At 71.7% G+C, this 56,781-nt stretch carries 51 protein-coding genes, 5 tRNA genes and 3 pseudogenes (1 of these 59 only partly in view); 39 read left to right on the plus strand and 20 right to left on the minus strand.

Annotation, left to right across the window (positions count from 1 at the left end):
* From DCW30_RS30515 to DCW30_RS30530, 4 genes are all read right to left on the minus strand, one after another.
* A partial coding sequence (locus DCW30_RS30515) for a GTP-binding protein (protein WP_206740254.1) occupies positions 1–374 on the minus strand: 374 nt, incomplete at its 3' end.
* On the minus strand, positions 355–756 hold the full coding sequence (locus tag DCW30_RS30520; protein ID WP_062779230.1) for a DUF742 domain-containing protein: 402 nt from the start codon (positions 754–756) through the stop codon (positions 355–357). The genes DCW30_RS30520 and DCW30_RS30515, both read right to left, overlap by 20 nt.
* A 146-nt stretch (positions 757–902) precedes the next feature.
* Entirely contained in the window at positions 903–1,316 is a 414-nt protein-coding gene (locus DCW30_RS30525; RefSeq protein ID WP_030787430.1) for a roadblock/LC7 domain-containing protein, read from the minus strand.
* A gap of 9 nt (positions 1,317–1,325) precedes the next feature.
* Positions 1,326–5,210 (minus strand): sensor histidine kinase, encoded by a 3,885-nt coding sequence (locus tag DCW30_RS30530; protein WP_240437942.1) that lies wholly within the window; start codon positions 5,208–5,210, stop codon positions 1,326–1,328.
* A gap of 574 nt (positions 5,211–5,784) precedes the next feature.
* Here DCW30_RS30530 and DCW30_RS30535 point away from each other — a divergent pair.
* The 9 genes from DCW30_RS30535 to DCW30_RS30575 all read left to right on the plus strand — a co-directional run bounded on the left by DCW30_RS30535 (position 5,785) and on the right by DCW30_RS30575 (position 9,922).
* Positions 5,785–5,985, plus strand: a complete 201-nt coding sequence (locus DCW30_RS30535; protein ID WP_076684322.1) for a hypothetical protein — start codon at positions 5,785–5,787, stop codon at positions 5,983–5,985.
* A gap of 217 nt (positions 5,986–6,202) precedes the next feature.
* Positions 6,203–7,000 carry a fumarylacetoacetate hydrolase family protein gene (locus DCW30_RS30540; RefSeq protein ID WP_062779239.1) on the plus strand — a complete coding sequence of 266 codons (798 nt, stop codon included), beginning with the start codon at positions 6,203–6,205 and terminating at the stop codon, positions 6,998–7,000.
* A complete protein-coding gene (gltX, locus tag DCW30_RS30545) occupies positions 6,993–8,471 on the plus strand; it encodes a glutamate--tRNA ligase (RefSeq protein WP_076684321.1) in 1,479 nt (492 codons plus the stop codon). Before DCW30_RS30540 ends, gltX begins: the two co-directional genes overlap by 8 nt.
* 83 nt (positions 8,472–8,554) lie before the next feature.
* Positions 8,555–9,283: an HAD family hydrolase gene (locus DCW30_RS30550; protein WP_076684320.1), complete on the plus strand. Its 729-nt coding sequence runs from the start codon at positions 8,555–8,557 to the stop codon at positions 9,281–9,283.
* Positions 9,284–9,370: 87 nt separating this feature from the next.
* Positions 9,371–9,442 (plus strand) — tRNA-Gln (locus tag DCW30_RS30555).
* Positions 9,443–9,483: 41 nt separating this feature from the next.
* A tRNA-Glu gene (locus DCW30_RS30560) sits at positions 9,484–9,556 on the plus strand.
* A gap of 62 nt (positions 9,557–9,618) precedes the next feature.
* A tRNA-Glu gene (locus DCW30_RS30565) sits at positions 9,619–9,691 on the plus strand.
* A 31-nt stretch (positions 9,692–9,722) separates the two neighbouring features.
* Positions 9,723–9,794 (plus strand) — tRNA-Gln (locus tag DCW30_RS30570).
* A 55-nt stretch (positions 9,795–9,849) separates the two neighbouring features.
* Positions 9,850–9,922 (plus strand) — tRNA-Glu (locus DCW30_RS30575).
* A 42-nt stretch (positions 9,923–9,964) separates the two neighbouring features.
* On the opposite strand, the gene DCW30_RS30580 is transcribed toward DCW30_RS30575, so the two are convergent.
* Entirely contained in the window at positions 9,965–10,633 is a 669-nt protein-coding gene (locus DCW30_RS30580) for a MerR family transcriptional regulator (protein ID WP_198503707.1), read from the minus strand.
* 106 nt (positions 10,634–10,739) lie between these two features.
* Here DCW30_RS30580 and DCW30_RS30585 point away from each other — a divergent pair, with 106 nt between their 5' ends.
* Entirely contained in the window at positions 10,740–11,225 is a 486-nt protein-coding gene (locus DCW30_RS30585; RefSeq protein ID WP_205576589.1) for a DUF4188 domain-containing protein, read from the plus strand.
* A 136-nt stretch (positions 11,226–11,361) separates the two neighbouring features.
* On the opposite strand, the gene ndgR is transcribed toward DCW30_RS30585, so the two are convergent.
* On the minus strand, positions 11,362–12,078 hold the full coding sequence (gene ndgR / locus DCW30_RS30590; RefSeq protein WP_030361934.1) for an IclR family transcriptional regulator NdgR: 717 nt from the start codon (positions 12,076–12,078) through the stop codon (positions 11,362–11,364).
* A gap of 179 nt (positions 12,079–12,257) precedes the next feature.
* Between ndgR and leuC the strand changes: the two genes are divergently transcribed.
* The 4 genes from leuC (at position 12,258) to DCW30_RS30610 (ending at position 15,617) form a co-directional block, all read left to right on the plus strand.
* Entirely contained in the window at positions 12,258–13,682 is a 1,425-nt protein-coding gene (gene leuC / locus DCW30_RS30595; RefSeq protein ID WP_062779250.1) for a 3-isopropylmalate dehydratase large subunit, read from the plus strand.
* 5 nt (positions 13,683–13,687) lie between these two features.
* Positions 13,688–14,281, plus strand: a complete 594-nt coding sequence (gene leuD, locus DCW30_RS30600; protein ID WP_076684318.1) for a 3-isopropylmalate dehydratase small subunit — start codon at positions 13,688–13,690, stop codon at positions 14,279–14,281.
* A 238-nt stretch (positions 14,282–14,519) separates the two neighbouring features.
* Complete coding sequence (locus DCW30_RS30605; RefSeq protein ID WP_062779256.1) at positions 14,520–14,747, plus strand: SCO5555 family protein; 228 nt, start codon at positions 14,520–14,522, stop codon at positions 14,745–14,747.
* Between the two features lie 162 nt (positions 14,748–14,909).
* Positions 14,910–15,617, plus strand: a complete 708-nt coding sequence (locus DCW30_RS30610; RefSeq protein WP_119271232.1) for an HU family DNA-binding protein — start codon at positions 14,910–14,912, stop codon at positions 15,615–15,617.
* A gap of 87 nt (positions 15,618–15,704) precedes the next feature.
* Here DCW30_RS30610 and DCW30_RS30615 read toward each other — a convergent pair whose 3' ends face one another.
* Both DCW30_RS30615 and cofC read right to left on the minus strand, forming a co-directional pair.
* On the minus strand, positions 15,705–15,908 hold the full coding sequence (locus tag DCW30_RS30615; protein ID WP_119271230.1) for a hypothetical protein: 204 nt from the start codon (positions 15,906–15,908) through the stop codon (positions 15,705–15,707).
* A gap of 52 nt (positions 15,909–15,960) precedes the next feature.
* Positions 15,961–16,596, minus strand: a complete 636-nt coding sequence (gene cofC / locus DCW30_RS30620; protein ID WP_119271228.1) for a 2-phospho-L-lactate guanylyltransferase — start codon at positions 16,594–16,596, stop codon at positions 15,961–15,963.
* A 182-nt stretch (positions 16,597–16,778) separates the two neighbouring features.
* On the opposite strand from cofC, the gene DCW30_RS30625 reads away from it, so the two are divergent.
* From DCW30_RS30625 to DCW30_RS30635, 3 genes are read left to right on the plus strand one after another with little or no spacing between them, the layout of a single operon-like run.
* On the plus strand, positions 16,779–17,561 hold the full coding sequence (locus DCW30_RS30625; RefSeq protein WP_076684317.1) for a lysophospholipid acyltransferase family protein: 783 nt from the start codon (positions 16,779–16,781) through the stop codon (positions 17,559–17,561).
* Positions 17,558–18,595 (plus strand): NAD(P)H-dependent glycerol-3-phosphate dehydrogenase, encoded by a 1,038-nt coding sequence (locus DCW30_RS30630; protein ID WP_076684316.1) that lies wholly within the window; start codon positions 17,558–17,560, stop codon positions 18,593–18,595. Before DCW30_RS30625 ends, DCW30_RS30630 begins: the two co-directional genes overlap by 4 nt.
* Before the next feature lie 47 nt (positions 18,596–18,642).
* On the plus strand, positions 18,643–19,824 hold the full coding sequence (locus DCW30_RS30635; protein WP_076684315.1) for a D-alanine--D-alanine ligase family protein: 1,182 nt from the start codon (positions 18,643–18,645) through the stop codon (positions 19,822–19,824).
* A 3-nt stretch (positions 19,825–19,827) separates the two neighbouring features.
* On the opposite strand, the gene DCW30_RS30640 is transcribed toward DCW30_RS30635, so the two are convergent.
* The gene (locus tag DCW30_RS30640) at positions 19,828–20,325 is read right to left on the minus strand and encodes a DUF3515 domain-containing protein (RefSeq protein WP_062779275.1); all 498 of its coding nucleotides are present in this window, start codon (positions 20,323–20,325) and stop codon (positions 19,828–19,830) included.
* A gap of 20 nt (positions 20,326–20,345) precedes the next feature.
* Positions 20,346–20,579 carry an Lrp/AsnC family transcriptional regulator gene (locus tag DCW30_RS30645; protein ID WP_016642988.1) on the minus strand — a complete coding sequence of 78 codons (234 nt, stop codon included), beginning with the start codon at positions 20,577–20,579 and terminating at the stop codon, positions 20,346–20,348.
* Between the two features lie 207 nt (positions 20,580–20,786).
* Between DCW30_RS30645 and DCW30_RS30650 the strand changes: the two genes are divergently transcribed.
* Positions 20,787–21,755, plus strand: coding sequence for a thiamine-phosphate kinase (locus DCW30_RS30650; RefSeq protein WP_062779278.1), 969 nt, complete (start codon positions 20,787–20,789; stop codon positions 21,753–21,755).
* A complete protein-coding gene (gene thiD, locus DCW30_RS30655) occupies positions 21,752–22,570 on the plus strand; it encodes a bifunctional hydroxymethylpyrimidine kinase/phosphomethylpyrimidine kinase (RefSeq protein ID WP_062779281.1) in 819 nt (272 codons plus the stop codon). Before DCW30_RS30650 ends, thiD begins: the two co-directional genes overlap by 4 nt.
* On the opposite strand, the gene DCW30_RS37700 is transcribed toward thiD, so the two are convergent.
* From DCW30_RS37700 to rpmB, 4 genes and pseudogenes are all read right to left on the minus strand, one after another.
* Positions 22,543–22,896 (minus strand): hypothetical protein, encoded by a 354-nt coding sequence (locus tag DCW30_RS37700; RefSeq protein ID WP_373569098.1) that lies wholly within the window; start codon positions 22,894–22,896, stop codon positions 22,543–22,545. The genes thiD and DCW30_RS37700 overlap by 28 nt on opposite strands.
* Positions 22,897–22,902: 6 nt before the next feature.
* Positions 22,903–23,049 (minus strand): annotated as a pseudogene (locus tag DCW30_RS37705) (BTAD domain-containing putative transcriptional regulator); the annotation flags it as partial.
* A 188-nt stretch (positions 23,050–23,237) separates the two neighbouring features.
* Positions 23,238–23,408 (minus strand): annotated as a pseudogene (locus DCW30_RS37710) (regulator); the annotation flags it as partial.
* Positions 23,409–23,537: 129 nt separating this feature from the next.
* Positions 23,538–23,723, minus strand: a complete 186-nt coding sequence (gene rpmB, locus DCW30_RS30665) for a 50S ribosomal protein L28 (RefSeq protein WP_016642993.1) — start codon at positions 23,721–23,723, stop codon at positions 23,538–23,540.
* A 154-nt stretch (positions 23,724–23,877) separates the two neighbouring features.
* Here rpmB and DCW30_RS30670 point away from each other — a divergent pair, with 154 nt between their 5' ends.
* The 9 genes from DCW30_RS30670 (at position 23,878) to mutM (ending at position 33,294) form a co-directional block, all read left to right on the plus strand.
* Positions 23,878–25,650 (plus strand): DAK2 domain-containing protein, encoded by a 1,773-nt coding sequence (locus tag DCW30_RS30670; protein ID WP_079249987.1) that lies wholly within the window; start codon positions 23,878–23,880, stop codon positions 25,648–25,650.
* A 104-nt stretch (positions 25,651–25,754) separates the two neighbouring features.
* Complete coding sequence (gene recG, locus DCW30_RS30675) at positions 25,755–27,989, plus strand: ATP-dependent DNA helicase RecG (RefSeq protein ID WP_076684312.1); 2,235 nt, start codon at positions 25,755–25,757, stop codon at positions 27,987–27,989.
* A 153-nt stretch (positions 27,990–28,142) separates the two neighbouring features.
* Positions 28,143–28,736 (plus strand): 16S rRNA (guanine(966)-N(2))-methyltransferase RsmD, encoded by a 594-nt coding sequence (gene rsmD, locus DCW30_RS30680; RefSeq protein WP_076684311.1) that lies wholly within the window; start codon positions 28,143–28,145, stop codon positions 28,734–28,736.
* Between the two features lie 26 nt (positions 28,737–28,762).
* Positions 28,763–29,242: a pantetheine-phosphate adenylyltransferase gene (gene coaD, locus DCW30_RS30685; protein WP_198505155.1), complete on the plus strand. Its 480-nt coding sequence runs from the start codon at positions 28,763–28,765 to the stop codon at positions 29,240–29,242.
* A gap of 111 nt (positions 29,243–29,353) precedes the next feature.
* A complete protein-coding gene (locus tag DCW30_RS30690; protein WP_076684310.1) occupies positions 29,354–30,493 on the plus strand; it encodes a cell division initiation protein in 1,140 nt (379 codons plus the stop codon).
* Between the two features lie 131 nt (positions 30,494–30,624).
* The gene (locus DCW30_RS30695) at positions 30,625–31,311 is read left to right on the plus strand and encodes a YceD family protein (protein WP_062779304.1); all 687 of its coding nucleotides are present in this window, start codon (positions 30,625–30,627) and stop codon (positions 31,309–31,311) included.
* Positions 31,312–31,313: 2 nt separating this feature from the next.
* Positions 31,314–31,487, plus strand: a complete 174-nt coding sequence (gene rpmF, locus DCW30_RS30700) for a 50S ribosomal protein L32 (protein ID WP_003965982.1) — start codon at positions 31,314–31,316, stop codon at positions 31,485–31,487.
* Positions 31,488–31,494: 7 nt separating this feature from the next.
* Positions 31,495–32,319 carry a ribonuclease III gene (gene rnc, locus DCW30_RS30705; RefSeq protein ID WP_076684309.1) on the plus strand — a complete coding sequence of 275 codons (825 nt, stop codon included), beginning with the start codon at positions 31,495–31,497 and terminating at the stop codon, positions 32,317–32,319.
* Between the two features lie 114 nt (positions 32,320–32,433).
* Positions 32,434–33,294 (plus strand): bifunctional DNA-formamidopyrimidine glycosylase/DNA-(apurinic or apyrimidinic site) lyase, encoded by an 861-nt coding sequence (gene mutM, locus DCW30_RS30710; RefSeq protein WP_076684308.1) that lies wholly within the window; start codon positions 32,434–32,436, stop codon positions 33,292–33,294.
* Here the strand turns inward: mutM and DCW30_RS30715 are convergent.
* Together DCW30_RS30715 and DCW30_RS30720 are read right to left on the minus strand one after the other, a co-directional pair.
* Positions 33,267–33,650 carry a winged helix-turn-helix transcriptional regulator gene (locus tag DCW30_RS30715; protein WP_076684307.1) on the minus strand — a complete coding sequence of 128 codons (384 nt, stop codon included), beginning with the start codon at positions 33,648–33,650 and terminating at the stop codon, positions 33,267–33,269. The genes mutM and DCW30_RS30715 overlap by 28 nt on opposite strands.
* 100 nt (positions 33,651–33,750) lie before the next feature.
* Positions 33,751–34,637, minus strand: a pseudogene (locus tag DCW30_RS30720) (CAP domain-containing protein).
* A gap of 129 nt (positions 34,638–34,766) precedes the next feature.
* Here DCW30_RS30720 and DCW30_RS30725 point away from each other — a divergent pair.
* From DCW30_RS30725 to DCW30_RS30740, 4 genes are all read left to right on the plus strand, one after another.
* Positions 34,767–35,048 carry an acylphosphatase gene (locus DCW30_RS30725; RefSeq protein WP_062779321.1) on the plus strand — a complete coding sequence of 94 codons (282 nt, stop codon included), beginning with the start codon at positions 34,767–34,769 and terminating at the stop codon, positions 35,046–35,048.
* Between the two features lie 403 nt (positions 35,049–35,451).
* Entirely contained in the window at positions 35,452–35,655 is a 204-nt protein-coding gene (locus DCW30_RS30730) for a hypothetical protein (RefSeq protein ID WP_030787543.1), read from the plus strand.
* 232 nt (positions 35,656–35,887) lie between these two features.
* On the plus strand, positions 35,888–39,439 hold the full coding sequence (gene smc, locus DCW30_RS30735; protein WP_076684306.1) for a chromosome segregation protein SMC: 3,552 nt from the start codon (positions 35,888–35,890) through the stop codon (positions 39,437–39,439).
* 290 nt (positions 39,440–39,729) lie between these two features.
* The gene (locus DCW30_RS30740; RefSeq protein ID WP_062779328.1) at positions 39,730–41,154 is read left to right on the plus strand and encodes a sugar porter family MFS transporter; all 1,425 of its coding nucleotides are present in this window, start codon (positions 39,730–39,732) and stop codon (positions 41,152–41,154) included.
* Between the two features lie 52 nt (positions 41,155–41,206).
* Here the strand turns inward: DCW30_RS30740 and DCW30_RS30745 are convergent, their stop codons facing one another.
* Positions 41,207–42,190 (minus strand): LLM class flavin-dependent oxidoreductase, encoded by a 984-nt coding sequence (locus DCW30_RS30745; protein ID WP_076684305.1) that lies wholly within the window; start codon positions 42,188–42,190, stop codon positions 41,207–41,209.
* A 182-nt stretch (positions 42,191–42,372) separates the two neighbouring features.
* Positions 42,373–43,821, minus strand: coding sequence for a purine-cytosine permease family protein (locus DCW30_RS30750; RefSeq protein WP_076684304.1), 1,449 nt, complete (start codon positions 43,819–43,821; stop codon positions 42,373–42,375).
* A gap of 198 nt (positions 43,822–44,019) precedes the next feature.
* Between DCW30_RS30750 and ftsY the strand changes: the two genes are divergently transcribed.
* Positions 44,020–45,240: a signal recognition particle-docking protein FtsY gene (gene ftsY, locus DCW30_RS30755; RefSeq protein ID WP_076684303.1), complete on the plus strand. Its 1,221-nt coding sequence runs from the start codon at positions 44,020–44,022 to the stop codon at positions 45,238–45,240.
* Between the two features lie 113 nt (positions 45,241–45,353).
* Here the strand turns inward: ftsY and DCW30_RS30760 are convergent, their stop codons facing one another.
* Positions 45,354–46,016, minus strand: coding sequence for a bifunctional DNA primase/polymerase (locus tag DCW30_RS30760; protein ID WP_076684302.1), 663 nt, complete (start codon positions 46,014–46,016; stop codon positions 45,354–45,356).
* A 433-nt stretch (positions 46,017–46,449) separates the two neighbouring features.
* Here DCW30_RS30760 and nsdA point away from each other — a divergent pair, with 433 nt between their 5' ends.
* The 6 genes from nsdA (at position 46,450) to ftsH (ending at position 56,249) form a co-directional block, all read left to right on the plus strand.
* Positions 46,450–47,922, plus strand: a complete 1,473-nt coding sequence (nsdA, locus tag DCW30_RS30765; protein ID WP_076684301.1) for a transcriptional repressor NsdA — start codon at positions 46,450–46,452, stop codon at positions 47,920–47,922.
* A 306-nt stretch (positions 47,923–48,228) separates the two neighbouring features.
* Positions 48,229–49,599 carry an ammonium transporter gene (locus tag DCW30_RS30770; protein ID WP_076684300.1) on the plus strand — a complete coding sequence of 457 codons (1,371 nt, stop codon included), beginning with the start codon at positions 48,229–48,231 and terminating at the stop codon, positions 49,597–49,599.
* Positions 49,596–49,934, plus strand: a complete 339-nt coding sequence (locus tag DCW30_RS30775) for a P-II family nitrogen regulator (protein ID WP_062779349.1) — start codon at positions 49,596–49,598, stop codon at positions 49,932–49,934. Before DCW30_RS30770 ends, DCW30_RS30775 begins: the two co-directional genes overlap by 4 nt.
* A 65-nt stretch (positions 49,935–49,999) precedes the next feature.
* Positions 50,000–52,426: a [protein-PII] uridylyltransferase gene (locus DCW30_RS30780; protein ID WP_076684299.1), complete on the plus strand. Its 2,427-nt coding sequence runs from the start codon at positions 50,000–50,002 to the stop codon at positions 52,424–52,426.
* A 156-nt stretch (positions 52,427–52,582) separates the two neighbouring features.
* Positions 52,583–54,136, plus strand: coding sequence for a signal recognition particle protein (gene ffh, locus DCW30_RS30785; RefSeq protein ID WP_062783667.1), 1,554 nt, complete (start codon positions 52,583–52,585; stop codon positions 54,134–54,136).
* Between the two features lie 178 nt (positions 54,137–54,314).
* Complete coding sequence (gene ftsH, locus DCW30_RS30790) at positions 54,315–56,249, plus strand: ATP-dependent zinc metalloprotease FtsH (protein ID WP_076684298.1); 1,935 nt, start codon at positions 54,315–54,317, stop codon at positions 56,247–56,249.
* Between the two features lie 102 nt (positions 56,250–56,351).
* On the opposite strand, the gene DCW30_RS30795 is transcribed toward ftsH, so the two are convergent.
* Positions 56,352–56,781 carry the 3' portion of an SAM-dependent methyltransferase gene (locus DCW30_RS30795; RefSeq protein ID WP_076684297.1) on the minus strand. The gene runs 458 nt beyond the window's last position, so only the last 430 of its 888 coding nucleotides appear in the window; its start codon lies off the right edge, out of view; the stop codon is at positions 56,352–56,354.

Raw genomic sequence — 56,781 nt, forward strand, 5'->3', positions numbered from 1 at the left:
GCGGGGAAGCAGTCGGCGAGGCGGCGGGTGTCGACGAGGACGACCGCGCCGATCGCGCCGCGGACCAGGTCGTCCCACATGAACCAGAAGCGGTCCTGGCCCGGCGTGCCGAAGAGGTACAGGATCAGGTCCTGGTCCAGGGTGATGCGGCCGAAGTCCATGGCCACCGTCGTGGTGGTCTTGTCCCCGGTGTGGGTGAGGTCGTCGATGCCCGCGGACGCGGACGTCATGACGGCCTCGGTGCGCAGCGGGTTGATCTCAGAGACCGCCCCGACGAACGTGGTCTTGCCCACGCCGAAGCCGCCCGCCACCACGATTTTCGCGCTGGTGGTGGAGCGGGCTGTTGCTCCGCCGCTAGAGCTTGCGAAGTCCACTGAGCACCCTTTCGAGCAGTGTCACGTCTGGCTGGCCGCCGGCGGACTCGTCGCCGCCGGGCTGGTGGATGGCGACAAGTCCGGCCTCCGCCAGGTCCGCCACCAGAATCCGGGCGACGCCGAGCGGCATCGAAAGGAGCGCGGAGACCTCGGCCACCGACTTGACCTCACGGCAGAGGTGGCAGATCCGCTGGTGCTCGGGGAGCAGCCCCATCAGCTGCGCCGGGTCGGCCGTGGTGCTCACCAGCGCCTCTATGGCGAGCTGGTAGCGCGGCCGGGTCCGGCCGCCGGTCATCGCATAGGGACGCACCAGCGGCTGGTCGCCTTCCATTCCGTACGAGGCGTCGCCGTACGGGTTGTGAGAGGCGGTGGGCGGGGTCATGGATCCTCCGGGCGGGACAGCAGGTCATCTGCGTGTGCCGTCTGACAGAGCCGGTGGGGGCAGTGTGGCGGCCGGACGGTTGGTCAGTTCGTTCGGACGGTGGGGCGGCCGAAGGGGCAAAGCTTCATGCGTACCGGGCTGCTGTGCTAGTGGAGAAGGCTCCCCTGCAGCTCGGCGCGGAGGTCCGGGGTGAGGACGGCGCCCGCGCGGTCCACGAGCAGCGCCATCTCGTAGCCGACGAGGCCGATGTCGCACTCGGGGTGGGCGAGCACGGCGAGGGAGGAGCCGTCGGAGACCGACATGATGAAGAGGAACCCCCGCTCCATCTCCACCACGGTCTGCGTGACGGTGCCGCCCTCGAAGATCCGGGAGGCCCCGGCCGTGAGGGAGGTCAGACCGGAGGCGACCGCGGCGAGCTGGTCGGCCCGGTCGCGCGGAAAGCCTTCGGACATGGCCAGAAGGAGGCCGTCGGCGGAGACCACGACCGTGTGGGACACCCCGGGGGTGTTGTCCACGAAGTTGGTGATCAACCAGTTCAGATTCTGTGCCGCCTGGCTCATCGGACTCAACTAACGCTCCTGCTGGTGAGTGGGGCGAGGGAAACTGCCGGTCTGGCCGGTGCCGGCCTGGCGACCCTGCTGGATGCCCCGACGGAGATTCGTCAGCCGGCCACGTACCTCTTCAGGGGCACGCGAGACCTGCGGACCTGTGCTTTCCTGCTGCTGCTGGGCCGTGCCCGCGACCAGATTGGCCCGCGGGACGCGGCGCGGCAGACCGGACGTGGTGACACCGCCCGCGGTGGGCTGCCGCACGCGCTCGGCCTGGCGGCCCAGCTCGTCGTTGGGGGAAGTGCGCCAGTTGGAGGAGGCGCCGGTTCCCACACCGTTGCCGCTGCCCGCCTCGGGAGCCAGCGCCGGGGCAGGCTCCTGGCCCAGCGGGCGCGAGGGCAGCGGACGCGAGGGCAGCGGGCGCTGGGGCTGCTGGCCCTGCTGGGGCGACGCCTCGGGGGCCTGCCGGGTCTGCTGCGGCTCCTGGCGCTGGCCGTGCTGCTGCTCGTGCCGGCCGTGCCGCGGCTCCTGCCGGTGGTCCCGCTGCTGCTGGTGCTGCTGCTCCTGCGCGGCCTGCCGGTCCTGCTGTTGCTGCTGGAACCAGTTGGTCTCCAGCGTGTCGTACAGCGGGGTCGGTCCGTCGCCCAGACCGGCGTCGGGAGGCAGCGGCGCCTCCAGCTCCGAGGGGAGACCGTGCTGCGGCTGCTGCTGGTGGTTCTGGTGCGGCTGCCGGTTCTGCGGGTCCTGCTGCTGCGGCGGGTCCTGCTGCTGCGGCTGCTGGGGGAAGCCCTGCTGCGGCTCGCCCTGGCCCCGACGGGGGGCGGGCGGACGCGGCACGGTGTAGTCGGGCATCTCCCGGTCGCCGCGCCGGGCGGGACCGTTGCCCTGATCCTGCGGCTGCTGGTGCTGCTGCGGCCGGCCCTGCTGCGGGGCCTGCCGGGCGTCACCCGGATTGCCGAAGACGTCCGAGCGGACGAACTGGCCCGTGGCGTCGGCGTCCTGCGGCGCCTGGGCGCCGGGCGGCGGCGCGTCGAAGTCCGGGCGGGCGAACTCCGCGGTGGAGCCCGGACCCTGCCGGTCGTCGGCGGGCAGCGAGGGCTGCGGGTACTGCCCGGTCGCCTCGTGCTCCTCGTGGCCGCGCGGGGTGTCGAAGGGCTCGCGCGCCGTCTGCGGCCGCGCGTTCTCGTCGCTCCAGCTGGGCACGCGGGGCTGCGGGTCGCCGCCGGGCAGCTCGGCGCGGGGGCCGCCGCCACGGGGCGGCAGCTGCGGCCGACGCCCCTGGTCGCCGGCGTCGCCCTGCGGGTTCATGGCGTTCGTACGCTGCTGGGGGACCGGCGGCTGCTGTGCCCCGCCGCGGTTGCCCTGCGGCGCCTGCGGCTGCCGTCCCGCGGGAGCGCCCGACGGACGTTGCTGGCCCGCGTCCCTGGAGGGCAGCGCGGCCCGCGGGCCGGAACCCGGGACCTGCTGCCGCGGACCACCGGCGCCCGCGCCGGGCCGGCCGGGAGCACCCGCGCCGGGGCCGCCGGGGCCACCGGGGCCCTGGCCGAGCGCGGGACCGCCGCGGCCCGGACCACCGGCGGAGCCGGGACCCTGGCCGAGGGCCGGGTTGGCGTTGCCCGCGCCGACACCGCGGCGCGCGGCGGCGGCGCCGGCCGCGGCCTGGGCGGCGGCGGGGCCGCCGGTCACGCCGGGGCCACCGGGCTTGCCGGGAACCTTCTTGCCGCCCTGGGCGACGTCGACGGGCAGCATGACCAGCGCGGTCGTACCACCGGAGTCGGACGGGCGGAGCTGGATGCGGATGCCGTGGCGCTGTGAGAGGCGGCCGACCACGAACAGACCCATGCGGCGGGAGACGGAGACGTCCACGGTCGGCGGCGACGCGAGCCGCTCGTTGATCGCGGCGAGGTCCTCGGGGGAGAGGCCGATGCCGGTGTCGTGGATCTCGATCAGCACGCGGCCGTCGGGCAGCGCGTGGCCGGTGACCTTCACCTTGGTCTGCGGCGAGGAGAACGACGTCGCGTTCTCCAGCAGCTCGGCGAGGAGGTGCACGAGGTCGTTGACGACGCGTCCCGCGACCTCGGTCGAGGGGACCGCGGAGAGCTCGATGCGCTCGTACTGCTCCACCTCGGACGCGGCGGCGCGCAGCACGTCGACGAGCGGGACGGGCCGCGTCCAGCGGCGGCCCGGCTCCTCACCGGCGAGGACGAGGAGGTTCTCGCCGTTACGGCGCATGCGGGTCGCGAGGTGGTCGAGCTTGAACAGCGAGGAGAGCTGGTCGGGGTCGGCCTCGCGGGACTCCAGCTCGGAGATGAGCGAGAGCTGGCGCTGGATGAGGCCCTGGGAGCGCCGCGAGAGGTTGGTGAACATCGCGTTGACGTTGCCCCGGAGGAGGGCCTGCTCGGCGGCGAGGCGGACGGCCTCGCGGTGCACGTCGTCGAAGGCCGCGGCCACCTGGCCGATCTCGTCCCTGGAGTGCACACCGACGGACTCGACGGAGGTGTCGACGTCCTGCGGGTCGGACTCGGAGAGCTGCTTGACCAGCTCGGGCAGGCGGTCCTGGGCGACCTTGGTGGCGGTGTCCTGGAGGCGGCGCAGCGAGCGGATCATGGACCGGGCGACGACGAAGGCGCCGACGAGCGAGACGCCGAGCACGAGCAGGATCAGCGCACCGTTGAGGATGGCCGACTGCTCCGACTCGTTGCGCAGCTCGCGGGCCTTCTGCTCCATCTCGCCGAGCAGCGTGAGCTCGATCTTCGCCATGGCGTCGATCTTGGTCGTGTCGGTGTCGATCCAGTCCTTGTAGGACCGCTTGTCCTGGAGCTTGATGCCGCCTTCCTGTTCGAGCACGCGCTTGGCGTACTCGTTGGCGGACTTGATGGCGACGTTGCCGCCGTCGATGGGCTCGGTCAGCTCGTCGGGGTTACCGGCGTAGATCTTGCTGAACGAGACCAGCTCCGAGCGCTCCTTCGAGTTGGCGCTGAGGCCGAAGGTGCGGTCCGTCTCGGACATCTTGCCGTACTCGCTGTCGTTCGCGGGCAGCGCGGCGGCGATGATCGCGCGCTGCACCGACGCGTACTCCTTGGCCGAGGAGAACGCGGCCAGGGCGCGGGTGCGCTGGATCATCTCGGGGTTGGACGTGGCCTGCGCCATGTCCTGCGACAGCGCGAGGAGCTGCTCCACGAGCTGGCTGTAGGCCTCGACCGTCTGCGAGGTCGACTTCTTGTCCTTGTACGCCTTCTTGCGGACGTCGTTGATGCCCTGCAGCTGCTGGGTGATCTGGACGGCGCTGTGGCGGACGCCGAGGAGGCCGTTCTCGCCGTCGGAGTCGTTCAGGTTCTGGGTGCCGCGCAGGAAGTCCCGGTAGACCCGGTCGGTCTTCTCGCGGGCGCCCTTGACCGTGTAGTCCGTGGCGCTCGCGCCGTGGGCGAGGGGACCCGCCGACTTGTCGCGCTCCTCCTGGAGGGCCGCGGCGAGCGCGGTCGCCTGCTTGGTCATGTCGGTCAGCAGCTTCATGTTGTCGAGCTGCTGGATCTCGTCCAGGGACGAGTTGATGCGGAGCCCGCCCAGCGTGGTCGCGGTGATCACGGGGAGCGCGAGCAGCGAGACCAGGCGGGTGGAGATGCGCCAGTTGCGCAGGGCTATTCGCGCGCCGGGGCCGCTGGGCGCCTTGGCGCCGGACGAGCCCTTGCCCTTGCCGTCCTTGGCGGGGGGAGCCGCCGGACCGCCGCCTGTCACGCCCTGGCGCGCGGCTGCGTGGCCGCCGTCGCCGGGCATGCCGGGGCCGGGGTTCTGGGCGTGCTGGGGCGAGGAGCCGCGGTCGTTGCCGCCACGCTCCGGCTCCGCCGCGGCTTCCCCTCGGCCGGCCTGGGGAGACCCCTTGCCATCCCTCTTGAAACGTCCCTGCACTAGCGTCGCAACCTCTGGACCAGGCGTCCTGCCGCATGACGGCGGGACGGTGTCGGCGTCGTGGGGCGTGAAACGCCCCATGGGTGGTCGTGAGTGACCGGCGCTGCTTCCCCCTCCCGCCGCCACTCGGCGCTGCGTTGCGCCCTTGCGCGCCGGTTCGATCCCGCGGCGGTCCCGGGAATTCCAGCACAGTGCAGGATCTCCAACAAGGCCCGTGTGCCGCGCCTCGACCGGGGTGACGCGGCGTGAGTGGGGGGTCACGAGACGTAGAAAGTGATCTAGAGGAAAACGGACCTATCGCCACGTAGTTCCTGCGGGGAGGGGGTGTCCCAGTCTTCATGATCAGGAGCGGAATGGTGGCTTCAGTGGCACAATGTCCGTTTCCGGGAGGGTGGCGATGGGTGCGAATTGACCCTTTTGCCTACCCTCTCGTGAGCAAACTCACATGAAGATCATGGCGTCTTCCTGACTTTGGCCGGGAATTGGATGTTTAGCCTGACGCTTTACAGGGATGGCGAATCCGACAACACGCGTCCGTCACGAGGCGCCTCAACCGACAAGGTCCGAACAGCAGATGAAGACTGTGCACTCGACGATGTTCCGAAACATAGCCAACCCGCGCCGCACCACGCTCGCGCACCTCAAGGACGCCGACGGCGTCCAGGCGGCGCCGGAGCAGCCGCAGCACGCAGTCGAACTGCCGACCCAGACGGCCAACCCGAAGCGCACGGTCCTGATGGTCGCCCCGGAGACCCCGACCCCGTCGGCGGCCTGAACCACCTGAGCGCCGGGCCGGAGTGGTGAGCCCGTCCGGCGTTCGAGGACGAGCCGTGAGGCGGCGACGAGCGTCGGCGGAGCCGCGGGGCACGGCCGCGAAGCCGAGGGGCGCCGGGGCAGGGCCGAGGCGCACCCCGGGGCGAGGTCGTCAGCGGGCCGCAGGCCACCGCGTTAGCCTGGGTCGTCAGACTTCACCCACCTCAAGAGGCTAGAGCGTGCGCATCGCCAGGTTCTCCATCGACGGCAATGTCGGTTACGGCGCGGTCGAGGGGGAGAGCGCCCCCGGCAAGGAGGGCGAGCTCGTCCTCGACATCATCAAGGGCATCCCGTACGCCGACTTCGAGCTGTCCGGCACCAAGGTCCCGCTGAGCAAGGTCCGCCTGCTGCCGCCGGTGCTCCCGAACAAGATCGTGGCCTACGGCCGCAACTACGCGGAGCACGCGGCGGAGCTCGGCAACGAAGTGCCCGACGCGCCCTTCGCCTTCCTCAAGCCGTCCACCTCGCTGGTCGGCTCCGGCGACGCCATCACGTACCCCTCCTTCTCCGAGGAGCTGCACCACGAGGCCGAGCTGGCCGTGGTCATCGGCCGCATGTGCCGGGAGGTCCCGCGCGAGCGGGTCAAGGACGTGATCTTCGGCTACACCTGCGCGAACGACGTCACCGCACGCGACGTGCAGCGCCGCGAGAAGCAGTGGGCCCGCGCCAAGGGCTTCGACAGCGCGTGCCCGCTCGGCCCCTGGGTGGAGACCGGGCTGGACCTGGCCGCCGCGAGCGACCTCACGGTCCAGTGCACGGTCAACGGCCGGCAGCGGCAGCTCGGCCGCACCAGCGAGATGATCCACTCCATCGAGGATCTGATCGTGAACATCTCCGAGGCCATGACGCTGCTCCCCGGCGACGTCATCCTCACGGGCACCCCGGCAGGGGTCGGCCCCCTGAACGTCGGCGACGAGGTCGCCGTCACCATCGAAGGCATCGGCACTCTCACCAACAAGGTGATCAAGCGTGGCTAACGCGACCACAGTCCGCGTACGTTTCTGTCCGTCCCCGACTGGCAACCCCCACGTGGGCCTGGTCCGCACCGCCCTGTTCAACTGGGCCTACGCCCGGCACAACGAGGGCACCCTGGTCTTCCGCATCGAGGACACCGACGCGGCCCGCGACTCGGAGGAGTCGTACGAGCAGCTCCTGGACTCGATGCGCTGGCTGGGCTTCGACTGGGACGAGGGCCCCGAGGTCGGCGGCCCCCACGCGCCCTACCGCCAGTCGCAGCGCATGGACGTCTACGCGGACGTGGCGCGGAAGCTCCTGGACGGCGGCTACGCCTACCCGTGCTACTGCACCACCGAGGAGCTCGACGCCCGCCGCGAGGCCGCCCGCGCCGCCGGCAGGCCGTCCGGCTACGACGGCCACTGCCGCGACCTCACCGACGAGCAGAAGCAGGCCTACGAGGCCGAGGGCCGCAGCCACATCGTCCGCTTCCGGATGCCCGACGAGGCCACCACCTTCACCGACCTGGTCCGCGGCGAGATCACCGTCCAGGCCGAGAACGTCACCGACTACGGCATCGTGCGTGCCAACGGCGCCCCGCTGTACACGCTGGTCAACCCGGTCGACGACGCCCTGATGGAGATCACCCACGTCCTGCGCGGCGAGGACCTGCTCTCCTCCACGCCCCGGCAGATCGCCCTCTACAAGGCGCTGATCGAGCTGGGCGTCGCGCAGACGATCCCCGAGTTCGGCCACCTGCCGTACGTCATGGGCGAGGGCAACAAGAAGCTCTCCAAGCGTGACCCGCAGGCGTCCCTGAACCTCTACCGCGAGCGCGGCTTCCTGCCCGAGGGCCTGCTGAACTACCTGTCCCTCCTGGGCTGGTCGTTCTCCGCCGACCAGGACGTGTTCACGATCCCGGAGATGGTCGGCAAGTTCGACCTCGCGGACGTGAACGCCAACCCGGCCCGCTTCGACCTGAAGAAGGCCGAGGCGATCAACGCCGACCACATCCGCATGCTGGACGTGAAGGCCTTCGCCGAGGCCTGCGAGCCCTGGCTGCGGGCCCCGCACGCCAACTGGGCGCCCGAGGAGTTCGACGAGGCCGCCTGGCAGGCCATCGCGCCGCACGCGCAGACCCGCCTGAAGGTCCTCTCCGAGATCACGGCCAACGTCGACTTCCTGTTCCGCGCGGAGCCGGTCTTCGACGAGCCGTCCTGGACGAAGGCCATGAAGGAGGGCTCCGACGCCCTGCTGCGCACGGCCCGCGCCAAGCTGGAGGCGGCCGACTGGAGCTCCCCGGAGTCCCTCAAGGACGCCGTCCTCGCGGCCGGTGAGGAGCACGGCCTCAAGCTCGGCAAGGCCCAGGCCCCGGTCCGCGTCGCCGTCACCGGCCGCACGGTCGGCCTGCCCCTCTTCGAGTCCCTGGAGATCCTGGGCAAGGACAAGGCCCTGGCCCGCATCGACGCCGCCCTGGCGAAGCTGACCGAGTAGGCGGCGGGCGGCTCGACCGCGCGTACGAACCGAAGGACCCGGAAGCCGTCACGGCTCCCGGGTCCTTCGCATACGGTCGGAACATGCCGATCAGAGCCGTGGTCTGGGACATCGACGACACCCTCTTCGACTACGCGCGCGCCGACGCCACCGGGATGCACGCCCACCTCGCCGCCGAGGGCCTCCTTGAGCGGTACGGGTCGGCCCGGCTCGCCCTCGCGCGGTGGAAGGAGCTGACCGAGCTGCACTGGGCCCGCTTCAGCGCCGGGGGAGTCACCTTCGAGCAGCAGCGGCGCGACCGGGTGCGGGACTTCCTCGATGCCCCCGGCCTCGCCGACCCCGACGTCGACGCCTGGTTCGCGCGCTACGTCGGGCACTACGAATCGGCCTGGGCCCTCTTCCCCGACACCGTGCCCGCCCTGGACGCCCTCGCCGACGGCTACCGCCACGCGGTGCTCTCCAACTCCGCCCTGGCCGTCCAGGACCGCAAGCTGCGCGTCCTCGGCGTGCGCGAGCGGTTCGAGGCCGTGCTGTGCGCCGCCGACCTCGGCGTCTCCAAGCCGGCCGCCGAGGCCTTCCTCGCGGCCTGCACGCACCTGGGCCTCGCGCCCGAGGAGATCGCCTACGTCGGCGACCAGCCCGAGATCGACGCCAGGGGCGCCAGGGACGCGGGACTCCTCGGCGTCTGGCTCGACCGCGCCGGCACGGCGGGCGACGGCCCGCCGGGCGTGCACCGCATCAGAGACCTCTCCGAGCTGCCCGCGCTGCTGCGTGCGGATACCCGTTTTGGAGCGCCGTCCACCTTCGGGTAATGTTCTTCCTGCGCCGCCCGAGAGGGCCGAAAGGTCCGGCCGGGAAGCGCAAGTCAAACAAAACCCCGTCAAGGGGTGGCGCTTTGATGGCCTATGGTGTAATTGGCAGCACGACGGTTTCTGGTTCCGTTAGTCTAGGTTCGAGTCCTGGTAGGCCAGCTCGCAGAGCTCATCTGCAACACGTGGATCTCATCCACAATGCCCCCGTTGTGTAGCGGCCTAGCACGCCGCCCTCTCAAGGCGGTAGCGCCGGTTCGAATCCGGTCGGGGGTACAGATCCTTCCCGCGGGGACAGCTCGGGTCGCACCCACTGTCACTGATGCAGGATCGCTAGGGCCCCCGTTGTGTAGCGGCCTAGCACGCCGCCCTCTCAAGGCGGTAGCGCCGGTTCGAATCCGGTCGGGGGTACTGTCGGTACTAGACCTGGTCTAGACCACATTGGGCTATGGTGTAATTGGCAGCACGACGGTTTCTGGTTCCGTTAGTTTAGGTTCGAGTCCTGGTAGCCCAGCGTAGTACTGATCATGTGTCCGCCACGTGCGATGTGGCAGCGCAGGATCGCTAGAGCCCCCGTTGTGTAGCGGCCTAGCACGCCGCCCTCTCAAGGCGGTAGCGCCGGTTCGAATCCGGTCGGGGGTACAGAAACGGCAAGGGGCCTTCCCGTCAGGGAGGGCCCCTTCGTCATGCCCGCTCTCCGTCGCCCCGCTCGGGGCGGCCGTAGCGGCGCTCCGACTCCTCCGCCTGCGCGATGCGGCGCAGGCTCAGCAGCACCGGCTCGTACAGCACGGTCAGCGCCACCGCCGCCTCCAGCTGCTCGTCCGGCGACTCGTACCGCTCGATCAAGTCCAGGTCGGTGACGGCCAGTTCCCGCCCCGCGTGCGCGTAGGGCGCCAGGTCGTCCGCCGAGCACGGGTAGCCGAGTCGCGCCAGGGTGACCACGGAGGTCACCAGCATCCGGTAGGCGGGGGACTCGGCAGCGGACTCCTGCGCGTGCGTCCAGTCCAGGCGGCCGAGGAGGGTGTCCACCGTGCGGCGCGCGTCCTTGCGTACCGCGTCGTCGGCGTCGGGCTCCGGGCCGTGCGGCAGTGCCCAGACCGCCGTGCCGAGCCGGGCGCTGTGATCCAGGGAGTCGTCCTCCAGGGCGGTGAGCACCTCACGCGCCGACGCGATCGGCACCCGGCCCACCTGGACGAGGGCCCGCACCAGGCGCAGCCGCTGGAGGTGCGCCTCCTCGTACTCGGCCTGGGTCGCGCTCACCCGGCGGCCCGGCGGCAGCAGCCCCTCGCGCAGGTAGTACTTGATCGTGGCCGTGGGGACCCCGCTGCGCCGGCTCAGCTCCGCCAGTCTCATCGATTCGCGCCTCCTCTTGCGTCTCCGTTTGGAGAGTGGCACTATCTAAGCATGGATAGCGACGCTATCCAAGGTTCGGCCAGAGCTCTGTCAAGGGGGAATTCTCATGAGCGGCAAGCCGATCGAAGGACGCATGACCGCGGCGGCGGAAGGAGATGTGGTCGTTTTCCACATAGGGATGCGCATCAACAACTTCCGCGCCGTACGGAGCTGGTGGCCCGTCTTCCTGGCGATGCCGCGCATGCTCAAGGAACTGTCGCAGGACCGGGCGGGCGGCATGCTGGGGTACCGGCTGCTCCTCGGCGGGCCGCGTCTGATGTACATCGTCCAGTACTGGGAGTCGCGCGAGAAGCTGCTGGCCTACGCGTCGGCGCCGGACAAGGAGCACCGGCCGGCGTGGGCGGCCTTCAACCGGCGGCTCCGGGAGGGGAAGGGCAAGGTCGGCTTCTGGCACGAGACCTTCGTCGTCCCCGCGGGCTCCCACGAGGCCGTCTACGTGAACATGCCCGCCTTCGGCCTGGCGCGGGCGACCGGGGTCGCCCCGGTGGGCCGCCGGGGGGAGCGGGCGGCCGATCGCCTCCGGGCGGTCTGAGGGCCGGGCCCCGGAGAAGGGCGAACAACAGGACCGGAGGGGCCGCCGCGGCGTTGGGGCGGCCCCTCCGGTGTGTGTCCATGGCGTGCGTCACGCCGGCTCGCGGGGCGTGCGCGCGATCGGCGCGTCTTCTCCGTCAGCTCGTGCGGCGCAGGGCCTCGGAGAGCCTGCCCGCGGCGTCGATGACCGCCTGGGCGTGCATGCGGCCGGGGTGGCGGGTCAGGCGCTCGATCGGCCCGGAGACCGAGACGGCGGCGACCACGCGGTTGGAGGGCCCGCGCACGGGCGCGGAGACGGACGCGACGCCCGGCTCCCGCTCGCCGATGGACTGGGCCCAGCCCCTGCGGCGCACGCCCGAGAGGGCCGTGGCCGTGAAACGGGCGCCCTGGAGGCCGCGGTGCAGGCGCTCGGGCTCCTCCCAGGCCATCAGGATCTGCGCGGACGAGCCGGCCTTCATGGTGAGCGTCGAGCCGACGGGGACGGTGTCCCGCAGGCCGGACAGGCGCTCCGCGGCGGCCACGCAGATGCGCATGTCGCCCTGGCGGCGGTAGAGCTGGGCGCTCTCGCCCGTCACGTCGCGCAGATGCGTGAGGACGGGGCCCGCAGTGGCGAGCAGGCGGTCCTCGCCCGCCGCCGCCGCGAGTTCCGCGAGGCGGGGGCCGAGAATGAAACGGCCCTGCATGTCCCGCGCCACCATCCGGTGGTGTTCCAGTGCCACGGCCAGTCGGTGGGCCGTGGGTCGTGCGAGCCCGGTGGCCGCGACCAGCCCCGCGAGGGTGGCCGGGCCGGACTCCAGGGCGCTCAAGACGAGAGCCGCCTTGTCGAGAACGCCGACGCCGCTAGAGTTGTCCATGCGTCGATACTCCCGTCTCACTCTGTGAAACGCAAGTTCAATTTTTCTCGCGAAGCGCCACTCTGTACGAGCGATCCGCGGACCAACGGGTCGGCGGTCGACGTGCGGCACGAGGGGTACGCGCGTCGGCGAACGGATTCTCTAGTTGGGCCGGCGATCCGCCGGCCGGAGGGAAAGCGATGGGTAGGACACTCGCGGAGAAGGTCTGGGACGACCATGTCGTCCGGCGCGCCGAGGGCGAGCCCGACCTCCTCTTCATCGATCTGCACCTGCTGCACGAGGTGACCAGCCCCCAGGCCTTCGACGGCCTCCGCCAGGCGGGCCGCCGGGTGCGGCGGCTCGACCTCACCATCGCCACCGAGGATCACAACACCCCGACCCTCGACATCGACAAGCCCATCGCCGACCCGGTGTCGCGGGCCCAGCTGGAGACGCTGCGCAAGAACTGCGCGGAGTTCGGCGTCCGGCTGCACCCGCTGGGCGACGTCGAGCAGGGCGTCGTCCACGTGGTGGGACCGCAGCTCGGACTGACCCAGCCGGGCACCACGGTGGTCTGCGGCGACTCGCACACCTCCACCCACGGCGCCTTCGGCGCGCTGGCGTTCGGCATCGGCACCTCGCAGGTCGAGCACGTGCTGGCCACCCAGACGCTGCCGATGGCCCGCCCCAAGACCATGGCCATCACCGTCGACGGCGAGCTGCCCGACGGCGTCACCGCCAAGGACCTGATCCTCGCCATCATCGCGAAGATCGGCACCGGCGGCGGCCAGGGCTACGTCCTGGAGTACCGCGGCCCGGCCATCGAGAAGCTCTCGATGGAGGCCCGCATGACCATCTGCAACATGTCCATCGAGGCGGGCGCCCGCGCCGGCATGATCGCGCCGGACCAGACCACCTTCGACTACCTCCAGGGCCGTGACCACGCCCCGCGGGGCGAGGACTGGGACGCCGCCGTCGCGTACTGGAAGACCCTGCGCACCGACGAGGACGCCGTCTTCGACGCCGAGGTCTACATCGACGCCACCGGGCTCGCGCCGTTCGTGACCTGGGGCACCAACCCGGGCCAGGGCGCCCCGCTGTCGGCGAACGTCCCCGACCCGGCTTCGTACGAAGACGCATCGGAGCGCCACGCCGCCGAAAAGGCGCTGGAGTACATGGGGTTGACCGCCGGGCAGGCGCTGCGGGACATCAAGGTCGACACCGTCTTCGTGGGCTCCTGCACCAACGGCCGCATCGAGGACCTGCGCGCCGCCGCCGCCGTCGTCGAGGGCCGCAAGGTCGCCGACGGTGTGCGGATGCTGGTCGTCCCCGGCTCGGTCCGGGTCGCCCTGCAGGCCGTCGAGGAGGGCCTGGACAAGGTCTTCACCGCCGCCGGCGCCGAATGGCGGCACGCGGGCTGCTCGATGTGCCTCGGCATGAACCCCGACCAACTGGCCCCCGGCGAGCGCTCGGCATCCACGTCCAACCGCAACTTCGAGGGCAGGCAGGGCAAGGGCGGGCGCACCCACCTGGTGTCCCCGCAGGTCGCCGCCGCCAGCGCGGTCACCGGCCACCTGGCATCGCCCGCCGACCTGTCCGACGCCCCCGTGACCGCCGGAGTCTGAGACCCATGGAAGCATTCACCAAGCACACCGGCCGGGCCGTCCCGCTGCGCCGCAGCAACGTCGACACCGACCAGATCATCCCCGCCCACTGGCTGAAGAAGGTCACCAGGGACGGCTTCGAGGACGGCCTCTTCGAGGCCTGGCGCAAGGACGCGGAGTTCGTCCTCAACAAGCCCGAGCGCGAGGGCGCCTCCGTCCTGGTGGCGGGACCCGACTTCGGCACGGGGTCCTCGCGCGAGCACGCCGTCTGGGCCCTGCAGAACTACGGCTTCAAGGCCGTGATCTCCTCCCGCTTCGCCGACATCTTCCGGGGCAACTCGCTGAAGAACGGCCTGCTCACCGTGGTGCTCGACCAGAAGGTCGTGGACGCGCTGTGGGAGCTGACCGAGAGCGACCCGCAGGCCGAGGTCACCGTCGACCTGGAGGACCGCCAGGTCCGCGCGGCAGGCATCACCGCCGACTTCGACCTCGACGAGAACGCCCGCTGGCGGCTCCTGAACGGCCTGGACGACATCAGCATCACGCTCAGGAACGAGCAGGACATCTCCGCGTACGAGAGCGGGCGGCCCTCGTACAAGCCCAGGACCGTTCAGGCCTGACACTCCGCAACACCCTGATGTACCCCCAATCGTGGACGGTTGGGGGTACATCTGTGTGTGCCCTCCGAGCGGGGGCAGACGGTCTGGTCGAGTGGGGTCAACTCCCGGACCACGAGCGGAAGAAGAGGCTTGAAATCCCCTTGTACTCCGCCGGGCGGGGTACCCTCGAAACAGCGGCGGACGGCGGCAGTTACCCCCTGCGGAGGCGACAACTCGCCCCAGATGGCACAATCGGTGCATGGGACGTGACAGCCAACTCGAGCTCTACGGGCTCGTCGCGGACCAACTGAAGGAAGCGCACTCAAGAGTGCGCGAACTGCAAGTCCCGGAGGGCGTACGGATGGCGCTGACCCGGAAGCTGCTGGTCATTACGGCCGCGGCCAAACACGATCTCGCCGGTGCGGCAAGGCGTCTGGAGCGATTCATGACGGACCTCGACGAGGGCCGATTCCCGGAAGACGCCTGAGCGCCGCGCCTCAACGGGCCTTCGAGGAACTCCGAGATGGGCCAGTTCGTTGCGGCACAAGGGTGATTAGCCCGTTTCGTGTTTGATTTGCGGTATATATCTGCCTAACGTGCGAAAAAGCCGGAGTATTTCGCTCCCGGCAATGTCTCCGAAGGGGAAGACGTGAACAAGGCGCAGCTCGTAGAAGCGATTGCCGACAAGGTGGGTGGCCGCCAGAACGCCGCCGACGCCGTGGACGCGGTCCTGGACGCCATCGTCCGTGCCGTCGTCAGCGGTGACCGTGTTTCGGTCACCGGCTTCGGCTCGTTCGAGAAGGTCGACCGCCCGGCCCGTTACGCCCGCAACCCGCAGACCGGGGAGCGCGTGCGGGTCAAGAAGACCTCGGTTCCGCGCTTCCGCGCCGGCCAGGGGTTCAAGGACCTGGTGAGCGGTTCGAAGAAGCTCCCGAAGAACGACGTCGCGGTCAAGAAGGCGCCCAAGGGCAGCCTGACCGGCGGTGCTTCGGCGACGGTCAAGAAGGCCGCGGCCAAGAAGGCGACGACCGCCAAGAAGGCCACCGCCAAGAAGGCCACGTCCACCACGGCGACGGCGAAGAAGACCACCGCGAAGAAGGCCACGCCCGCCGCCAAGAAGACCACGGCGACGGCGAAGAAGGCCGCGGTCAAGAAGGCCGCTCCCGCCAAGAAGGCGACCCCGGCCAAGACGGCGGCGGCGAAGAAGACCACCGCCAAGAAGGCCACGCCCGCCGCCAAGAAGACGACGGCGAAGAAGACCGCCCCGGCGACGAAGGCCACCGCCAAGAAGGCGCCCGCCAAGAAGTCCACGGCGCGCAAGACGACCGCCAAGAAGGCCACCGCCCGCAAGAAGTAGGGCACAGAGGGCACTCACGCGCCGGGCCGGGCTCCCACGGGGGAGCCCGGCCCGCGTCGTTGCGCCGTACGGGGGGTCGGGGACGGGTCAGAACGTCTGCAGCGTCACCAGGGTGATCCGGCGCCCCTCGCCCTCGCCCTCGACCTCGATGCGCACCCGCTGCCCCGGACGCAGCAGCCGCAGTCCGCCCGCGTCGAATGCGGGCGCCCCGAAGGGCACCGGGGTGCCGTCGTCGAGCAGCACGCTGCCGCTGCGGGTCTCGGAGTCGTAGGTGTACGCGGTCGCCTGCATGAAGGGAAGCGTACTCAGTCCCCGGCGGCGCGCACGCGGTCCCGCCGCCGGTTCAGTCGGCGATGAGCAGCCGGGCGGCCGCCGCGGCGGTGCGCGGGCCCACGCCGAGCGCGAGAGCGGCCCGCAGATCGTCGCCGGTGTCCACGTCCTGACGCACGGAATCGACGCCTTCGAGCACGATTTCCACGGCCCCCGACGCCGCGTGCCTGGCGCGCGAGTCCGTACCGAATGCGGGGGACAATTCCACTCCCGCCGATGCCGTCAGAAGTGTCGTCCCCATTCCCGCGGTATCCGGCAGAAATGCGCGCCGGAAATGGGCGGCGCCGTCGAGTGCGCGGGCCAATTCCATCGGCTTCAGCGCGGGCAGATCGGCGTTCAGGGCCGCGACGGCCGCCTCGGGGCGGCTCGCGCGGACGGCGGCGCCGCCGTGCCGCAGCGCGGCGTTGAGGCCCGCCCCCGGGGCGTCGGGGACCACCAGGGCCCCCAGCGCCGACAGCTCGCGCCGCGCCAGGGCGTCATCCGTGACGACCGCCACATCCCGCACCGCCGGGCAGGCCACCGCGGCGGCCACGGTGTCCTGGGCGAAGGCCAGGGCGAGGCCCGGACGCAGACCGTCACCGGCGGTGGCGGCCAGCCTGCTCTTGGCGCGCGCCAGCGGTTTCAGGGGTATGACCAGGGTCCACTGCACGGGCGCTCCGTCCTTGTCGTCGCGCCCATTGTGACCTGTCGGCGGCCCCGGGCGCCGGGCACGGGAAAGCGGCGGCGCGGGGGCGGTGACGGCGGACGTGTGGGCGTACGGTGTTCTCGACAGACCGGCAGCCTGGGGCGACACTTGTGCGGCCGAACAGGTTCATGAAGGAAGGTGCCCGCGTGTCCCGCCGCAGAATCGGCTTCTGGTACCGCCTTGCGGCGGTGATCGCAAAACCGCCGCTGGTGGTTCTGTTCAAGCGGGACTGGCGTGGAATGGAGCACATTCCGGGCGACGGCGGATTCATCACGGCGGTGAATCACAACTCGTATATCGATCCGCTGTCGTACGCGCACTATCAGTACAACACCGGACGCGTGCCGCGTTTCCTGGCCAAGGACGGCCTCTTCAAGGGCGGCTTCGTCGCGAAGGTCATGAAGGGCACGGGGCAGATCCCGGTCTACCGCGAGACCACGAACGCGCTCGACGCCTTCAGGGCCGCCGTCGACGCCATCCGGCGCGGCGAATGCGTCGCCTTCTACCCCGAGGGCACCCTCACCAGGGACCCCGAGGTGTGGCCGATGACGGCCAAGTCCGGTGCCGCGCGGGTCGCGCTGGAGACCCGCTGCCCGGTGATCCCCGTCGCCCAGTGGGGCGCCAACCTCGCCCTTCCGCCGTACAGCAAGAAACTCTCCCTCTTCCCCCGCAAGACCCTCCAGGTGAAGGCCGGGGAGCCCGTCGACCTGTCGCGCTTCTACGACAAGGAGCCCACACCCGAGGTGCTCCGCGAGGCGACCGAGGCCATCATGGCCGCGATCACCGAACTCCTGGAGGAGATCAGGGGCGAGAAGGCCCCCGCGACGCCGTACGACCCGCGCAGGGCACGGCTGGAACAACGACGCAAGGCAGCGGGCCACAGTGCCGCGCAGGGCACCACGGACAGCACCCCGGAGGACAGCAAGTGACGCACCCCGAGAACGCCGGGCACACGGCCGGACCCGTGAAGGCCGCCGTCTTCGGATCGGGCTCCTGGGGTACGGCCTTCGGCATGGTGCTCGCCGACGCGGGGTGCGACGTCACCCTGTGGGGCCGCAGGGCCGAACTGGCCGACGCCGTCAACTCCACGCGGCGCAACCCCGACTACCTCCCGGACGTCGAGCTGCCGGAGAACCTCCGCGCGACCACCGACCCGGCCGAGGCCGCCGCGGGCGCCGACTTCACGGTCCTCGCCGTGCCCTCCCAGACACTGCGCGACAACCTCGCCGCCTGGTCGCCGCTCCTGGCCCCCGGCACCGTCCTCGTCTCCCTCATGAAGGGCGTCGAACTCGGCTCCGCCATGCGGATGAGCGAGGTCATCGAGGACGTGACGAAGGTGGCCGCCGAGCGCGTCGCCGTCGTCACCGGGCCGAACCTCGCCCGCGAGATCGCCGCCAGGCAGCCGGCCGCCGCCGTGGTGGCCTGCCGGGACGAGGCCGTCGCCCAGCGCCTCCAGAGGGCCTGCCACACGCCGTACTTCCGCCCGTACACCAACACCGACGTCGTCGGCTGCGAGCTCGGCGGAGCCGTCAAGAACGTCATCGGCCTCGCCGTCGGCATCGCGGACGGCATGGGCCTCGGCGACAACACCAAGGGCTCGCTCATCACGCGCGGCCTCGCCGAGACCACCCGGCTCGGCCTCGCCATGGGCGCGGACCCGCTGACCTTCTCCGGACTCGCCGGTCTGGGGGACCTGGTGGCGACCTGCTCCTCGCCGCTCTCGCGCAACCACACCTTCGGCACCAACCTCGGCAAGGGCATGACCCTCCAGGAGACCATCGCCGTCACCAGGCAGACCGCCGAGGGCGTCAAGTCCTGCGAGTCGGTGCTGGATCTGGCCCGCAGGCACGGCGTCGACATGCCGATCACGGAGACCGTCGTGGGCATCGTGCACGAGGGCACGCCCCCGCTGGTCGCCCTGAAGGAGCTGATGTCGCGCAGCGCCAAGCCCGAGCGCCGCTGACGTCACGACTGACTCCCGCGAGGTCCAACAGGTACTCTCAAGCCGATATGAGCAGCGAGAACCTCCCCCAGAGCCCTGAGCAGCGCCCCGAGTCGAGCTCTGAGCGGCCGCCCCGCAAGCCCCGTGTGGCCGTCGTCTTCGGCGGCCGCAGTTCGGAGCACGGCATCTCCGTCGTCACGGCCGGCGCCGTGCTGCGCGCGATCGACCGCACCAAGTACGACGTCCTGCCCATCGGCATCACGACGGACGGCCGCTGGGCGCTGACCGCCGACGAGCCCGAGCGGATGGCCATCGCCGACCGCAGGATGCCGAACGTCGCCGAGATCGCGGACTCGATGGAGGGCGGCGTCGTCCTGCCGGTCGACCCCGGCAACCGCGAGGTCGTCTACAGCGAGCCCGGCTCCGTGCCCAAGGTGCTCGGCGAGGTCGACGTCGTCTTCCCGATGCTGCACGGCCCCTACGGCGAGGACGGCACCCTCCAGGGACTGCTCGAACTCTCCGGCGTGCCGTACGTGGGCTCCGGTGTCCTCGCCTCGGCCGTGGGCCAGGACAAGGACTACATGAAGCGGGTGTTCACCTCCTTCGGGCTCGACGTCGGCCCCTACCTGGTGATCCGCCCCCGCGAGTGGCGGCAGGACGAGGCGGGCGCCCGGCAGCGGGTCGCGGACTTCGCGGCCGAGCACGGCTGGCCGCTGTTCATCAAGCCCGCGCGCGCGGGCTCCTCGATCGGCATCACGAAGGTGGACTCCTTCGAGGGCCTGGACGAGGCGATCGCCGAGGCGCAGCGCCACGACCCGAAGATCCTCGTCGAGGCCCTGCTGCGCGGCCGGGAGATCGAGTGCGGCGTCCTGGAGTTCGAGGAGGGCCCCCGGGCGAGCGTGCCCGCCGAGATCCCCCCGGTGCAGACGCACGACTACTACGACTTCGAGGCGAAGTACATCGACTCGACGCCCGGCATCGTGCCCGCGCCGCTGACGCCCGAGGAGACCGCGGAGATCCAGCGCCTCGCCGTCGAGGCCTTCGAGGCGGCGTCCTGCGAGGGCCTGGTGCGCGCGGACTTCTTCCTCACCGAGGACGGACGCTTCGTGATCAACGAGATCAACACCATGCCGGGCTTCACGCCCATCTCGATGTACCCGCAGATGTGGGAGAAGAGCGGCGTCGGCTACGCGGAGCTGGTGGACCGCCTGATCCAGGCGGCCCTCACCCGCTCCACGGGCCTGCGCTGACGCTCAGGCGATCCCCTTGGGGATCGTCTTCTTGATGGGGGCGGCGAAGTCCGTGAGCGGACTCAGGCCGCCCCCCGCACGCTCCGCGGGCAGCGTCACCTCCACATAGGCGAGGCGCGCCCCGGTGGTGAAGGTGTACGAGCCGTCGTCGTGCTTCTGCAGCAGCCAGGCGACACCGTTCACGTCCACGCTGTTCTTCCCGGCGTACGTGGTGTCGATCATCTTCGGGGGCCGCTCGACACCACAGCGCAGTATGATCGCCGGGTCTCCCCACCCGGCGGTCAGCTCCGACGTGGGCCCGGGGTCGGTCCGCTCCAGTCCGTCGACCTTCTCCGGCAGCTGTCCGTGCAGGTCCCGGCAGAGTCCCGCGGCCTTCGCGGCCGGGGAGGGAACCACCACTGACGCCTCGTCGTCCGAAGATGAACAGGCCGCCGCCGTGATCAGCAGCGCGAGGGCGGACGTTCCTGCGAGGCAGCGGCGCCGGAGACGGGGGATGTTCACCGGGCCAGGTTAGACGGGGGCTACAAGTGCACGACCGGGCAGGTCAGGGTTCTGGTGATGCCGTCCACTTGCTGGACCTTGGCGACCACCATGCGGCCGAGTTCGTCCACCGTGTCCGCCTGCGCGCGCACGATGACATCGTAGGGACCGGTCACGTCCTCGGCCTGGATCACTCCGGGGATCTTGCCGATCAGCTCGGCGACGGTCGACGCCTTGCCGACCTCTGTTTGGATCAGGATGTACGCCTGTACCACGGAACCTCCAGGGCGGCCACGAGGATCATGTGGGGAGAAGGGACGCCACGGTACCGCGTCGCCGCTCGCCGCGGGGAGACCCGGGCGGGCTGTGGCGCACATCGTGGTGGACGGCCAGCAGAATGCAACGGTCACGTCGACCGTACCGACGACGCAGACGGCTCGCGACCGCAAGCCGAGCAGTGTGAAAGGGCATGGTGAGACTCGGTGAAGGGAACCGTGGGCGAGTTGGGGGAGTTCGGGCTCATCAGGGAGCTCACCTCGCGGCTCACCTCCACCCCGGCCGTACGGATCGGCCCCGGCGATGACGCCGCGGTCGTCTCCGCTCCGGACCGCAGGGTCGTGGCGAGCACCGACATCCTCCTCGAAGGGCGGCACTTCCGCCGCGACTGGTCCACCGCGTACGACGTGGGCCGCAAGGCCGCCGCGCAGAACCTCGCCGACATCGCCGCCATGGGCGCCGTGCCGACCGCGCTCCTGCTCGGCCTCGTCGTCCCCGCCGAACTGCCCGCGAGCTGGCCGACCGAGCTGATGGACGGCATCCGGGACGAGTGCCAGGTCGCCGGCGCGGCCGTCGTGGGCGGCGACGTGGTGCGCGGCGACACGATCACCGTCGCGATCACCGCCCTCGGCGACCTGCGCAACCACGAGGCCGTCACGCGCGGGGGCGCCAAGACCGGCGACGTCGTCGCCGTCACCGGCTGGCTGGGCTGGTCCGCGGCGGGCCACGCGGTGCTCTCGCGGGGCTTCCACTCCCCGCGCGCCTTCGTGGAGGCCCACCGCAGGCCCGAGCCGCCCTACCACGCGGGACCCGCGGCCGCGGGGCTCGGCGCGACCTCCATGACGGACGTCAGCGACGGCCTCATCGCCGACCTCGGCCACATCGCCGAGGCGAGCAAGGTGCGCATCGACATCCGCTCCGGAGACGTCGACGTGCCCTCCCAGATGAACGACATCGGCCAGGCCGTCGGCGTCGACCCGCTGCAGTGGGTGCTCAACGGCGGCGAGGACCACGCGATCGTGGCGACCTTCCCCGCCGACGTGAAGCTGCCCGCCCGCTGGAAGGTCATCGGCGAGGTGCTGAACCCCTCCGCGCTGCCCCAGGTGACCGTGGACGGGGCGCCCTGGACCAGCAAGGGCTGGGACCACTTCGGGGACAACGGAGACGCCGGATGAGCGCGCGCCCCACGGCGGCCCCGGCCGCTCCGCCGCGCGTCCTGACCGTCGCGGGCTCCGACTCCGGCGGCGGCGCGGGCATCCAGGCCGACCTGAAGACGATGCTGGCCCTCGGCACCCACGGCATGAGCGTCGTCACGGCCGTCACCGCGCAGAACTCGCTGGGCGTGCAGGGCTTCTGGGAGCTTCCGGCCGAGGCGGTGCGGGCCCAGTACCGCAGCGTCGTCGACGACATCGGCGTAGGAGCCGTCAAGACCGGCATGCTCGCCTCGGCCGAACTCGTCGAGACCGTGGCGGAGTTGCTGGCCGGCACGGACGCGCCCGCCGTCGTCGACCCGGTCGGCGTCTCCAAGCACGGCGACCCGCTGCTCGCGGCGTCCGCACTCGACTCGGTGCGGACGAAGCTGCTGCCGGCCGCCACGGTCGCGACGCCCAACCTCGACGAGGTCGCCCAACTGACCGGCGTCGAGGTCACCTCCGAGGACGGCCTGCGCCGCGCCGCCGCCGCGGTCCTCGCGTACGGGCCCACGTGGGTGCTCATCAAGGGCGGCCACCTCAAGGGCGAGGCCGTGGACCTGCTCACCGACGGCTTTGACGAGCACGTCCTGCGCGCCCCGCGCCACGACAACCGGCACACCCACGGCACCGGGTGCACACTGGCCAGCGCGATCGCCGCGCGGCTCGCCCTGGGCGACGACGTCCCCGCGGCCGTCGCGGCGGCCAAGGAGTACGTGACCGGCGCGATCGCCGCCGGGTTCGCGCTCGGCGGCGGGATCGGCCCGGTCGATCACGGCTGGCGGTTCCGGGAGGCGTAGTCCCGCGCGGTGTGCGGGCCGCCCTCCGCGGGCCCGTAGTCCTTGAGCGTGATGCCGTTCGCGGCCCTCTCCGTCAGCCGCTTGAAGAAGCCCGCGAGGAAGCGCGAGGCGAGCAGCCGGTACGCCCGGTCCCGGCTGCGGATCCTCCTTTCCGTGGGCGGCGCGAGGAAGGGCCCCGCGTTGCCCGACGTCCTCTGGCAGCCCCGGGCGTAGTCGCGGACCTCGGCCTCGTACGCCGCGAAGGCGGCACGGTGGTCACCGCGCGCCGCCGCCAGCTCCCGCTCGGCCAGCGGCTGCGCCGCGACCAGCTCGCGCAGTTCCGGCACGAGAGCGGGGCCGGCGCCCAGCGCCAGGTCGGCCTCGGCGCGGTCCTGCGTGGCCGCGAGCCGCCGCTCGTCGAGGCGGGCGACCAGGGGCCCGGCGTCCGGGAGGTCCGCGGGGGCCGGGCCCCGCCACAGCCCGAGCGCCTCCTGGAGCAGCGCGGCGGCCCCGGCGTGGACCCCGGAGCCGAGGCCCGGCGGCCCTCGCGGCTCAGGCGCTCGAAGCGGTGGAGGTCGACGTCGTCGGGGGAGACGGCGACGCGGTACCCGCCGGGAGCCGCCGGGATGTCCGGGCCGAGGCGCTTGCGCAGCCGGGAGACCTGCGACTGGAGGGCGTTGCCCGCGCCCGCCGGGGGGTCGTCCCCGTAGAGCCCGCCGATGAGCCGCTCGGCGGAGACGGTGCGGCCCGCGTCCAGGAGCAGCAGGGTGAGCAGCGCGCGCGGGCGCGGCCCGCCGGGGTCCAGGGGAGTGCCGTCGCAGGAGCGTATGTCCAGGGGGCCGAGGACGCCGAAGCGCATCCGCCAGATTCTGGCAGGGCTCTCATACGGGGGGCACGTGGCTCCCCGCGCGCGTGGGCACACGAAAAAGCCGGCCCCCCTGACGGGGAACCGGCTGATTCAGCAACCAGCTAGGTGGCCGCGCTGACGTCAGCGCGAGACCTTGCCGGCCTTGATGCACGAGGTGCAGGCGTTGAGGCGCTTCGGCGTCCCGCTCACCACGGCACGCACACGCTGGATGTTCGGGTTCCAGCGACGGGGCGTACGGCGGTGCGAGTGCGAGATGTTGTTGCCGAAGCCCGGCCCCTTGCCGCAGACGTCGCAGTTGGCAGCCACGGGTCACTCCAAAGACTTCAGATGCACTTACGGTTAATCCCGGCATGCCGGGATCAGTGCAATGATCGGAATGGCGTTGCCAGGAGGAATGTCCCGATGTGTATCGGGCAACCGGAGCAGCATACAACGACTGCTTCGGTACAACGAAACTACCATGCATTCCCCGGCCCCCGCCCCGGAGCCCCCGTTCACCCCGGGTCTACGCTGCGTCCATCCCGAGCATGGTCAAGGAGGCGAACAGGTGCCGCAGAACCTCGACGCGGTCGCGGTGCGCGCCTGGTGCCGGCTGGCTCTGGAGGCCCTGGGCGGGGCCCGCGAGGAGATCGACGCCATCAACGTCTACCCGGTCGCCGACGGCGACACGGGGACGAACCTCTACCTGACCATGGAGTCGGCGTCCCAGGCGGTCGACGCCGCCTTCACGGGCCATGAGCCCGCCGCCCCCTCGCTGGCCCAGACGGTGCGCGCGATGGCCCACGGGGCCCTCATCGGCGCCCGCGGCAACTCGGGCACGATCCTCTCCCAGCTCCTGCGCGGCATGGCCCAGGTCCTCGGCGGCCCGGACGGCGAGGGCGCACGTGAGGCGGATCACGCCGACGGCCGGACCCTGGAGCTGGCCCTGCGCCGGGCCGCGGAGTCCGCGTACGAGGCGGTCGCGCACCCGGTCGAGGGCACCGTCCTCACGGTGGCGACCGCCGCGGCGCAGGCGGCGTCGGCCGAGGGCGCCGGCGACTGCGAGGCCGTGGCGCGCGCCTCCTACGAGGGGGCGCGCGCGGCCCTGGCCCTGACCCCGGGGCAGCTCGCCGTGCTCGGCCGGGCCGGTGTGGTGGACGCGGGCGGCCGGGGCCTCGTCGCGGTGCTCGGGGCGCTGGTGGCCGCGCTGTCGGGCGAGAAGGTGTCGTTCACGAGCGCCGGGGGCGGCCACGCACGCGTGGTGGCCGGCGCGGACGAGGGTCCTCCGGCGGTGGACCGGGTCGCCGGGTGCGACGACCTCCCGGCCGGCGAGGGCGGCCCCGCCTTCGAGGTGATCTACCTCCTGGAGGCGGACGACGCCGCGGTCGCCCGGCTGCGGACCCGGCTCGACCGGCTCGGCGACTCCCTCGTGGTGGTCGGCGGCGACGGACTGTGGAACGTCCACGTCCATGTCGACGACGCGGGAGCGGCCGTCGAGGCGGGCGTGGAGGCGGGCCGCCCGCACCGCATCCGCATCACCCACTTCGGTCTCGGCGACGCGCACACCACCCCGCAGCCGCCCAGGGAGCGCGCTCAGCGGGCCATCGTCGCGGTCGTCCCCGGCGAGGGGCTGGCCGGGCTCTACGCCGAGGCCGGGGCGACCACCGTGCCGACGCGCGTGGGGGAGCCGCCCGCGAGCGGCGAACTGGTCGACGCCGTCCGGCGGGCGCACGCGCGCGAAGTGGTGCTCCTGCCCAACGACGCGGAGCTGCGGCACACGGCCGCCGCCGCGGCGCAGCAGGCGCGGGCGGAGGGCGTGCGCGTCGCGCTGATCCCCACCCGCTCCGCGGTGCAGGGCCTCGCGGCCCTCGCCGTGCACGAGCCGGACCGAGGCTTCGACGAGGACGTGGTGGCCATGACGTCGGCGGCCGGCGCGACCCGCTACGGCGAACTGGCCGTCGCCGAGCGGCAGTCGTGGACCATGGCGGGCATCTGCCAGGCCGGTGACGTGCTCGGCCTCATCGACGGCGACGTCGCCGTGATCGGCGCGGAGGTCGCGCGCACCGCCACCTCGGTCCTCGACCGCATGCTGTCCGCCGGCGGAGAGATGGTCACGCTCGTCCTCGGCGACTCCGTCCCCGACACGGTGGCCGAGCGGCTGGAGAAGCATGTGCGCGAGACGTACCTGGCCGTCGACACGGTCGTCTACCGCGGCGGGCGCCAGGCGGCGTTGATGCTGATCGGCGTGGAGTAGCGCACTCCGGGAGGCCCCCGCGCACACGGCGCGCCCCCGCTCACCCGGCCGGTGAGCAGCGGATGCCGGGCACCTGCGGCGGATTGTCAGTGGGGTGGTGTGCAATGGATCTCGTGCCTGCGCTCGAAGAACCCCTGAAGAAAGTGGTCGGTCCCGCCACCGCCAAGGTGATGGCCGAGCACCTCGACCTGCACACGGTCGGCGACCTCCTGCACCACTACCCCCGGCGGTATGCCGAGCGGGGCGAGCTGACCCGCCTCGCCGACCTCCCGCTGGACGAGCACGTCACGGTGGTCGCCCAGGTCGCGAGCGCGCGCCTGCACACGTTCAAGTCGCCCAAGGCGCCCCGCGGCCAGGGCCAGCGCCTCGAAGTCACCATCACCGACGGCAGCGGCGAGCTCCGCCTGGTCTTCTTCGGCCGTGGCGTCCACAAACCGCACACGGAGCTGCTGCCCGGCACCCGCGCGATGTTCGCGGGCAAGGTCTCCGTCTTCAACCACCGCCTCCAGCTGGCCCACCCGGCGTACGAACCGCTGCGCGGCGGCGACCCCGACGCCGTGGACAGCTGGGCCGGCGCGCTCATCCCGATCTATCCGGCGTGCAAGCAGCTGGAGTCCTGGAAGATCGCCAAGTCGGTCGACATGGTCCTGCCCAGCGCCCAGGAGGCCGAGGACCCGCTGCCGCCCGCCCTGCGCGACGGCCGGGGCCTCGTCCCGCTCCCCGAAGCGCTCCTGAAGATCCACCGCCCGCACTCCAAGGCGGACATCGCCGCCGCCCGCGACCGCCTGAAGTGGGACGAGGCGTTCGTCCTCCAGGTGGCCCTGGCCCGGCGGCGGCACGCGGACGCGCAACTGCCCGCCGTGGCCCGCAGGCCCAAGGAGGGTGGCCTCCTGGACGCCTTCGACGCCAAGCTCCCCTTCACCCTCACCGAGGGCCAGCAGAAGGTCTCCCGGGAGATCTTCGACGACCTCGCGACCGAGCATCCGATGCACCGCCTCCTCCAGGGAGAGGTCGGATCGGGCAAGACGATGGTCGCCCTGCGCGCCATGCTCGCCGTCGTCGACGCGGGCGGGCAGGCCGCCATGCTCGCGCCGACCGAGGTCCTCGCCCAGCAGCACCACCGCTCGATCGTCGAGATGATGGGCGACCTCGCCGACGGCGGGATGCTCGGCGGCGCCGAGCAGGCGACCAAGGTCACACTGCTCACCGGCTCCATGGGCGCCGCGGGCCGCCGTCAGGCCCTGCTCGACCTGGTCACCGGTGAGGCCGGCATCGTCATCGGCACCCATGCGCTGATCGAGGACAAGGTGCAATTCCACGACCTCGGCCTGGTCGTCGTGGACGAGCAGCACCGCTTCGGCGTCGAGCAGCGCGACGCTCTGCGCGGCAAGGGCAAGCAGCCCCCGCACCTGCTCGTCATGACGGCCACCCCCATTCCGCGCACGGTCGCGATGACGGTCTTCGGCGACCTGGAGACCTCCGTCCTCGACCAGCTCCCGGCAGGGCGTTCGCCGATCGCCAGCCATGTGGTCCCCGCCCAGGACAAGCCCCACTTCCTCGCCCGCGCCTGGGAGCGCGTGCGCGAGGAGGTCGAGAAGGGCCACCAGGCGTACGTGGTGTGCCCGCGGATCGGCGACGAGGAGGACGACCCGAGGAAGGGCGCGAAGACCGGCGGGAAGAAGTCGGCCGAGGACCGGGTGGAGGAGGCGGCCACCGCCGAGAAGCGGCCCCCGCTCGCCGTCCTCGACGTCGCCGAGCAGCTTGCCGGGGGCCCGCTGCGGGGCCTGAAGGTCGAGCCGCTGCACGGCCGCATGCAGCCCGACGACAAGGACGCCGTGATGCGGCGCTTCGCCGCGGGCGAGACCCAGGTCCTGGTCGCGACGACGGTCATCGAGGTCGGGGTGAACGTGCCGAACGCCACCGCCATGGTGATCATGGACGCCGACCGCTTCGGCGTCTCCCAGCTCCACCAGCTGCGCGGCCGGGTCGGCCGCGGCTCCGCCCCCGGCCTCTGCCTCCTGGTCACGGACATGCCCGAGGCCGCGCCCGCCCGCGCCCGCCTCGGGGCCGTCGCCGCCACGCTCGACGGCTTCGAGCTCTCCCGCATCGACCTGGAGCAGCGCCGCGAGGGCGACGTGCTCGGCCAGGCCCAGTCCGGCGTCCGCTCCAGCCTGCGCATGCTCGCGGTCATCGACGACGAGGAGATCATCGCCGCCGCCCGCGAGGAGGCCGTCACGGTGGTGGCCAAGGACCCCGACCTGGAGCACCTGCCCGAGCTGCGCACGGCCCTGGACGCCCTGCTCGACGCCGAGCGCGAGCAGTACCTCGACAAGGGCTGAGCCGCCTCGGTGACCAGGGCCGGCCCACCGCCACAGGCGCTGAGCCGCCCCGGCGGCCGGGGCCGGCCCACCTCGACAAGGGCTGACCCCCGCCCACGCCATATCGTGGAAGGACCACAGCCCAGCCAGCCGCAGCCAGCCAGAAGGACTCAGATGACCCGCGTGATCGCCGGTACGGCCGGCGGACGCCGCCTCGCCGTACCGCCCGGGAACGGCACCCGTCCCACGTCCGACCGGGCGCGCGAGGGCCTCTTCTCCACCTGGCAGGCGCTCCAGGGCACGCTCGACGGCACCCGTGTGCTCGATCTGTACGCGGGTTCGGGAGCCGTCGGCCTGGAGGCCCTCTCCCGGGGCTCGGCGCACACCCTGCTGGTCGAGGCGGACGCGCGGGCGGCCCGCACGATCCGGGAGAACGTGCGGGCGGTCGGTCTGTCCGGAGCCGAGGTGAGAGCGGGCAAAGCCGCCCAGATCATCCGGCAGGGGCGGCCCTCCACCCCGTATGACCTGGTCTTTCTCGATCCGCCCTATGCGGTGGGCGATGACGATCTTCGGGAGATACTGCTCACACTCCGCTCGGAAGGCTGGCTCACGGACGAAGCGCTCGTCACCGTTGAACGCAGTACAAGAGGCGGTGAATTCGGCTGGCCGGAGGGGTTCGAACCTCTCAGGTCCCGTCGCTACGGCGAGGGGACGTTTTGGTACGGTCGCGCCGCCTCTACGTGCGACGACTCAGAGATCGCGCCATGACCGGACCGGAGAGCGAGGGACTCACGATGCGCCGCGCCGTCTGTCCGGGGTCGTTCGACCCCATCACCAATGGACACCTCGACATCATCGCCCGCGCCTCCAAGCTGTACGACGTGGTGCACGTGGCGGTGATGATCAACCAGTCGAAGAAGGGTTTGTTCGGGATCGAGGAGCGGATAGAGCTGATCCGCCAGGTCACGGCCGACTTCGGCAACGTCGAGGTGGAGTCCTTCCACGGCCTCCTCGTCGACTTCTGCAAGCAGCGCGACATCCCGGCCATCGTCAAGGGCCTGCGCGCGGTCAGCGACTTCGACTACGAACTCCAGATGGCCCAGATGAACAACGGCCTCTCGGGCGTCGAGACCCTGTTCGTCCCGACCAACCCCACCTACAGCTTCCTCTCCTCCTCGCTGGTCAAGGAGGTCGCGGCCTGGGGCGGCGATGTCGCGCACCTGCTGCCCCCGGTGGTCCACCAGGCCCTGGTCGAACGCCTGGGCGAGAAGTGACGCCGGAGGCGGGGCGCTGACAGCCCGTCACCCGGTGTCGGGCGGACGACCACTGGCCTTACAGTCGTCCCGTCCGTCTCCCAACCAGCTGTAGAGAGTGGCGAGCACACGGTGGACGTGCAGAAGAAGATCGACGAGATCGTCCGGGCGATCGGCAGCGCCCGGTCCATGCCCATGTCGGCCTCGTGCGTGGTCAACCGCGCCGATCTGCTCTCGATGCTCGAAGAGGTGCGCCAGGCGCTGCCGGGCTCCCTCGCCCAGGCCCAGGAGCTGATCGGCGGACGCGAGCAGCTCGTCGAGCAGGCCCGCCAGGAGGCCGAGCGCATCATCGAGAGCGCGCACGCCGAGCGCGGCTCCCTGATCTCCGACACCGAGGTGGCCCGCCGCTCCCAGGGCGAGGCCGAGCGCATCCTCGCCGAGGCCCGCCAGGCCGCCGAGGACGTCCGCACCGAGGCCGACGACTACGTGGACAGCAAGCTCGCCAACTTCGAGGTCGTCCTCACCAAGACCCTCGGCTCCGTCGGCCGCGGCCGCGAGAAGCTCCTCGGCACCGGACCCGGCCTCGACGAGAACGGGTACGAGGACGAGGACGCCCCCGAGCGCAGCCACGACCCCGAGGCCCTGCGCCGCAACGCCGACGCGTACGTCGACGCCAAGCTCGGCGCTTTCGAGGCGGTCCTCGCCAAGACCCTTGAGGCGGTCGGCCGCGGCCGCCAGACCCTGCACGGCAGGGCCCCCGCCGACGAGCTGGGCTCCCTCGGCGAGGGCACGGGGCCCCAGGGCCACACCACCGACGCCGAGTACCTCGCGGACCTCGCGGCCACCCCGGTCGACGCGCCCGCGCGGCAGCAGGCCCCGCCGCCCCAGCAGCCCCCGGCGCCGCCCCAGGCCCCGCCGGTCCCGCCACAGGAGCCGTACGCACAGCCGCAGCAGCAGCCGGACCCGTACGGGTACCAGGACCAGTACGCGTACCAGCAGCAGCCCTACGGCCAGCAGGACCCGTACGCGTACCAGCACCAGGATCAACACCGGGACCAGCACCAGGGCCTGCCCCAGCAGCACCAGTACGGCTACCCGCAGCAGTCCTACGAGCAGCCCTACGACCAGCACCAACAGCCCCACCCGGCCCAGCAGCCGCACCAGCCCCACCAGCCCCCGTACGAGGCGGCAGGGACGCTGGAGGAGGCCAGCCTCTTCGACACGACCATGATCAGCGCCGAGCAGCTCCGCCAGTACGAGCAGGGGCGCTAGCGAGGCGGTTCGGACCGGATTGGGCCGAGAGCGAAAGGTCAAGTATCCTGGCTCTTCGGTCGCGCATACGTCCGCGACTCGGGCTGCCCACACCAGTGGCGAATGAGCCGCAGCAGTGCGACGGCCCCCCTTTGAACTCCCCGGATCCGAAAGCAGGAGAAGCCCTGAGCACGCGCCTCGACCACCGCAACCCACTCGTGTTCGACACACACGAGCTGGGTCGGCGTCCTGGCGCCATGCAGCGGGTGACCCGCGAGGTCGAAGCCCCCGGTCCGCCCGGTGTCTTCGGCATCGAAGGGGTCATCGGGGTGCCGCAGGGCGCCCCGGTCCAGCTGGACGTCCGTCTTGAGTCGGTCATGGAAGGGGTGCTTGTCACAGGCACCGCCCGTGCATCGGCCGAGGGGGAGTGCGTAAGGTGTCTGGAGCCGCTCGAGCTGGAGCTCGCAGCGGACTTCCAGGAGATGTTCTCGTACCCTGACGCCGACGACCGGGGCCGCGCAGCGGAACCGGCCGACGACGCCGAGGAAGACGAGGACAGGCTCTTTCTCGAGGACGGCATGTTCGACCTCGAGCCCGTGCTGCGTGATGCGGTGGTGCTCGCACTGCCGATGCAGCCGGTGTGCCAGGACGACTGCCCGGGTCTGTGCTCCCAGTGCGGAGCGCGGCTCGCGGACGACCCGGACCACCACCATGACGCCGTCGACATTCGTTGGGCGGCACTGCAGGGACTCGCCGGCACCATCCAGGACGGCGAGAAGGACGAGATGAGCGGCGACGCGCCTCGATCAGCGCACGTCGACGAGAAGCAGGAGAAGTAGCCGTGGCTGTTCCGAAGCGGAAGATGTCGCGCAGCAACACGCGCCACCGCCGGTCGCAGTGGAAGGCTGCGGTCCCCACCTTGGTTTCGTGTGAGCGTTGCCAGGAGCCCAAGCTGCAGCACATCGCGTGCCCGAGCTGTGGCACCTACAACAAGCGCCAGGTCCTCGAGGTCTGAGCGGCTGGTGAGAGGCACCGTGTCTAGCCCCAAGAAGGCGGAAGACGCCAAGAAACTGGCGGAGACAACGGCCTCGTCCCACACGCTTCTGGAAGGGCGGCTCGGGTACAAGCTCGAGTCCGCCCTTCTGGTGCGCGCGCTGACCCACCGTTCGTACGCGTACGAGAACGGCGGCCTGCCGACGAACGAGCGTCTTGAGTTCCTCGGGGACTCCGTGCTCGGTCTCGTCGTCACGGACACGCTGTACCGAACCCACCCCGACCTGCCCGAAGGCCAGTTGGCCAAGTTGCGGGCCGCGGTGGTCAACTCGCGTGCGCTGGCGGAGGTCAGCCGCGGCCTCGAACTCGGCTCCTTCATCCGGCTCGGCCGGGGCGAAGAGGGCACGGGAGGCCGGGACAAGGCATCCATCCTCGCCGACACCCTTGAAGCGGTGATCGGCGCGGTCTATCTGGACCAGGGTCTGGACGCGGCGGGTGAGCTGGTGCACCGGCTCTTCGACCCGCTGATCGAGAAGTCCTCGAACCTGGGAGCGGGCCTGGACTGGAAGACCAGTCTCCAGGAGCTCACCGCGACGGAGAGCCTCGGCGTGCCCGAGTACCTCGTCACGGAGAGCGGACCCGACCACGAGAAGACCTTTACTGCTGCCGCCCGCGTCGGAGGCGTCTCGTACGGCACCGGCACCGGCCGCAGCAAGAAGGAAGCGGAGCAGCAGGCCGCCGAGTCCGCGTGGCGCGCGATCCGCGCCGCGGCGGACGAGCGGTTGAAGGCGGCGGAAGCCGTCGTCGCCGCTGCCGAGCAGGTCGACGGGGGCGCCGAAGCCCCGTCGGTCTGACAGCCGCTTCACCGGCTGGTGCCGGTCGCCCCTCCCGGGGGGTGGCCGGCACCAGCTGTTTCACCGCCTCACGGCGGGCCTCCTGCCCACCCCACCGCCACCCGGAGTGTTCACGTGCCCGAGCTGCCCGAAGTCGAAGTCGTCCGACGCGGCCTTGAGCGCTGGGTCAGCGGTCGGGTGGTGGACGAGGTGCGCGTGCTGCACCCGCGTGCCGTGCGCAGGCACCTCGCGGGCGGAGAGGACTTCGGCGCCCGGCTGCGGGGGCACCGGATCGGGCTCGCCCAGCGGCGCGGCAAGTACCTGTGGCTGCCGCTCGCCGACTCCGCCCAGTCGGTCCTCGCGCACCTCGGGATGAGCGGCCAGCTCCTGGTGCAGCCGCACGACGCCCCGGACGAGAAGCATCTGCGCATCCGTGTGCGGTTCGCCGACGAGCAGGGCACCGAGCTGCGCTTCGTCGACCAGCGGACCTTCGGCGGGCTCTCGCTGCACGACAACACCCCCGACGGGCTGCCCGACGTCATCGCGCACATCGCGCGCGACCCGCTGGACACCGCCTTCGACGACGACGCCTTCCACCTCGCGCTGCGCCGCCGCCGTACGACGATCAAGCGGGCGCTGCTCGACCAGTCGCTGATCAGCGGCGTCGGCAACATCTACGCCGACGAGGCGCTGTGGCGCGCGCGTCTGCACTACGAGCGCCCCACCGCCGGCTTCACGCGCCCCCGCACGGCGGAACTCCTCGGGCATGTGCGGGACGTGATGAACGCGGCCCTCGCCGTCGGCGGCACCAGCTTCGACAGCCTCTACGTCAACGTGAACGGCGAATCCGGCTACTTCGAGCGCTCCCTCGACGCCTACGGCCGCGAGGAGATGCCCTGCCGCCGCTGCGGCACGGCGATCCGCCGCCGCCCCTGGATGAACCGCTCCAGCTACTTCTGCCCGCGCTGTCAGCGCCCGCCGCGCGTCGCGTCGTAACGCTCCTGTGCCCGCAGGACGTCGCCCTGGCGGCCCTCGACGAAATCGATCAGGGCCAGCAGGCGCTCGGCGACCCCCTGTCCGAGCGGGGTGAGCCGGTAGTCCACGCGGGGCGGGTTGGTCGGCTGCGCGTCACGCTGCACCAGGCCGTCGCGCTCCAGCGCGTGCAGGGTCTGGGAGAGCATCTTCTCGCTCACGCCGTCGACGCGGCGGCGCAGTTCGTTGAAGCGGAACGTGCCGTCGTGCAGCGCCCCGAGCGTGAGCGCCCCCCAGCGACCCGTGACGTGCTCCAGCGTGCTCCGGGACGGGCACTGCCGGGAGAACACGTCGAAGGCACGGTCCGTGGAATCCACCATACGGACACGGTACTCCCGGTGAGCGCTTCCCGAGGGGTTGCGCTCACCAACAGATAGCGCGCACCGCGCGGAAGCGGGTCCGGGAGGCGGGACGGCTTTCTCAGAAGCCGAAGTCCTGCGTCCACCAAGGGCCGCCGGGTGCGAAGTGCACGCCGACGCCCAGGGTCTTGTAGTCGCAGTTCAGTATGTTGGCGCGGTGGCCCGAGCTGTTCATCCAGGCGTCCATCACGGACCGGGCGTTCGCCTGGCCGCGGGCGATGTTCTCGCCGCCGAGGTCGGTTATGCCGGCCTTCTCCGCCCGGTCCCACGGCGTCGCGCCGTCCGGGTCGGTGTGGTCGAAGAAGTCGCGCCCCGCCATGTCCGAGCTGAACTCCCCGGCCAGTGCGGCGAGCCCGCTGTCGGCCGTCACGGGGCGGCACCCCGCCTTGGCCCGCTCTTCGTTGACCAGCGTCAGGACGGATGTCTCCGCCGCGCGGCGCTCGGCGCCGGCGCGGTGCTCTTCGGGGGCGCCTCCGGCGCGCGCTCGCGCTCCGGCGTGCGGGACGGGCCCGGCGCCGTCTTGTTGCCGGCCTCGGCCTTCGGGTTCCGCGTCGAGGGCTTCTCGGACGGCGTCCTCGACGGCTCGGGCGCGGCCTGGGAGGGAGCGGGCGCAGGCGCCTGCGCGCGTCCGGAGCCACGGCTCGGCGACGGCTCCCCGCGCTCGACCCCGACGCCGGCGCCGCCCTGGGTGTCCACCTCGGCGGGAGCGGTCGCTGCGCGGACCTTGCCGGGTCCGGTCTCGTCGCCGAGCCGGAAGCCGTCACCGCCGGGCAGCACGCCCGTGCCGACCGCCACGGCGCCCATGGCGACGGCGGCGGAGACGCCGAGCAGGCCCGTCCGCACCGGGGCGGAGGCCCGGTTCCCGCGGCGGTGGCGCGTCGTCCTGCCCGGATGGTTCTCGGGGGTGGCGGCGGCCCGCACACCGCCTGAGCGTCGGTGGCGTCCCATCTCCTGGCCTTTCGTTCCCGCGGTCAACGTGACTCACCCATACGGGTGAGGCTCATCGAGTCGGGACTGTACGCGATGCCGGATGGGGACGAAGTGCCCACGGAGCAATTGGCCGGTTAGCGTGCAGCCATGAACGACGATGTGCGACTCGTGGTGTGGGTGCGCGGGCGGGTGCAGGCCGTGGGATTCCGCTGGTTCACCCGTGCCAAGGCACTGGAGATCGGCGGCCTGTGTGGTTTTGCCCTCAATCTGGAGGACGGCCGCGTGCAAGTGGTCGCCGAGGGGCCGCGCGAGGGGTGCCAGAAGCTGCTCGACTGGCTCCGGGAGGGCGACACACCCGGGCGGGTCGACGGCGTCACGGAGATCTGGGACACACCACGTGGCATATACGAGACCTTCGCCATCCGCTGACGCCGACCCGGGCGGACGCCTTCCCCCGGGTCCCGCGGAGGTCCCCGGCGGGTGACGCGGGCACCTGCCCGAGGCAGAAAGAGCCTGGTGGTTGCCAAGGAACCCCTTGCGGTGGCAGGCTCCGGGAGTAAGGATGATCTCCACGCCCCCAGGGCCCCGCAGGAGAAGCAGCGCCGTCCGTTCCGAGGCCGCGCGCCCCCGGGTCGCCCGCCAGTACGGGGCGTGATCGTGTTGACCGTCAAACTTTTTGGTGAGACTCTGGAAGCCCCGCGCACCTTAGCTGTTTGGCATGTGAGAACGGCCCGGCAAGACCCGCAGAACAACGAGTGCCAAGCACCGCGGGTGCGATTCCCTCACGACCCACACCGCTTCGGTCGGTCACCAGTGTGGAGGACCATCCATCATGGCAAAGGCGCTTCTCGGTTACGTCGGCGGCAGCGACCCGCGACTTCTCGCTGAGATGCGAAGGCTTCAGCAGCGTGTACAGGACCTGGAATCCGAGCTCGTGCGGATTCAGCAGGAGAACGACGCTCTCGCGGCTGCCGCTTCTCACGAATCTCTCATGGAGAGCATCGACGTACCCCAGGCGGAGCCTGCGCTCACCTGACCCCAAATTGAGCACGCTCACACGGGGCCTTCGCGGATGAAGGAAGGCGCCCAGTAAGCATGTGGTCGGGCCGGCCTGTCAGCCGCCTGCTTCCAGATCTGCAAGGGACGCTTCGGCGTCCCTTCTTTCTTGCCCCATGAAGCTTGTCCCCCCGTGCGCCGCTTCCTTTACCGTCTGATGTGCCCTGCACCTTCATCGGTGAAACGGGCGGCGAAAGGTAGAGTCCGACGGCGTGCACCTCAAGGCCCTGACCCTGCGTGGCTTCAAGTCCTTCGCGTCGGCGACGACGCTGAAGTTCGAGCCGGGCATCACCTGCGTCGTCGGACCCAACGGCTCCGGCAAGTCCAATGTCGTGGACGCGCTGAGCTGGGTCATGGGGGAGCAGGGCGCCAAGTCGCTGCGCGGCGGCAAGATGGAGGACGTCATCTTCGCCGGCACCACCGGGCGGCCCCCGCTCGGCCGCGCCGAGGTCTCCCTCACCATCGACAACTCCGACGGCGCGCTGCCCATCGAGTACGCCGAGGTCACCATCACGCGGATCATGTTCCGCAACGGCGGCAGCGAGTACCAGATCAACGGCGACACCTGCCGCCTCCTCGACATCCAGGAACTCCTGTCCGACTCCGGCATCGGCCGCGAGATGCACGTCATCGTCGGCCAGGGCCAGCTCGACGGCGTCCTGCACGCCGACCCCATGGGCCGCAGGGCCTTCATCGAGGAGGCCGCGGGCGTCCTCAAGCACCGCAAGCGCAAGGAGAAGGCCCTGCGCAAGCTCGACGCGATGAAGGCCAACCTCGCGCGCGTGCAGGACCTCACCGACGAGCTGCGGCGCCAGCTCAAGCCCCTCGGCCGCCAGGCGGCGGTGGCCCGCCGCGCCGCCGTCATCCAGGCCGACCTGCGCGACGCCCGCCTCCGCCTGCTCGCCGACGACCTCGTGCGCCTGCGGAAGGCGCTGAACGCGGAGGTCGCCGATGAAGCCGCCCTCAAGGAGCGCAAGGACAGCGCCGAGGCCGAGCTGAAGGCGGCCCTCCAGCGCGAGGCCCGCCTCGAGGAAGAGGTGCGGCGCCTCACCCCGCGCCTGCAGCGGGCCCAGCAGACCTGGTACGAACTGTCGCAGCTCGCCGAGCGCGTCCGCGGCACCGTCTCGCTGGCCGACGCCCGGGTCAGGAGCGCCACCACGGCACCCCCCGAGGAGCGGCGCGGCCGTGACCCCGAGGACATGGAGCGCGAGGCCGCCCGCATCCGGGAGCAGGAGGCCGAGCTGACGGCGGCCCTCGAAGCCGCCGAGCACGCCCTCGACGACACGGTGGCCCACCGGGCCGACCTCGAACAGCGCCTCGCCGTCGAGGAACGCAGGCTCAAGGACGTGGCGCGGGCCATCGCCGACCGCAGGGAGGGCCTCGCCCGGCTCGGCGGACAGGTCAACGCGGCCCGTTCGCGGGCCGCCTCCGCCCAGGCCGAGATCGACCGCCTCGCCGAGGCGCGCGACGCGGCGGCCGAGCGCGCGGTCACCGCCCAGGAGGAGTACGAGCAGCTCAAGGCCGAGGTCGACGGGCTCGACGCGGACGACGCGGAGCTCGGCGAACGGCACGACGCGGCCAGGCGGGACCTCGGCGAGGCCGAGGCCGCCCTCACCGCGGCACGGGAGGCGGCGACCGCCGCCGAGCGCAAGCGGGCCGCCGTCGCCGCGCGGCACGACGCGCTCGCGCTCGGTCTGCGGCGCAAGGACGGCACCGGGGCCCTGCTCTCGGCCAGGGACCAGCTCACCGGAGTGCTCGGCCCGGCCGCCGAGCTGTTGAGCGTCACGCCCGGCCACGAGGTGCAGGTCGCCGCGGCTCTCGGCGTGGCGGCCGACGCCCTCGCGGTGAGCGGTCCCGGCACCGCCGCCGAGGCCATTCGGCTGCTGCGGAAGCAGGACGCGGGGCGCGCGGCGCTGCTGCTCGGGGGTGCGCCGGACGGCGTGCGCCAGGAGCGGCGTGAGGGCCCGCCCCACGTCGCCGACCTCGTACGCGGTCCACAGGAGCTGTTGCCGGCGGTGCGGCGGCTGCTGGCCGGGATGGTCGCCGTGGGGACCCTGGAGGACGCCGAGGACCTCGTCTACGCCCACCCCGAGCTGACCGCCGTCACCGCGGAGGGCGACCTGCTCGGGGCGCACTTCGCGCACGGCGGCTCCGCCGGGGCGCCGAGCCTGCTCGAAGTACAGGCCTCCGTCGACGAGGCGGCCGCCGAGCTCGAACAGCTCGCCGTGCGGTGCGAGGAGCTGGCCGAGGCCCAGCGCGGCGCGGCCGGGCGGCGCGCGGACGCCGCCGCGCTCGTCGAGGAGCTGGGCGAGCGGCGCAGGGCCGCCGACCGGGAGAAGTCGTCCGTCGCCCAGCGGCTCGGGGCGCTCGCCGGGCAGGCGCGCGGCGCGGCGGGCGAGGCCGAGCGCAGCGCCGCGGCGGCGGCCAAGGCGCAGGAGGCGCTCGACCGGGCCGTGGCGGAGGCCGAGGAGCTGGCCGAGCGGCTGGCCGTCGCCGAGGAGGCGCCGGCCGACGAGGAGCCCGACACCTCCGTGCGCGACCGCCTGGCCGCCGACGGGGCGAACGCCCGGCAGACCGAGATGGAGGCGCGGCTCCAGGCCCGTACGCACGAGGAGCGGGTGAAGGGCCTCGCGGGGCGCGCCGACTCCCTGGACCGGGCCGCGCGCGCCGAACGCGAGGCACGCGCGCGTGCCGAGCGGCGCACGGCGCGCCTGCGCCACGAGGCCACCGTGGCGGCGGCCGTCGCGGCCGGCGGGCGGCAGCTCCTCGCGCACGTCGAGGTCTCCCTGCTCAGGGCCGAGCAGGAACGTGCCGCCGCCGAGCGCGCGAAGGAGGCGCGGGAGCGGGAGCTCGCCGCCGAGCGCGACCAGGGGCGCGCTCTCAAGGCCGAGCTGGACAAGTTGACTGATTCAGTTCACCGCGGCGAGGTACTAGGTGCCGAGAAGCGGCTGCGCATCGAGCAGCTGGAGACCAAGGCACTGGAGGAACTCGGTGTGGAACCGGCGGGGCTCGTGGCCGACTACGGCCCTGACCAGCCCGTGCCGCCCTCGCCCGCCGCCGAGGGCGAGGAGCTGCCGGAGGACCCCCGGCACCCGCGGAACATGCCGGCGCCCTTCGTCCGTGCCGAGCAGGAGAAGCGGCTCAGGTCAGCCGAACGGGCGTACCAGCAGCTCGGAAAAGTGAATCCGCTGGCCCTTGAGGAGTTCGCGGCACTGGAGGAACGCCACAAATTCCTCAGTGAGCAGCTCGAAGACCTGAAGAAGACGAGGGCCGACCTCCTCCAGGTGATCAGGGAGGTCGACGAACGCGTCGAGCAGGTCTTCGCCGAGGCCTACCGGGACACGGCCAGGGAGTTCGAGGGTGTCTTCTCGCGGCTGTTCCCCGGCGGCGAGGGGCGGCTGATCCTGACCGACCCCGACAACATGCTCACCACGGGTGTGGACGTCGAGGCGCGGCCCCCGGGCAAGAAGGTCAAGCGGCTGTCGCTGCTGTCGGGCGGTGAGCGGTCCCTCACGGCCGTGGCGCTGCTCGTCTCGATCTTCAAGGCACGGCCGAGCCCGTTCTATGTGATGGACGAGGTCGAGGCGGCGCTCGACGACACCAACCTCCAGCGCCTGATCCGGATCATGCAGGAGCTGCAGGAGGCCTCGCAGCTCATCGTGATCACGCACCAGAAGCGCACGATGGAGATCGCGGACGCCCTGTACGGCGTCTCGATGCAGGGTGACGGCGTCTCCAAGGTGATCAGCCAGCGGCTCCGCTAGGCCTCACGGCACGCCGCCCGACGGCCCCGGGGGGTCGCCGGGTGATCGTCCGGCGATTCCGGAGACGCGTGCCACCCTCAAGTGATCAGCATCTGACTTCAAGACTTGAACACAGAAGACCTCAAGTTGCCTGCAAATTCACAACAGCCTCCCTATTGACTTCGTAACTTGAAGGCATAGTCTCTGCAACGTTGCTTTTACCTTCAGGTGGTGGGCGGCGTGAAGTTGTGCGCCACTTGAATAACTCGCCCCCACCCCCGGCGACGCTGCCGGTGGCCCGAGGAGTACACGTGACCAGCACATCGAAGGCGCCCCCGTCCGGAGCCAGAGAGGCCCACCCGGACCATCTCGGCCATGTCATCTTCATTACGGCGGCTGCCGCGATGGGTGGCTTCCTCTTCGGCTACGACAGCTCGGTGATCAACGGCGCGACCGTCGCCATCCAGCACCGCTTCGACGTCGACGCCGACACGCTCGGCTGGATCATCGCCACCGCGCTCCTCGGCTGCGCCGTCGGCGCCGCCGTCGCCGGACGCATCGCCGACCGGATCGGCCGCATCCGCTGCATGCAGATCGCCGCCGTGCTCTTCGCGGCGAGCGCCGTGGGCTCGGCGCTGCCCTTCGCGGCCTGGGACCTCACGATGTGGCGCCTCATCGGCGGCATCGGCATCGGCATGGCCTCCGTGATCGGCCCGGCCTACATCGCCGAGGTCGCCCCGCCCGCCTACCGCGGCCGGCTCGCCTCGTTCCAGCAGGCCGCCATCGTCATCGGCATCGCGGTCTCCCAGTTGGTCAACTGGGGCATCCTGAACATGGCGGACGGCGACCAGCGCGGCAAGCTCGCCGGTCTTGAGGCCTGGCAGTGGATGCTCGGCGTCATGGTCATCCCCGCGCTCCTCTACGGGCTGCTGTCCTTCATCATCCCGGAGTCCCCGCGCTTCCTGATCTCGGCCGGCCGGCACACCGAGGCCAAGAAGGTGCTCGGCGAGGTCGAGGGCACCACCATCGATCTGGACGCGCGCGTCGACGAGATCGAGCGCGGGCTGCGCAGGGAGCACAAGCCGTCGTTCAAGGACCTGCTCGGCAAGGTCGGCTTCCTGCCGATCGTCTGGATCGGCATCGGGCTCTCGGTCTTCCAGCAGCTCGTCGGCATCAACGTGATCTTCTACTACTCGAACCAGCTGTGGCAGTCGATCGGCAAGGACCCCTCCAGCTCGTTCCTGTACTCGTTCGAGACGTCGATCGTGAACATCATCGGCACGGTCATCGCGATGATCTTCGTCGACCGCATCGGCCGCAAGCCCCTCGCCATCATCGGCTCCGCGGGCATGGCGGCGGCCCTGTTCACCATGGCGTGGGCCTTCTCGTACAAGACCGGCTCCGGTGACCACGTCTCGCTGCCCAATGCGCAGGGCCTGACCGCGATCATCGCGGCCAACGGCTTCGTCCTCTTCTTCGCCCTGTCCTGGGGCGTGGTCGTCTGGGTGCTGCTCGGCGAGATCTTCCCGAACCGCATCCGCGCCGCCGCGCTCGGTGTGGCCGCCTCCGCCCAGTGGCTCGCCAACTTCGCGATCACCAAGACCTTCCCGAGCATGTCCGAGTGGTCGCTGACCGGCTCGTACATCATCTACGGCGCCTTCGCCGCGATCTCGATCCCCTTCGTCATGAAGTTCGTCAAGGAGACGAAGGGCAAGGCCCTGGAGGAGATGGGCTAAACCCCGCTGCCCCCTCCTCTTCAGGAAGCTGCCCCGGCCGAGGGACGAGTGCTCACTTGTCCTTCAGCCGGGGCAGTACGTTTTCGCAGAAGTGGTGCAGGCTGCGCCAGCCCTCGTCCACGGGCATCCCGCCGGAGAGCGGATGCAGGATGAGGCCGCCGGTGTCGCCCTTCGCGTACGTCACGCACTCCTCGGGCGTCAGCACCCGGTACACGCCCTCCGCGCGCAGCTCCTCGACCGTCGTGGCCGCCGACCTCACCGCCGAGCGGATGTCCCCCGTCTGCCAGGAGGCGTACGTGCGGGCCTCGTGCAGGAAGTGCTCGCCGTGCTCCGCCCAGGTCCGCTCGGGATCGTCGGCGATGTGCAGCAGCGGGGTCTCGGCGGCGGGCATCATCGTCCAGCCCTCGGTGCCGTGCTCCGCGAGCCGCTCGGTGTAGTACGCCTCCAGTTCGGGCAGGTGCGCGCTGGGGAAGAACGGCAGGCCGAGCCGGGCCGCGCGCCGCGCCGCCGCCTTCGACGAGCCGCCGACCAGGAGCATCGGGTGCGGCTGCGTCAGGGGACGCGGGGTGACGCGGACCGTGCGGCCGCGGTAGGTGAAGGGCTCGCCGGTCCAGGCCTTGAGCAGCGTTTCGAGCAGCTCGTCCTGGAGCTTGCCGCGCCGCGTGTAGTCGACGCCGGCCCGCTCGTACTCCTCGGGCCGGTAGCCGATGCCCGCCACGGTGACCAGGCGGCCCCCGCTCAGCAGGTCGAGTACGGCGATGTCCTCCGCGAGCCGCAGCGGGTCGTGCAGCGGGCCGATGATCGCGGAGACCGTCACGGAGATCCGCCGGGTGGCCCCGAAGACCGCTCCGGCGAAGGCGAAGGGGGAGGGCAGCCAGTTGTTCTCGGCGCCGTGGTGCTCCTCGGTCTGGATGGTGGTGATGCCGCGGTCGTCCGCGTACGCGGACATCTCCAGGGCGGTCTTGTAGCGCTCGCTCAGCGCGGCGGGCGTGGCCGCGGGGTCGACGAGGTTGAAGCGTACGACTGTGACGGGCATGGGAACGTCCCCCTTCACCGTGCGTGGGCGGCGAAGGGGGACGCTAGTTGACGTCACATCAGATGGGTAGCCTCGTGGGGAAGTTGGCGCGGAACGGCCGCCCCCGCGGCGGGCCGGGGAGCACTCCCCGGGGGCCCCGCGGCCGGGCCGGCGTCCGCCGGGCCGAGCGCCCCGCGACCGGGTCAGGCGGAGATCAGTTCACCGTCGCCCTTGTCGCCCGGCGCCCCGGTGTCCTCGACCAGCGGGGTCTTCGGCAGGACCGCGTACAGCACCGCCGAGAGGGCGATCGTGGCGAGCCAGCCGAGGCCGTGGCGGCCGATCCAGGAGCCGGCGAGCGGGCCGCTGAACCAGTCGACCTTGGTGAAGAGCAGCCCCACCACGAGCGCGAGCGCCCACGCGGTCATGGCCTGCCAGGCGAAGCCCGCCTTGTACCAGTAGGCGCTGGTGCGCCCGGTGTCCATCAGGGCCTCGCCGTCGTACGTCCGGCGGCGCAGCATGTCGACGCCGAAGACGCCGATCCAGGCGGAGAACGCGACCGCGAGCAGGGTGAGGAAGGAGATGAACGAGCCCATGAAGCTCGTTGCCACGTTCATCAGGATGTAGCCGAAGATCAGGCTGATGACCGCGTTCACGCTGACGGCCCACGCGCGCGGGACCTTGATGCCGAGCGTCATGGCGGTGAAGCCCGCGGAGTACATCGACATCGAGTTGATCAGGAGCATGCCGATCAGGGCCATGATCAGATACGGCACCGCGATCCACGTCGGCAGCAGCGAGCCGAGGAAGGAGACCGGGTCGGCCGCGGTGGAGAGCTTCGGCGCGGAGACCGCCATGACGGCGCCCATCAGGACCATCGGCACGACGACGATGCCGGCGCCACCGATGGCGTGGCCGACCAGCGGCTTGTCGGAGGCCGTGCGCGGCAGGTAGCGGGTGAAGTCCGGGCCCGTCGGGACCCAGCTGATGCCGCCCGCGGCGATCGTGCCGACGCCCGCGACCATCATCGCGGTGGAGCCCGCGGGCTTGTCGAAGACGGCGGACCAGTCGGTCTCGGCGAGGAGGTAGATCAGGACGAGGACGCTGAAGGCGCCGAAGGCGTAGGTCGACCACGTGCTGCAGATGTGCAGGATCTTCCTGCCGAGGCCGCTGATCAGGAACGTGCAGGTCACGAAGGCGACCAGCGTCACGACGGTCAGCCAGGTGGTGGACTCGACGTCGAAGCAGATGTTCAGGACGGTGATGATCGCGTACGCGCCCGTGACCGCGTTGATCGTCTCCCAGCCCCAGCGGGCGACCCAGATCAGCGCGCCCGGGAAGAGGTTGCCGCGCTGGCCGAAGACCGCGCGGGAGAGCGTCATGCCCGGCGAGCCGCCGCGCTTGCCCGCGATGGAGATCAGCCCGACGAGGCCGTAGCTCAGCAGGGGCGAGACGAGGGCGACGACCAGGACCTGCCAGAAGTTCAGGCCGTTGGAGACGATCAGGCCCGCGCCCATGGTGAGCAGCAGGACGCTGATGTTGGCCGCCACCCAGGTGGGGAACAGCTCGCGGGTGCGGCCCGTGCGCTCCGCGTCGGGGACCGGCTCCAGGCCGCGTGTCTCCAGGGCGCCTTCGGATTCGGCGGTGGTGCTCATGGGGGTGGGTCCGTGCCTCTCGCTCGGCTCGCAACGTCGCGATCCGTCGGTGGGGGTGATAGCGATGGACTCTACGCGCGTTGATGCGGGCAGCTCCATCGTACTTTAGTCCGAGTAGTGCCTTCAAACGGCTTATGTTCTTTGGAGGAAGACACAATCTGGGCCCCGGTGGGAGCCATGGCCGATACTGGACGGGTTATGGAAATCGTCATCCTTGCTGTAGTCATCGCCGTGGTCGTGATCGGCGCGCTCGGCGGGCTCGTGGTCGGCAGCCGCAAGAAGAAGCGGCTGCCCCCGAAGGCCCCGTCGAGCACGCCCACCATCACCGCCCCTCCCGCCGAACCCAAGGTCGGCGACGAGGCCGAGACGCCGCGCGACGAAACGCGCCGAACGATCGAGGAGGTGAAGCTCCCGCTCGTCGAGCCGACGGCCTCGGCCCCGGTCGTCGACGAAGTGGTCGTCACTGAGCCGGCCGCGCCGGAGATCGAGACCCCGGAGCCGACCGCGGGACGACTGGTCAGGCTGCGCGCCCGGCTCTCCCGCTCGCAGAACGCGCTCGGCAAGGGACTGCTCACGCTGCTGTCCCGCGAGCACCTGGACGAGGACACCTGGGAGGAGATCGAGGACACGCTGCTGACCGCCGACGTCGGCGTGGCTCCCACGCAGGAGCTCGTGGAGCGGCTGCGCGAGCGCGTGAGGGTCCTCGGCACCCGGACGCCCGACGAGCTGCGCACCCTGCTGCGCGAGGAGCTGCTCGCCCTCGTGGGCACGGACTTCAACCGTGCCGTGAAGACCGAGTCGGGCCTGGAGACCCCCGGCATCGTGATGGTCGTCGGGGTCAACGGCACCGGCAAGACCACCACCACGGGCAAGCTCGCGCGCGTCCTCGTCGCCGACGGCCGCTCCGTCGTGCTCGGCGCCGCCGACACCTTCCGCGCCGCCGCCGCCGACCAGCTCCAGACCTGGGGCGAGCGCGTCGGCGCCCGTACGGTGCGGGGCCCCGAGGGCGGCGACCCCGCCTCGATCGCGTTCGACGCGGTCAAGGAGGGCATCGCGGAGGGCGCGGACGTCGTCCTCATCGACACCGCGGGCCGGCTGCACACCAAGACCGGTCTGATGGACGAGCTGGGCAAGGTCAAGCGCGTCGTCGAGAAGCACGCGCCGCTCGACGAGGTCCTGCTCGTCCTGGACGCCACGACCGGTCAGAACGGCCTGGTGCAGGCGCGGGTCTTCGCCGAGGTCGTGAACATCACGGGCATCGTCCTGACCAAGCTCGACGGCACCGCCCGCGGCGGCATCGTCGTCGCCGTCCAGCGCGAGCTGGGCGTCCCGGTCAAGCTCATCGGCCTGGGCGAGGGCGCGGACGACCTGGCGCCGTTCGAGCCCGAGGCGTTCGTGGACGCGCTCATCGGCGACTGACACCCCGTACATCTCGTGTGACGTGTGCGCCTCGTGTGACGCGCGCGGAGGAGGGCCCCCTCGCAGGGTGATGGTGCGAGGGGGCCCTCTCGTGTGTGCCGGGCCGCGCCGGGCTACGCGGGCGAGCGGTGGACCACGTACGCCAGGGTGCCCAGGAGGACGCGGGCCTGCGGTGGCCGGGTCGCCGAGTCCAGCGCGGGGGAGCGCAGCCAGCGCACCGGGCCGAGGCCGCCGCGGTCGGACGGGGGCGCCGTGATGTGCTCGCCGGGTCCCAGGCCGCGCAGGTCGAGGCCGGCGTCGTCCCAGCCCATGCGGTAGAGCAGCCGGGGCAGCTCGGCCGCGGCGCCGGGGGCGACGAAGAACTGCGCGCGGCCCTCGGGCGTGACGGCCACGGGGCCGAGCGGCAGGCCCATCCGCTCCAGGCGGACCAGCGCGCGCCGCCCCGCAGCTTCCGCCACGTCGAGGACGTCGAAGGCGCGCCCCACGGGCAGCAGCACGGCCGCCCCGGGGAAGTCGGCCCAGGCCTCGGCCGCCTCGTCCAGCGTGGCGCCGGCGGGGACCGTCCGCGCGAAGCCGAGGGGGTGGGCGCCGGGTGCGGCGCAGTCGGGGGCGCCGCAGGAGCAGGCGCCGTCCAGGGCGCGGGCGCCGGGGACGACGTCCCAGCCCCACAGGCCCGTGTACTCCGCCACCACCGTGCAGTCCGACGTGCGGCCGCGCCGCCGTGCTCCGGTCCGGGGCCTGTCGGTCCCCCGGGTGCCGCCGATCGTGAAGCCCATGCCCCCTCCAACGGGTCGAGCGTGCCACGGTTACGTATAGGAATCGGATCGTGACGCTGCGCTCTAAAGGCGGCGCTCGATGGATCCAGGGGTGGTGCGCACGATTGCGCGCGCCCCGGCGCACTCCGTTCCACCAACTTTTGGCCGTCCTATGTCAAGTGAATCGCTTGGAACGGCCGGGGAGTTCATTCGAAGGGGTGGCGAATGGTGGCGTTTCTGTCAACGGCCTCGCCGGAGCCGTGATCGTGGGATTACTTTCGGTACACGGCCCTTGGAGTCCGAGCGCCCGTGGGTATGCCGGAGGCAAGTCGGCTTCCTGTTCGACGGGTGACATTCGCCGGACGGGCCGCCGTGGCAGGCGGCATTCTGTTAGGGCTTGGCGTGACAGTGCGTGGACGGTGCGCAGGTGTCTCAAGGGAGTGGGGGCGTTCCAGTGGGCGGCAGTGGCGGAAGCGGTGCGAACGCTGAGAAGCGCCCGAACGACATGCTCACGTCCTGGTTCGTGCGCAGCGGCTGGTCGAAGGGCGAGCTGGCCCGCCAGGTGAACCGCAGGGCACGGCAGTTGGGCGCGCACCACATCTCCACCGACACGTCCCGCGTGCGCCGCTGGCTGGACGGCGAGAATCCCCGCGAGCCCATTCCGCGCATCCTGTCGGAGCTGTTCTCCGAGCGGTTCGGCTGCGTCGTCGCCGTCGAGGACCTGGGGCTGCGCCCCACCCACCGCACGCCCGCCTCCTCCGGCGTCGACCTGCCCTGGACCGGGCCGCAGACCGTCGCGCTGATGAGCGAGTTCTCGCGCAGCGACCTGATGCTGGCCCGTCGCGGCTTCCTCGGCGCCTCGCTCGTGCTCTCCGCGGGCCCGGCCCTGATCGAGCCCATGCAGCGCTGGCTCGTGCCCTCGCCGTCGACGCCGCAGGAGGAGCCGGAGCCGGCCGCCTCGCGCCGCCCGGCCAGGCTCTCCGAGCCGGAGCTGGACCTGCTGGAGTCCACCACGGTGATGTTCCGCCAGTGGGACGCCCAGTGCGGCGGCGGGCTGCGCCGCAAGGCCGTGGTCGGGCAGCTCCACGAGGTGACGGACCTGCTCCAGGAGCCCCAGTCCGAGGCCACCGCCAAGCGCCTGTTCAAGGTCGCGGGCGAGCTGGCCGAACTGGCGGGGTGGATGAGCTATGACGTCGGACTCCAGCCCACCGCCCAGAAGTACTTCGTCCTGGCGCTGCACGCCGCGAAGGAAGCGGGCGAGAAGCCCCTCGGGTCGTACATCCTCTCCAGCATGAGCCGCCAGATGATCCACCTCGGCCGGCCCGACGACGCGCTCGAACTGATCCACCTCGCGCAGTACGGCAGCCGGGACTGCGCGGGACCGCGCACCCAGGCCATGCTGTACGCGATGGAGGCACGGGCGTACGCCAGCATGGGCCAGCCCGGCAAGTGCAAGCGGGCCGTGCGCATGGCCGAGGACACCTTCGCCGACGCGGAGGACTTCGGCGAGCCCGAGCCGGACTGGATCCGCTTCTTCTCCGAGGCCGAGCTCAACGGGGAGAACGCCCACTCGTTCCGCGACCTGGCCTATGTGGCGGGCCGCAGCCCTGCGTACGCCTCGCTCGCCGAACCCGTCATGGACCGCGCGGTGCAGCTCTTCGAGAAGGACCAGGAGCACCAGCGTTCGTACGCCCTGAACCTCATCGGCAAGGCCACCGTCCACCTGCTCCAGCGCGAGCCCGAGCAGAGCACGGTCCTCGCCGGGCAGGCCCTGGACATCGCCAAGAAGGTCCGCTCCGAGCGGGTCAACACCCGGCTGCGCAAGACCGTCGACACCGCGGTGCGGGACTTCGGCGACGTCGCCGAGGTCGTGGAGATCACGGAGCGGCTGGCCATCGAGATGCCGGAGACCGTGGAGGCGGTCTGAGCACCGGCGCCACCGGCCCCGGCCGCGGCAGGACCATCCCTCACAGCCCGACTCGGCTCCCCCATGCCAGGTCAGCCGGATGGCCCGCCGCGGCCGGTCCTCGCGTTCCGCGCAGGGTAGGCGGGCGGGTCCCGCCCGAGCCGGCAGTTCATGGACGCGTAACACGTACGACCTCTTCGTCACCGCGGTGAAACACCGGCGGGCGCCCGCCGAAACCGCGCTGCGCCAGTGTTCTGGCGCACGACAGGCCACGCCCCACCCCACGGGTCTCGCCGCGCGGCCGCACACGACGACGAGGAGACGCCGATGCCCCCAGGCATCACGATCGCCGCAGACGCCCCCGAGCTGTCCGCCGCGAACACCGGGTTCATGCTGATCTGTTCCGCCCTGGTGATGCTCATGACGCCGGGCCTCGCCTTCTTCTACGGAGGCATGGTCCGCGTCAAGAGCACCCTGAACATGCTGATGATGAGCTTCATCAGCCTGGGCATCGTCACCGTCCTGTGGGTCCTCTACGGCTTCTCCGTCGCGTTCGGCACCGACCACGGCGGCCTCCTCGGCTGGGACGGCGACCACGTGGGCCTCAGCGGCCTCGGCGTCAACCAGCTCTGGGACGGCTACACCATCCCGGTCTACGTCTTCGCCGTCTTCCAGCTGATGTTCGCCGTCATCACGCCCGCCCTGATCAGCGGCGCCCTCGCGGACCGCGTGAAGTTCACGGCCTGGGCGCTGTTCGTCGTCCTGTGGGCCACGGTCGTGTACTTCCCCGTCGCGCACTGGGTGTGGGGCGCAGGGGGCTGGGCCTTCGAGCTCGGCGTCATCGACTTCGCGGGCGGCACGGCCGTGCACATCAACGCCGGAGCCGCGGCGCTCGGCGTCATCCTGGTCATCGGCAAGCGCGTCGGCTTCAAGAAGGACCCGATGCGGCCCCACTCGCTGCCGCTGGTGATGCTCGGCGCGGCCCTGCTGTGGTTCGGCTGGTTCGGCTTCAACGCCGGTTCCTGGCTGGGCAACGACGACGGCGTGGGCGCGCTCATGTTCCTCAACACGCAGGTCGCCACCGCCGCGGCCATGCTCGCCTGGCTCCTCTACGAGAAGATCCGCCACGGCGCCTGCACCACGCTCGGCGCGGCCTCGGGCGCGGTCGCGGGACTCGTCGCCATCACCCCCTCCGGCGGCTCCTGCTCCCCGCTCGGCGCCATCGCCATCGGTGCCATCGCCGGTCTGCTCTGCGCCATGGCGGTCGGCCTGAAGTTCCGCTTCGGCTACGACGACTCCCTCGACGTCATCGGCGTCCACCTCGTCGGCGGTGTCGTCGGCTCGGTCCTCGTCGGGTTCTTCGCCACCGGCGGCGGCCAGTCGGACGCCACGGGCCTCTTCTACGGAGACCACTCCCTCACCCAGCTGTGGAAGCAGCTCGCGGGCGTCGGAGCGGTCCTCGCCTACTCCTTGATCGCCTCCGCGGTGCTCGCCCTCCTGATCGACAAGACCCTCGGGATGCGGGTCAGCGAGGATGTCGAGGTCGCGGGCATCGACCAGGCCGAACACGCCGAGACGGCGTACGACTTCAGCGGCGCCGGCGGCGGCACGGCACCCCGCGCGGCGGCGCCCGCCCCGGCCGCGGACACGCCCCAGGCACAGGCACAGGCACAGCGGAACAAGAAGGTGGACGCATGAAGCTCATCACCGCGGTCGTCAAGCCGCACCGGCTCGACGAGATCAAAGAGGCGCTCCAGGCCTTCGGCGTCCACGGCCTGACCGTCACCGAGGCCAGCGGATACGGCCGCCAGCGCGGGCACACCGAGGTCTACCGGGGCGCCGAGTACACGGTGGACCTCGTGCCGAAGATCCGTATCGAGGTGCTCGTCGAGGACGACGACGCCGAACAGCTCATCGAGGTCGTGGTCAAGGCCGCCCGTACCGGCAAGATCGGAGACGGCAAGGTCTGGTGCGTCCCCGTCGACACGGCCGTGCGGGTGCGCACCGGCGAGCGCGGACCCGACGCGCTCTGACCGGCCGGCCGCACACCACGAAGCGCAACCGAGCGGAACGGGACAGGAGCTGCCGGGTGAGGGGCATGGACGTCACGACAGAAGCGGAAGACTCCGGACCCAGCGGCTACGCGGCGGCCCGGCTGCGGCTCCTCCACGAGGAGTCGCGGTCCGGGCCGCCGCGCCGTTCCGCGCTCTCCGGCCTCACCGACGACTGGCTCGCCGGGCTCTTCCGGGCCGGGGGCGGCCCCGACGGCGTGCCCCGGGGCGCCGCGCTCGTCGCCGTCGGCGGATACGGCCGCGGCGAACTCTCGCCGCGCAGCGACCTCGACCTGCTCCTGCTGTACGACGGCGGCGCCGACGCCGGGCGGGTGGCGGCCCTCGCCGACCGCCTCTGGTACCCCGTCTGGGACCTCGGCATCGCCCTCGACCACTCCGTGCGCACACCCTCCCAGGCCCGCAGGACCGCCGCCGACGACCTCAAGGCCCACCTCGGGCTGCTCGACGCCCGGCACATCGCGGGCGACGCGGCGCTGACCGCCGGGCTGCGGGCCGCCGTCCTCGCCGACTGGCGCGACCAGGCCCCCAAGCGGCTGCCCGAGCTGCGGGAGCTGTGCGAGGAACGGGCCGAACGCCACGGCGAGCTGGGCCATCTGCTCGAACCCGACCTCAAGGAGGCCAGGGGCGGGCTGCGGGACCTCACCGCGCTGAGCGCCGTCGCCGCCTCCTGGCTCGCCGACGCCCCGCGCGAGGGCCTCGCCGACGCCCGGCGGCGGCTGCTCGACGTCCGCGACGCCCTGCACCTCGCCACGGGACGGGCCACCGACCGGCTCGCCCTCCAGGAACAGGACCAGGTCGCCGCCGCCCTCGGCCTGCTGGACGCCGACACGCTCCTGCGCCAGGTCTACGAGGCCGCCCGCGTCGTCTCCTACGCCGGTGACGTCACCTGGCGCGAGGTCGGCCGCGTCCTGCGCGCCAGGGCCGTGCGGCCACGGCTGCGCGCCGTCCTCGGCGGCGGCCGGGCCACGGCCGAGCGGTCGCCGCTGGCCGAGGGCGTCGTGGAACAGGACGGGGAGGCGGTGCTCGCCCGCGCCGCGCGGCCCGAACGCGATCCCGTCCTGCCGCTGCGGGCCGCCGCTGCCGCCGCCCAGGCCGGGCTGCCGCTGTCCCGGCACGCCGTGCGCCGCCTCGCCACCACCGCGCGGCCCCTGCCCGCGCCGTGGCCTGCGGAGGCGCGCGAACAGCTCGTGACGCTCCTCGGCGCCGGGCGGCCGACCGTGCAGGTCTGGGAGGCGCTGGAGGCCGAGGGGCTGATCACGCGGCTGCTGCCCGACTGGGAGCGCGTGCGGTGCAGGCCGCAGCGCAACGCCGTGCACACCTGGACGGTCGACCGGCACCTCGTGGAGACGGCGGTGCGGGCCGCCGGTCTCACCCGGCGGGTCGGGCGGCCCGACCTGCTCATCGTGGCGGCCCTGCTGCACGACATCGGCAAGGGCTGGCCCGGGGACCACTCCGTGGCGGGGGAGACCATCGCGAGGGACGCCGCCGCCAGGTTCGGCTTCGACGCCGCCGACACGGCGGTCCTCGCCCGGCTCGTCCGCCACCACCTGCTGCTCGTCGAGACGGCGACGCGGCGTGACCTCGACGATCCGGCGACGGTACGAGGGGTCGCCGAGGCCGTCGGGTCCGCGGGGACGCTGGAGCTGCTGCACGCGCTGACCGAGGCGGACGCCCTGGCCACCGGGCCGGCCGCCTGGTCCGCGTGGCGGGGCGCGCTCGTCGCCGACCTGGTGAAGCGGGTCGACGCGGTGCTCTCGGGCGACGGGCCCGGCGGCGCCTCGGCGGACGGGGACGCGCCCTCGGCCGAGCAGGAACGGCTCGCCGTGGAGGCGTTCCGCACGGGCGGCCCGGTCCTCGCGCTGCGGCCCGCCGAGGACGAGGCGCTCGGCGTGGAGCTGGTCGTGGCCGTGCCCGAGCAGCCGGGGGTCCTGGCCGCCGTGGCCGGGGTGCTCGCGCTGCACCGGCTCGCGGTGCGGACGGCGGAGCTGCGCGAGGTGGCGCTGCCGTCCGGCATCGACTCCTCCGTCCTGCTGCTGAGCTGGCGGGTCGCCGCGGAGTACGGGTCCCTGCCGCAGGCGTCGCGGCTCCGGGCCGATCTGGTGCGGGCCCTCGAAGGGTCGTTCGACATCGCGGGCCGCCTCGCGGAGCGGGACGCCGCCTACCCGCGCCGGCGCGGCACGCTCGCACCGCCGCCGCGCGTCACCGTGGCCCCGGCGGCCTCCCGCCTGGCCACGGTCATCGAGGTCCGGGCCCAGGACGCGCCCGGCCTGCTGCACCGCATCGGGCGTGCCCTTGAGGACGCGGGGGTGCGGGTGCGCAGCGCCCATGTCTCGACGCTGGGGGCGAACGCGGTCGACGCCTTCTACGTGACGGGGCTCGACGGGCTGCCGCTGACGGGGGAGGGGGCGGCCGGGGTCGCACGGGGCGTGGAGGGGGTTTTGCGGGGGGCGTGACGCCCGTGGAGGGCCGCCGCGAGGGGAAGTCCCGCCCAGCGCCCCGGGCACCGACCGGCGACCGATACTCTGGAAGGCGACCTGTCAGCCCTCCCCCCAGCTCTGGGCACCGCCAGAGCACAGGGCGCCCCTTCGACCCGAGGATTCGCGACCGCCGTGTTCGATACTCTCTCCGACCGCCTCGCAGCGACATTCAAGAACCTCCGGGGCAAGGGCCGCCTGTCCGAGGCGGACATCGACGCCACGGCGCGCGAGATCCGCATCGCCCTGCTCGAGGCCGACGTGGCGCTGCCCGTCGTCCGCGCCTTCATCAAGCAGATCAAGGAGCGCGCGGCCGGCGCCGAGGTCTCCCAGGCCCTCAACCCCGCCCAGCAGGTCATCAAGATCGTCAACGAGGAGCTCATCGGCATCCTCGGCGGCGAGACGCGGCGCCTGCGGTTCGCGAAGACCGGCCCGACGGTCATCATGCTCGCCGGCCTCCAGGGCGCCGGTAAGACCACCCTCGCGGGCAAGCTCGGCCTCTGGCTGAAGGGGCAGGGCCACACGCCGCTCCTCGTCGCCTGTGACCTCCAGCGCCCCAACGCCGTCAACCAGCTCAGCGTCGTCGCCGAGCGCGCGGGCGTCGGCGTGTACGCCCCGGAGCCGGGCAACGGCGTCGGTGACCCGGTGCGGGTCGCCAAGGACTCCGTCGAGTTCGCGAAGACCAAGCAGTACGACGTGGTCATCGTCGACACCGCGGGACGCCTCGGCATCGACCAGGAGCTGATGCGGCAGGCCGCGGACATCCGCGACGCGGTCGGCCCCGACGAGGTCCTCTTCGTCGTCGACGCCATGATCGGTCAGGACGCGGTCAACACGGCCGAGGCCTTCCGCGACGGCGTCGGCTTCGACGGCGTGGTGCTCTCCAAGCTGGACGGCGACGCCCGCGGTGGTGCCGCGCTGTCGATCGCGCAGGTCACCGGCCGCCAGATCATGTTCGCCTCCAACGGCGAGAAGCTGGACGACTTCGACGCGTTCCACCCGGACCGCATGGCGTCCCGCATCCTCGGCATGGGCGACATGCTCACGCTCATCGAGAAGGCCGAGCAGACCTTCTCGCAGCAAGAGGCCGAGAAGATGGCCTCCAAGCTGGCGAGCAGCAAGGGCAAGGACTTCACGCTCGACGACTTCCTGGCCCAGATGGAGCAGGTCAGGAAGATGGGCAGCATCAGCAAGCTGCTCGGCATGATGCCCGGCATGGGGCAGATCAAGGACCAGATCGCCAACCTCGACGAGCGCGACGTCGACCGCACCGCCGCCATCATCAAGTCGATGACGCCCGCCGAGCGCCATGAGCCGACCATCATCAACGGCTCCCGCCGCGCCCGTATCGCCAAGGGTTCCGGCGTCGAGGTCAGCGCCGTGAAGAACCTCGTCGAGCGGTTCTTCGAGGCGCGCAAGATGATGTCCCGCATGGCCCAGGGCGGCGGCATGCCGGGTATGCCCGGGATGCCGGGCATGGGCGGCGGCGCCGGCAAGCAGAAGAAGAAGCAGAAGCAGGCCAAGGGCAAGCGGAAGTCGGGCAACCCGATGAAGCGCAAGCAGGAGGAGCAGGAGGCCGCCGCACGCCGCGAGGCCGCGGGCCAGGCGGGCGCCGCACTCGGCCTGCCGGGCGCTCCGGCGGGCAAGGACTTCGAGCTGCCGGACGAGTTCAAGAAGTTCATGGGCTGACAGTCCGTCCGTGTCATGGGCTGACAGCGGGCCCGCGTCACGGGCTGACCGTGCGCCCGTGCCGTTCGAGGGCGCTCCCCGGCTCCGGGGGGCGCCCTTCGGTGTTCTTCGGCGCTTCCCGTGGAGGGGGGCTTTCGTCAAGAGTGCTGACGTGCTGTTTGTGTCGTAACGTCCGGATATGAGCAACCCCGTGCCGCCGGACCGGGCACCCGACAAGCCGTGGCGCTCCGAGGGCGCGCCCTCGCCCGAGCCGACGCCGCCGAAGAGGAAGATGCCGGGCGGCTGGGGCGGTCTCATCCTGACGGCCCTGATCGTCTACCTCATCGCCAACATCGTGCTGAGCTTCTTCAGCGACGGCGACGAGCCGACCATCTCGTACACGGAGTTCAGCAAGCAGGTCGACGCCGGGAACGTCACGAAGATCTACTCCAAGGGCGACGCGATCCAGGGCCAGCTCAAGAAGGCGCAGGACAAGCCGGGCGACGCCAAGGGCACGTACACCAAGTTCACCACCCAGCGGCCGGCCTTCGCCGACGACAAGCTCTGGGCCGATCTGACCAAGCACGACGTCACCGTCACCGCCGAACCCGTGGTGCGCGAGCGCAGCTTCCTGTCGAACCTGCTGATCTCCCTCGCCCCCATGCTGCTGCTCGTCTTCCTGTGGATCTTCATCGCGCGGCGCATGAGCGCGGGCATGGGCGGCGGGGGCGGCATGCTCGGGCGCAAGACCCCGCCCAAGCCGGTGGAGATCGAGACCGGGGCCAAACGGACGACCTTCGAGGACGTCGCGGGCATCGACGAGGTCGAGGGCGAGCTCAACGACGTCGTCGACTTCCTCAAGAACCCGGACGACTACCGCACCATGGGCGCCAAGATGCCGCGGGGCGTGCTGCTCGCCGGACCGCCGGGTACGGGAAAGACGCTGCTCGCCCGTGCCGTCGCGGGCGAGGCGGGCGTGCCGTTCTTCTCGGCGTCCGCGTCGGAGTTCATCGAGATGATCGTGGGTGTGGGCGCTTCACGCGTGCGTGAGCTCTTCGCCGAGGCCCGCAAGGTCGCACCGTCGATCATCTTCATCGACGAGATCGACACCATCGGCCGCGCGCGGGGCGGCGGCGGCGCCATGGGCGGCCACGACGAACGCGAGCAGACCCTGAACCAGATCCTCACCGAGATGGACGGCTTCTCGGGAGCCGAGGGCGTCATCGTGCTCGCCGCCACCAACCGCGCGGACGTCCTGGACCCCGCGCTCACCCGCCCCGGCCGGTTCGACCGCGTCGTCAACGTCTCACCCCCCGACCGCGGCGGACGCGAGGCGATCCTCCGGATCCACACGCGGGCCATCCCGCTGGCCGACGACGTCGACCTCGCCCAGGTCGCCCGTACGACGCCCGGCATGACCGGCGCGGAGCTCGCCAACCTCGCCAACGAGGCCGCCCTCATCGCGGTCAAGCGCAAGCAGCGCGCGGTCACGCAGGCCGACCTCTCCGAGGCCATGGAGAAGGTCCAGCTCGGTGCGGAGCGGCCGCTGGTCATGCCGGAGGAGGAGCGCCGGCGCACGGCGTACCACGAGAGCGGCCACGCCCTGCTCGGCATGCTGCAGCCCGGCGCCGACCCCGTCCGCAAGATCACGATCGTCCCGCGCGGGCGCGCGCTGGGCGTCACGCTGTCCACCCCCGACTCCGACAAGTACGCGTACACCGAGGAGTACCTCCGTGGTCGCATCATCGGCGCCCTGGGGGGCATGGCCGCCGAACACGTCGTCTACGGAGTCGTCACCACAGGCGCCGAGAACGATCTGGAGCAGGTCAGCGCCATCGCCCGCGGCATGGTCGGCCGCTGGGGCATGAGCGAGCGCGTGGGCCGCCTCTCCGCGCTCCCGGCCGACGCGCAGCAGGCGTACGGGCTCTCGGCCGCGCCGGAGACCCTCGACGCGATCGACGGCGAGATGCGGCGGATCGTCGACGAGTGCTACGAGAACGCCTGCCGCCAGCTGCGCGACCACCGCGACCGGCTCGACGCGCTGGCCGCGGCGCTCCTGGAGAACGAGACCCTGGAGGAGGCGGACGCCTACCGGGTCGCGGGCATCCCGAGGGTGACCAAGGGCCACGCCTAGCCTCGTCCCGTCGGTGCCGCAGTTGCCCGCACCCGTGCGGTGTGTCCGTTTGTGCCCGCAGTTGCCCGTGCGGCCTGCCCCTCCGTGTCCTCACCCGTGCGGTCAGGACTCGGGGCGTCCGGGTGTCCGGGCGATCAGGTACCTGAAGACGTTCGGCATCCACACGGTCCCGTCGCTCCTGCGGTGCGGATGCAGCGCCTCCGTCAGCTCCTTGTCGACCTGCACCTGGTCCGTGGCGCCCACCGCCGCGTCAAACAGTCCGGTCGAGAGCAGCCCGCGGACCGCGCTGTCGACGTCCGCGTAGCCGAAGGGGCACGCGACCCGTCCCGAACCGTCCGGCTTGAGCCCCGCCCGCTGGGCGACCTCCTCCAGGTCGTCCCTGAACGCCGGGCGCCAACTGCCCGCACCGCGCATCGGGTCGGCGAGCTTGGTCGCCACCCGCAGGACGCCGGAGGTCGCGCAGCGCTCCGGCGGGCCCCAGCCGACGAGCACCACGGCCGCGCCGCGCGCGGCGAGCGGAGCCGCCCCCTCC

It is taken from the genome of Streptomyces alfalfae, from assembly GCF_004127445.1.
Taxonomy (GTDB): domain Bacteria; phylum Actinomycetota; class Actinomycetes; order Streptomycetales; family Streptomycetaceae; genus Streptomyces; species Streptomyces alfalfae.

What these genes read in the sequence shown, in the direction of transcription:
- DCW30_RS30520 (WP_062779230.1), bottom strand. Translation starts at nt 756, where the DNA reads ATGACCCCGCCCACCGCCTCTCACAACCCGTACGGCGACGCCTCGTAC.
- DCW30_RS30525 (WP_030787430.1), bottom strand. Translation starts at nt 1,316, where the DNA reads ATGAGCCAGGCGGCACAGAATCTGAACTGGTTGATCACCAACTTCGTG.
- DCW30_RS30535 (WP_076684322.1), top strand. Translation starts at nt 5,785, where the DNA reads ATGAAGACTGTGCACTCGACGATGTTCCGAAACATAGCCAACCCGCGC.
- DCW30_RS30550 (WP_076684320.1), top strand. Translation starts at nt 8,555, where the DNA reads ATGCCGATCAGAGCCGTGGTCTGGGACATCGACGACACCCTCTTCGAC.
- DCW30_RS30580 (WP_198503707.1), bottom strand. Translation starts at nt 10,633, where the DNA reads ATGAGACTGGCGGAGCTGAGCCGGCGCAGCGGGGTCCCCACGGCCACG.
- DCW30_RS30585 (WP_205576589.1), top strand. Translation starts at nt 10,740, where the DNA reads ATGAGCGGCAAGCCGATCGAAGGACGCATGACCGCGGCGGCGGAAGGA.
- ndgR (WP_030361934.1), bottom strand. Translation starts at nt 12,078, where the DNA reads ATGGACAACTCTAGCGGCGTCGGCGTTCTCGACAAGGCGGCTCTCGTC.
- leuC (WP_062779250.1), top strand. Translation starts at nt 12,258, where the DNA reads ATGGGTAGGACACTCGCGGAGAAGGTCTGGGACGACCATGTCGTCCGG.
- leuD (WP_076684318.1), top strand. Translation starts at nt 13,688, where the DNA reads ATGGAAGCATTCACCAAGCACACCGGCCGGGCCGTCCCGCTGCGCCGC.
- DCW30_RS30605 (WP_062779256.1), top strand. Translation starts at nt 14,520, where the DNA reads ATGGGACGTGACAGCCAACTCGAGCTCTACGGGCTCGTCGCGGACCAA.
- DCW30_RS30615 (WP_119271230.1), bottom strand. Translation starts at nt 15,908, where the DNA reads ATGCAGGCGACCGCGTACACCTACGACTCCGAGACCCGCAGCGGCAGC.
- DCW30_RS30635 (WP_076684315.1), top strand. Translation starts at nt 18,643, where the DNA reads ATGAGCAGCGAGAACCTCCCCCAGAGCCCTGAGCAGCGCCCCGAGTCG.
- thiD (WP_062779281.1), top strand. Translation starts at nt 21,752, where the DNA reads ATGAGCGCGCGCCCCACGGCGGCCCCGGCCGCTCCGCCGCGCGTCCTG.
- DCW30_RS30670 (WP_079249987.1), top strand. Translation starts at nt 23,878, where the DNA reads ATGCATTCCCCGGCCCCCGCCCCGGAGCCCCCGTTCACCCCGGGTCTA.
- recG (WP_076684312.1), top strand. Translation starts at nt 25,755, where the DNA reads ATGGATCTCGTGCCTGCGCTCGAAGAACCCCTGAAGAAAGTGGTCGGT.
- rsmD (WP_076684311.1), top strand. Translation starts at nt 28,143, where the DNA reads ATGACCCGCGTGATCGCCGGTACGGCCGGCGGACGCCGCCTCGCCGTA.
- coaD (WP_198505155.1), top strand. Translation starts at nt 28,763, where the DNA reads ATGCGCCGCGCCGTCTGTCCGGGGTCGTTCGACCCCATCACCAATGGA.
- DCW30_RS30715 (WP_076684307.1), bottom strand. Translation starts at nt 33,650, where the DNA reads ATGGTGGATTCCACGGACCGTGCCTTCGACGTGTTCTCCCGGCAGTGC.
- DCW30_RS30725 (WP_062779321.1), top strand. Translation starts at nt 34,767, where the DNA reads ATGAACGACGATGTGCGACTCGTGGTGTGGGTGCGCGGGCGGGTGCAG.
- DCW30_RS30730 (WP_030787543.1), top strand. Translation starts at nt 35,452, where the DNA reads ATGGCAAAGGCGCTTCTCGGTTACGTCGGCGGCAGCGACCCGCGACTT.
- DCW30_RS30745 (WP_076684305.1), bottom strand. Translation starts at nt 42,190, where the DNA reads ATGCCCGTCACAGTCGTACGCTTCAACCTCGTCGACCCCGCGGCCACG.
- DCW30_RS30750 (WP_076684304.1), bottom strand. Translation starts at nt 43,821, where the DNA reads ATGAGCACCACCGCCGAATCCGAAGGCGCCCTGGAGACACGCGGCCTG.
- ftsY (WP_076684303.1), top strand. Translation starts at nt 44,020, where the DNA reads ATGGAAATCGTCATCCTTGCTGTAGTCATCGCCGTGGTCGTGATCGGC.
- DCW30_RS30760 (WP_076684302.1), bottom strand. Translation starts at nt 46,016, where the DNA reads ATGGGCTTCACGATCGGCGGCACCCGGGGGACCGACAGGCCCCGGACC.
- DCW30_RS30770 (WP_076684300.1), top strand. Translation starts at nt 48,229, where the DNA reads ATGCCCCCAGGCATCACGATCGCCGCAGACGCCCCCGAGCTGTCCGCC.
- DCW30_RS30775 (WP_062779349.1), top strand. Translation starts at nt 49,596, where the DNA reads ATGAAGCTCATCACCGCGGTCGTCAAGCCGCACCGGCTCGACGAGATC.
- DCW30_RS30780 (WP_076684299.1), top strand. Translation starts at nt 50,000, where the DNA reads ATGGACGTCACGACAGAAGCGGAAGACTCCGGACCCAGCGGCTACGCG.
- ftsH (WP_076684298.1), top strand. Translation starts at nt 54,315, where the DNA reads ATGAGCAACCCCGTGCCGCCGGACCGGGCACCCGACAAGCCGTGGCGC.